Source organism: Microbacterium oxydans (assembly GCF_026559675.1).
Lineage (GTDB): Bacteria > Actinomycetota > Actinomycetes > Actinomycetales > Microbacteriaceae > Microbacterium > Microbacterium oxydans_D.
Genome location: NZ_CP092891.1, coordinates 2,882,067 through 2,937,312 on the forward strand (window position 1 = coordinate 2,882,067; position 55,246 = coordinate 2,937,312).

The following is a 55,246-nucleotide window of genomic DNA, read 5'->3' on the forward strand; positions in this document are numbered from 1 at the left end:
CGGGACGCCTCAGTCCTCAGGGTGGAAGCCGATCAGCCAGCGGATGCCGTAGCGGTCGACGAGCGTGCCGTCGAAGTCTCCCCAGGGTCGCTGCTGCAGCGCGTCGAGTACCCGGCCGCCGGCGGCGAGCCCATCGAACCAGCCGGTGAGGGTGAGGGCGTCGGCCGTGCCGAGCAGGGAGAGGAACATGCCGCCCATCTGCACGGCGTCGTCATCGGCACCGGCATCCGCTCCCGCGAGCTCGACGAGTCCGCTCAGCTGCCCGTGCGCGACGGCATCGCCGGGACCGTCGTGTCGGCCGGCGGTGGCGTAGTCGAGCAGCTGCAGGTCACCGCCGAACACGGCCTGGTAGTGGCGCAGCGCCTCTGCGGCGTTGCCGGGGAACAGCAGGTACGGGATCAGTCCGCTCATGCCGCGAGTGTAGTCCCGACCGCCGACGCCCTAGAGGTCGACGCCGACGAGGACCGGCTCCGGCTGCAGCACGAGACCGAACTCGGCGTGCACGCGGCTCTGGATGAACCGGGCCAGTTCGGCGACCTCACCGGCCGTGGCGCCGCCGCGGTTGGTCAGCGCGAGCGCGTGCTTCGTCGAGACCGAGGCGCGCGAGCGCGGAAGCTTGAACCCCTTGCGGATGCCTGCCTGCTCGATCAGCCAGGCCGCACTCACCTTCACGTCGGACACGACGGAGGGCTTCGACGGCGGCACCTGCCCGTCGTAGGACGCGAGCGGGATCACGGTCACCGCATCGAGGTCGGGGGCGACGGGCCAGCGCGGGCACTCCGGGGGCAGGGCCCTGGCCACCGCGGCCGTCACGATCGCGTTCTGGAAGAAGGAGCCGACGCCGTGCGTGTCGGGGTCGTCCGCATCGAGCAGCATCCCCTTCGACGCCCGGGTCGCGAGGATGCGCTCGCGCACCCAGCCCAGGGGAACCGGGGTGTCATCGGTCAGGCCCAGGGCACGACGCAGCTGCTCGCCGCGCACCACGCGCTCGCCCGCGACCAGGAGGTCGACCGTCACCGAGAGGATCACGGCCCGACGCAGGGGCACGCTCCCGTGGTGGTGCTTGAGGACGGAGGTGCGGAAGCCGAGTCCGAGCTCGGCAGCGGGAACGGTCGAGATCTCGCCGGTTGACTCGTCGATGAGCTCGACCTCGACCAGCGTCTCCTGGATCTCCTGCCCGTACGCGCCGATGTTCTGTACGGGGGCCGCGCCGACGGTGCCGGGGATGCCGCTCATGGCCTCGAGCCCCGCGTAACCGTGGGCGACGGCGTGGGCGACCAGGTCGTCCCAGCCGTGTCCGGCCTGCGCGCGCAGACGGATGCGACCGGCATGTGGGGAGGGAAGCTCCTCGATGCCCTCGGTGCGCACCCGGATGACCGTGCCCTCGAAGGGCTCGTCGCCGACGAAGAGATTGGAGCCGCCGCCGAGGACGAACCACTCGTCGCCGCGCCCCCACGTCTCCCGCAGGGCTTCGACCAGCCCCTCGGTCGTCGTCGCCTCGAACATCCGCTCCGGTGCCGCGCCCGTGCGGAGGGTGGTCAGCTCCGCGAGCCGGATCGACTCGATCTCCCGCATCAGACCGCCCTCATCGGACGGCGACGCGCAGCTGCGCCTTGACGAGCACGGTGGTCTCGCCGAACGTGACCTTGAGGTCGACGCGCGCGACCTCGTCATCGACCGCGCCCACCGTGGCGACGACGTGGATGTCCGCACCGTCGACCGGGTCGACGACGACCGGCTTCGTGAAGCGCACGCCGTAGTCGAGGATCCGCGTGGCGGGGTCCAGCGCCGCGACGACGACCGACGAGGCGATGCCCATCGTGAGCATGCCGTGCGCGAGCACACCGGGGAGCCCGACGGAGGCCGCGACTTCATCGCGGTAATGGATCGGGTTGAAGTCTCCGGAAGCCCCGGCGTAGCGCACCAGCGACTCACGGGTCAGGTGCACGGTGCGCTCGGCGAGGACGTCTCCGACGGTGTAGCCCATCAGGCGGCCTCCCCTTCATCCGTGCTCTCGGCGCCGACGAGCAGCACGCTGGTCGCGGTGACGACGTGGGCGCCCGCGGGGTCGGTGATCTCGGCCTCGCTGGTGATCATGGCGTTTCCGCCCATCATCCGGATGCCGGTGACCCGCAGCTGCGCGGTGAGCTCGTCGCCGGCGACGATCGGGCGCGTGTAGGTGAAGCGCTGCTCGGCGTGGATCGTGCGGGCGAGCACGATGCCGGAGTCCTCCTGCGCCAGCAGCTGCTGCAGCGTGAGGTCCTGGATCACCATCGCGAACGTGGGCGGGGCGACGACGTCGTTGAAGCCTGCCGCGCGGGCCGCCTTGACGTCGGTGTGCTGCGGAGCGTCGGCGAAGACGGCGCGAGCGAACTCGCGCACCTTCTCGCGGCCGACGAGGTACGGGGCCGTCGGCGGGAATTCCCGGCCGACCAGATCTTGGTTCACTGCCACCCCTCGATCCTACTTGGCCGCCCTGCGGGATCAGCCGCGCTTGCGACCCCTGATCGCCTTGATCGCCATCTGCACCGCGATCACGACGAGGTATGCCGCGAACAGCATGTTCCCCAGCGTCGGGTCGACGATGGTCGCGAGCCACGCGCCGAGGGCCGTGGTCGTACAGGCGGAGACGCCGATGAGCGCGGCGGCGAGGAGGTCGACGTTGCGGTTGCGGACGTTGCCGATCGTCCCGGAGATCGCGGTCGGGATCATCATGAGGAGCGAGGTGCCCTTGGCGACCAGGTCGCTCGTGCCGAAGGCCAGCATCAGCACGGGCACGACGATCACCCCGCCGCCGACGCCGATGAGCCCGGCCAGGATGCCGGTGCCGATGCCGACGCCGACCAGGGCGATGCCGGTCAGCCAGGTGAGCTCGAACGCGGCGTCACGCGAGGGGATGACCAGGAAGAGACTGACGATCACGACCACGAGGAAGCCGACGAAGCCCCAGCGCAGAGCCGTCTGCGAGATGCGCGGCAGCAGGCGCGTGCCGATCTGCGCACCGACCACGGCCCCGGCCGCGAGGATGATCGCGGGGATCCACGCCACCGACCCGGTCGTGGCGTACGAGATGACGCCGACGCTGGCCGTGGGCACGATCGCTGCCAGCGAGGTTCCGGCGGCGAGGCGCTGGTCGAAGTGCAGCAGCAGCACCAGGAGGGGGACGATGACCGTGCCGCCGCCGACGCCGAAGAGGCCGGAGAGGAGACCGGCGAGGAGGCCGATGCCGATGAACGCGGTGTAGGCACGAGGCCCTCGTGCGGGGGCCTGTACGTCAGTCACCGGATCAGCCTACTCTCGGCCCCCTCCCGGTCCGAATCACACCTCGGAGTCCGCCTTGATCGGTACCGCGATCGACTCCGTGAGCGCCTGCTCGTACCGGCGCTGACGGCGTCGCAGCCACAGCCCGCCGACGATCAGCAGCGCGAGCACACCGTAGGCGATCGCCGCGAACGGCTGCATCACCAGGGTGCTCAGGTCGCCCTGGCTCAGCTGCAGCGCCTTCCGCAGCTGCTCCTCCGCCATCGGTCCCAGGATCATCCCGACCACCAGCGGGGCGACGGGGTAGCCGTACCTCCGCATGAAGTATCCGAGGATGCCGACGATCAGCAGGATCACGATGTCGGACGGCGAGCTGTGCAGCGCGTAGGCCCCGAACACCGCGAACAGGAGGATGCCCGCGTACAGGTACGGCCGCGGGATCTGCAGCAGCTTCACCCACATGCCCACCAGCGGCAGGTTGAGCACGATCAGGATCACGTTGCCGATGTACAGGCTCGCGATGAGCGCCCACACCAGGTTCGACTGGCTCTCGAACAGCAGCGGTCCCGGCTGGATGCCGTACGACTGGAACGCGGTGAGGATGATCGCCGCGGTCGCCGTGGTCGGCAGGCCGAGCGTGAGCAGCGGCACCAGCACGCCGGCGGCGGCGGCGTTGTTCGCCGACTCCGGACCCGCCACGCCCTCGATCGCGCCACGTCCGAACTCCTCACGGTGCTTCGACAGCTTGCGCTCGGTGGCATACGACAGGAAAGTGGCCACGTCGGCGCCGCCGGCCGGGATCGTGCCGATCGGGAAGCCGATCGCGGTGCCCCGCAACCACGGCTTCCACGACCTCCGCCAGTCGGCCTTCGTCATCCAGGAGCGCCAGCCGCGTGTGACCGGGATGACGTCCACGCCGCCGTGGCGCAGGCGCGCGGCGATGTAGAAGGTCTCCCCCACCGCGAACAGGCCGACGGCGACCAGGACGATGTCCACGCCGTCGGACAGCGCGGGCAGTCCGAGCGTGTACCGCTGCTGTCCCGAGAGCCAGTCGGTGCCCACGAGCCCGAGGAACAGCCCGACCCCGAGGGAGAGCATGCCCCGCGAGATCGAGCTGCCGATCAGCGCGCCGACCGTGATGAACGCGATCACGATGAGGGCGACGTAGTCGGCGGGACCGAGGTTCACCGCGAACTGCGCGAGCAGCGGTGCCAGCAGCGTCAGCCCCAGCGTGGCCAGGGTGCCGGCGATGAACGATCCGATGGCCGCGGTGGCGAGTGCGGCAGCGCCCCGCCCCATCCTGGCCATCTTGTTGCCCTCGATCGCCGTGACGATCGAGGCCGACTCCCCCGGTGTGTTCAGGAGGATGCTCGTCGTCGAGCCGCCGTACATGCCGCCGTAGTAGATCCCGGCGAAGGTGATCAGCGCGGCGGCGGGATCGAGCGTGTAGGTGAGCGGAAGCAGGAGCGCCACCGTCATCGCCGGGCCGATGCCCGGCAGCACGCCGACCGCGGTGCCGACGAAGACGCCGAGGAAGGCGAAGGCGAGGTACTGCGGCTGCAGCGCGGTCGCGAACCCCTCCAGGAGCAGGGTCCAACTGTCCATCAGAACATCCTTCCGAGCCAGCCGAGGGCGGGGCCCCACGGCAGCGACAGGCCGAGCAGACCGCTGAAGACGACCTGGATCACGAGCGCGACCACGATCCCGATGAGGAAGGCCATCCACCAGCGCTTCGCGGCCAGTGACCACGCGACGCCCCCGAACAGCAGGGCCGCGGCCGGAGCCCATCCCAGCGGCTCGATCAGGAGCAGGTGCGCGACGACGAGACCCGCCAGCTTGGCGAGCGTGACCCAGTCGGTCGGGAGGCTCTCGTCGATGTCCTCCGCCTCCTCCCTGCCCCCGCGCTCCCCGCGCAGCACGCCGATCAGCACGGCGACGGCGGAGGCGAGCAGGATGACCGAGACGAAGATCGGGAAGACCGTCGGACCGGCCTTCATGCCGACCGGGACATGGATCAGGAAGATGCCGACGACGGCGAAGACACCGAGCGCGACCATGATTCCGGCGAACACGAGTTCGCCGACGGGGACGGAGGGAGAGCGGCGTACGGGCCGACCGTCGTGGTCGACCCGCACCCCCTGCTCCTCGGCCCCCGACGATGCGGGGACCCTCATGTCACTGCACCAGACCGATGTTCTTCAGCGTCGCCGTGACCTCTTCGATGTTCCCGGTGAGGAACTCGTCGAACTCCGCGCCGACCAGGAACGCATCTGTCCAGCCCTTGGTCTCCAGCTGCTCGGTCCACGCCGCCGACTCGTGCAGCTCGGTGATCACCCGCACCAGCTCGTCCTTCTCCCCGTCGGAGATCCCCCCGGGCGCGATCACGCCGCGCCAGTTGGTCAGGACCACGTCGTAGCCCTCCTCCGTGATGGTCGGGACGTCGGGGAGCTGCGACACCGGTTCCTCGCTCGACACCGCCAGCGCCTTGAGCGCACCGCTCTCGATGTGCTGCGCGAACTCGCCGACACCCGAGATGCCCGCGGCCACCTTGCCGCCGATGAGCAGCGGAACGGCCTCGCCACCGCCGGAGTTCGGGGTGTAGTTCAGCTTCTCGGCGATCTCGGCCCCGTCGAGGCCCGCTTCCTCGAGCATGAGCCCCGCGAGGATGTGGTCGGCGCCGCCGGCCGAGCCGCCCGTGATCGTGACCGCCTGACCGTTGTCGACGATGTCCTCCACGAGGTCCTCGAGGGTGTCGTACTTCGAGTCGGCCGGCACCACCACCACGAGCGGTTCGTCGGTCAGGCGGGCGATCGGGGTGGTGTCCTCGATCCGCACCGCCGAGGCGTTCGTCTCGACCGCGCCGACCATGACGAGCCCCATCACCATGAGGGTGTTCGGGTCCTTCTCGTTGGCGAGCTGGGCGAGGCCGACGGTGCCGCCGGCGCCGCCCACGTTCGTCACGGGCGCGGAGTTCACGAGGTCGTCCTCCGTGAGCACCTGCGACAGGGCGCGGCCGGTCTGGTCCCACCCGCCGCCGGGATCGGCCGGGACGACGATCGAGACGTCGGTGACCTCGGCGGCCTTGGCGTCTCCCCCGCCGTCATCGGTCGCTGCGCTGCCTCCGGCGCAGGAGGTGAGGGTGAGTGCGGCCACCGCCGCGAGGGCGGCCAGGGTGCCGATGCGTGCGTTCTTCATGTGCGCTCCTCCTTGAGCGTTCGTGATGCTGTGGGTCCACACTGGGAGCCGCGACACCGCCGCTCAAGCTTCGGAAACCATTGGTCGGAGTTTCGGAACTATTGGTCGAGGACGGCGTCGTCGCCCGCTCGCACGGCGGGGGCGCAACCGCGAGAATGATCAAGTGGCCTCGAAGATGACGCTCCGGGTGCAGCTGCTCGTGCTGCAGGCGCTGATCGTGTTCTTGGTGACCCTGGCCACGGGAATCGTCGCCGGCGCCTTCCAGGAGCAGGCGCTCCGCGAGGCGTACAAGGACCGGATGCAGGCCGTGGCCCAGTCGATCGCGGCGCTCCCCGTCGTCCTCGCCGCTTTCGACGACGTCGAGCCGTCGACGACCATCCAGCCGATCGCCGAGGTGATCCGCGAGGCCTCCGATCTCGCCTACGTCGTCGTGGCCAACGCGGACGGCATCCGGTACTCGCACCCGAACCCGGCACGGATCGGCGAGAAGGTCTCCACCGACCCCTCCATCCCGCTCTCCGGCGAGGTCTACGTGGGAACGCAGACGGGCACGCTCGGGACGTCCTGGCGGGTCAAGGTCCCGATCCGCGACGATCGCGACGAGGTCATCGGCACCGCGTCGGTCGGGATCCTGGAGACGGAGCTGAGCGAGGAGTTCGCCGGCAACCTCACCTGGCTCATCTCGGCGATGCTCGCTGCGGCCGTGCTCGGCGTGTTCGGGTCGGCCTGGGTGACGTCGGTGATCCGGCGCCGCATCTATCGGCTCGAGCCGCACCAGATCGCCGCCCTCGTGAAGAACCAGGAGACGACGCTGCACGGTCTGAGCGAAGGCGTGATCACGGTCGACGGCGCCGGACGCATCACCCTCGTCAACGACGCCGCGGCGCGCTTCCTCGGCACGGATGCGGCGGAGCTCGACGGCGCCCCGGCGAGCGACGTGCTGGGCGAGGAGCTGACGACCGTCCTGCGGGAGGGCGAATCGGCCGGGCGACCGGTGATCGTCGGCTCGCACGTCCTGGTCGCGCGGAGCACGGGCAGCGATGCGGACGGCGGCGGCATCGGGGCGACGCTGCTGCTGCGCGATCACACCGAGCTCCACGACGTCGTGCGCCGGGTGGAGGCCGCGGATGCGATCATCGCCTTCCGTCAGCGCTTCGGCATCCCCAAGGGCCTGAGCGCCGAGACGCTGGAACGCGTGTCGACGGCGCTCTCCGCCCGGCCGGATGCCTCCGCGAGCGAGATCGGCGACGACCTCGACATCTCCCGGGTCAGCGCGCGCCGATATCTGGAGCACCTCGCCAGCTCCGGGCGGGCCACCCGCGCGCTCGACTACTCGACGAAGGGCCGGCCGAGCACCCGCTACCGGATGAACGGCGCCGTCTGAGCCCTGGACACCCCTGGGACGCAGTGCCGTTGTATGCGACACTGGATCGCATTCGACGACGTCGTCGGCCACCCCGGATCGAAGGAGATCTCATGGTTCGCAGCACCTATCCCGACGTGGAGATCCCCGAGGTCTCCATCCACGAGTTCCTCTTCGGCGGCCTCGACGACGCCGAGCTCGACACGGTCGCCCTCGTCGACGGGGTGAGCGGAGCGACCACGACCTACCGACAGCTGGTCGGGCAGATCGACCTCTTCGCCGGCGCCCTCGCCGAGCGCGGCGTGGGCGTGGGCACCACCGTCGGCGTGCTGTGCCCGAACATCCCGGCCTTCGCGACCGTGTTCCACGGCATCCTCCGCGCCGGAGCGACCGCGACCACCATCAACTCCCTCTACACCGCGGACGAGATCGCCAACCAGCTCACCGATGCGGGTGCGACCTGGCTCGTGACGGTGTCCCCTCTGCTGCCCGGCGCCCAGGCCGCCGCGGAGAGACTCGGCTTCCCGGCCGACCGCGTCATCGTGCTCGACGGCGCCGAGGGTCACCCGTCGCTCCCCGAGCTGCTGGGCGAGGGACACCGTGCACCGGATGTCTCCTTCGACCCGGCGACGCATCTGGCCGTGCTCCCCTACTCCTCCGGCACGACCGGACGGCCCAAGGGCGTCATGCTCACGCACCGGAACCTCGTCGCCAACGTGTCGCAGTGCCGACCGGTCCTCGGCGTCGAGGCGAGCGACCGCGTCCTGGCCGTGCTGCCCTTCTTCCACATCTACGGGATGACCGTGCTGCTGAACTTCGCCCTGCGGCAGCGTGCAGGACTCGTCACGATGCCCCGGTTCGACCTCCCCGAGTTCCTCCGGATCATCGCGGAACATCGCACCACGTGGGTGTTCGTCGCCCCGCCGATCGCCGTCGCCCTCGCGAAGCATCCGATCGTCGACCAGTACGACCTGTCCGCGGTGAAGGTGATCTTCTCCGGCGCCGCGCCCCTCGACGGAGCGCTCGCGTCGGCCGTGGCGAACCGGCTCGGCTGCATCGTGACGCAGGGCTATGGGATGACCGAGACCAGCCCGGCCGTGAACCTCATCTCGGAGACGCGCGGCGACATCGATCGCTCGAGCATCGGCCCCCTCGTGCCCAACACCGAGGCACGGCTGGTCGACCCGGACACCGGGACGGATGTGACCGTTCCCGATGACGGCGCCAGCGAGCCCGGCGAGCTGTGGGTGCGCGGACCCCAGGTCATGGTCGGCTACCTGAACCGCCCGGAGGCCACGGCCGAGATGCTCGACGCCGACGGGTGGCTGCACACCGGCGACGTCGCGACCGTCACGCATGACGGCATCTACCGCATCGTCGACCGACTCAAGGAGCTCATCAAGTACAAGGGCTACCAGGTCGCCCCGGCCGTGCTCGAAGCCGTGCTGCTGGAGCATCCCGCCATCGCCGACGCCGCCGTGATCGGCGCGTTCGACGAAGACGGGCAGGAGGTGCCGAAGGCCTTCGTGGTGCGCCAGCCCGACGCGGAGCTCGATGAGGACGCCGTGATGGCGCATGTCGCGGCCCACGTCGCGCCGCATGAGAAGGTGCGGCAGGTCGAGTTCATCGACGTGATCCCCAAGTCCAGCTCGGGCAAGATCCTCCGCAAGGACCTTCGCGCCCGCTGACGGGTGGACGCTCCGCTGGAGATACAGACGAAGCCCCCGCACAGACGAAGAAGCCCGCCACCCCGGAAAGGGGCGGCGGGCTTCTTCGTGAGCGAGGTCCTTACTCGGACTTCTTCTCGACAGCGTCCTCGGCGGCAGCCTCGGCTGCTTCGCCCTCGGCCTGCGACTCGGCGCCGGCGGTCTCCTCAGCAGGAGCCTCTTCGACGGGAGCCTCCTCAGCGGGAGCCTCCTCGACGACCTCGGCCGGCTTCTCAGCCTTCTCGGCCTTCGGAGCGGCGGCCTTCTTGGTCGACTTCGCCTTCGGGGTGACGGGCTCGAGGACGAGCTCGATCACGGCCATCGGAGCGTTGTCGCCCTTGCGGTTGCCGACCTTCGTGATGCGGGTGTAGCCACCCTCGCGCTCGGCGACGAGCGGCGCGATCTCGGAGAACAGGATGTGCACGACTTCCTTGTCACCGATGACCGACAGCACGCGACGACGCGCGTGCAGGTCGCCACGCTTGGCGAAGGTGATCAGACGCTCGGCGAGCGGACGAAGGCGCTTGGCCTTGGTCTCGGTCGTCTTGATCGACTTGTGGGTGTAGAGCGCCGCCGCGAGGTTGGCAAGCATGAGGCGCTCGTGTGCGGGGCCGCCTCCGAGGCGGGGACCCTTAGTGGGCTTGGGCATAATCGTCTAACTCCTGGTCAGAAAGGTCGGGTATCAGAAGGACTCGTCTTCGCTGCCGCCGTAGAAGTGGGCGCCGTCGAAACCGGGCACCGAATCCTTGAGCGACAGACCGAGCGAGATGAGCTTGTCGCGCACCTCGTCGACCGACTTCTGGCCGAAATTGCGGATGTTCATGAGCTGCGTCTCCGACAGGGCGACGAGCTCAGAAACGGTGTTGATGCCCTCACGCTTCAGGCAGTTGTACGAGCGGACCGACAGGTCGAGGTCCTCGATCGGCATCGACAGCTCGCTGGAGTTCACAGCCTCCACCGGCGCCGGGCCGATCTCGATGCCCTCGGCCTCGACGTTCAGCTCGCGGGCGAGACCGAACAGCTCGGTGAGCGTCTTCGCAGCCGAGGCGACGGCGTCGCGCGGGCTGATCGCCGACTTGGTCTCGACGTCGAGGACGAGCTTGTCGAAGTCGGTGCGCTCCCCGGCACGGGTCGCGTCGACGCGGTAGCTGACCTTGAGGACCGGCGAGTAGATCGAGTCGATCGGGATCTGACCGGCCTCGGCGTACTCGTTGCGGTTCTGCGTCGCCGAGACGTAGCCACGGCCACGCTCGATCGTGAGCTCCAGCTCGAACTTCGCGGTGTCGTTCAGCGTCGCGATGACGAGCTCGGGGTTGTGCACCTCGACACCGGCCGGAGCCGAGATGTCAGCGGCGGTGACTTCGCCCGCACCGGTCTTGCGCAGGTACGCGGTGATGGGCTCATCGCGCTCGCTCGAGACGACGAGCTGCTTGATGTTGAGGATGATCTCGGTGACATCCTCCTTCACGCCGGGGATGGTGCTGAACTCGTGCAGCACGCCGTCGATGCGAACGCTGGTGACAGCAGCACCGGGGATCGACGACAGCAGGCTGCGGCGCAGCGCGTTGCCGATCGTGTAACCGAAGCCGGGCTCCAGAGGCTCGATGATGAACCGGCTACGGTTCTCGACGATCTTTTCCTCGGTCAGTGTGGGACGCTGTGCAATAAGCACTCTGTGTTCCTTTCGATCACATGCCCGCTATATGACATGTGGTGGGGTGAGGTTTTGAGTTGTGGAAGTCGATGCCCGCGTGCGGGCGTCGAGCCGCTCGGACCCGAAGGACCGAGCGGCTCGAACGCGCGTCAGACGCGGCGACGCTTCGGCGGGCGGCAGCCGTTGTGCGCCTGCGGGGTGACGTCCTGGATCGAACCCACCTCGAGGCCGGCGGCCTGCAGCGAGCGGATCGCGGTCTCGCGGCCGGAGCCCGGACCCTTCACGAGCACGTCGACCTTCTTGACGCCGTGCTCCGCAGCCTGGCGAGCAGCCGACTCGGCAGCCATGCCGGCGGCGTACGGGGTCGACTTGCGGGAGCCCTTGAAGCCCACGCCACCCGACGATGCCCAGGCGATGACGGCGCCGGACGGGTCGGTGATCGAGACGATGGTGTTGTTGAACGTCGACTTGATGTGGGCCTGGCCCAGCGCGATGTTCTTCTTTTCCTTGCGGCGCGGCTTGCGCGCGGCGGCCTTGGGTGCAGCCATGAAAGTGTTCTCCTAGTCCCTGGGGCCGCGCTTAGCGGGCCTTCTTCTTGCCTGCGACGGTGCGCTTCGGGCCCTTGCGGGTACGGGCGTTGGTCTTGGTGCGCTGACCACGGACCGGGAGACCACGACGGTGGCGGATGCCCTCGTAGGAGCCGATCTCGACCTTGCGGCGGATGTCTGCTGCAACCTCGCGGCGCAGGTCACCCTCCACCTTGTAGTTGCCTTCGATGTGGTCGCGGAGGGCGATCAGCTGGTCGTCGCTGAGGTCCTTCACGCGGATGCTCTCGTCGATGTCCGTCGCCTTGAGGATCTCGACCGAGCGGGTACGGCCGACGCCGTAGATGTAGGTAAGGGCGATCACCACGCGCTTGTCGCGCGGGATGTCAACGCCGGCAAGACGTGCCATGCGGTTCTCCTGGGTGTTGTGGAGGTGTGGAACAGGATCGGTGCCCGGGCCTCCGCCCGAGGTGTCCCCCGCTTCCGCGGGTTCTGATCCTGCCGTTGTGTGTATTCAGTTGTGAGATGTGCGCGAGCGGTGCCGCACAGCGGGGGCCTCAGCCCTGGCGCTGCTTGTGACGCGGGTTGCTCTTGCAGATCACCATGACGCGGCCGTGACGGCGGATCACCTTGCAGTGATCGCAGATGGGCTTGACGCTGGGGTTGACCTTCATGATGTTTCCTGTTCGCTGTCTTCGTACCGCCCCAGTCAGGGGCAGGCCGTTACTTCTCGACCGATCAGCGGTAGCGGTAGACGATACGGCCGCGGGTCAGGTCGTAGGGGCTGAGCTCCACGACCACACGGTCCTCGGGGATGATGCGGATGTAGTTCTGCCGCATCTTGCCGGAGATCGTTGCAAGGACCTTGTGTCCGTTGCTGAGCTCAACGCGGAACATCGCGTTGGGCAGAGCCTCGGAGATCACGCCCTCGATCTCGATGACACCGTCTTTCTTAGCCATAGCCTCGCTGACGCTTCTGCAGACCGGTCGATCTGCGGTGGGTGAATGGTTTGTGGTGCTGCGCCGACGGACACGCCGAATCAAGGCACAAAGCACCAAAGATCTATGTTAGACGCTCTGGAGCCATCCGGCAACTTGAGCCACCGGGCGGGAAGGCCCGGATCAGCTGATGAGGTCGGTGAGCTTCTTCAGGTCGGCGGGGTTCTGCAGGTCGAGACGCGTCCCGTTGACGTCCACGGTCGGCGTGCCCTTGATCTCGTGGGCCTTCGCCTGCGCAACGCCGAACTTGCGGTACGTCTCGTCAGTGATGCAGGAGACGGCGTCGTCCGCTCCGACCTGGCTCGCGAAACCCGCGAGCTGGTCAGTCGTGAGACCGGCCGAGTTCTCCTCCGGCTGGTTCTCGAACAGCACCTTGGCGTAGTCGAGGTAGAGGTCCGGGTTCGACTCGGCGACGCAGAAGGCCGCACCGGCCGAACGCGACGAGTACTCGGTCCCCTGGGAGTAGCGGTCGAGGATCGCGATCGGGTGGTACTCGAGCGTGATGCGCCCGTCGGCGGCCGCGGCCTCCAGCTGGGCGCCGAACTGATCCTCGAACGACTTGCAGACGGGGCACTGGAAGTCGACGTAGACGGCGATGGTGTCCTCGCCGTCACCGAACGAGATCGCACCGGTCTCCGAGTTGAAGGTGTCGTTGGCCTTGGGCGCTGCACCGGGCGCGGTCGCCTGGTTGTTGAGGAACACCACGAGTCCACCGATCGCCACCAGCACCACGACCACGGCGATGGACACGCCGATCGCGAACCAGTTGGTGTTGCTCTTCGCCGCTGCCATTACTTTCCGATCTCTCGAGGCTCGACCCCGAATGGGGCGAGTCCGGCTCTTCCGCCATCGGGCGCGGTGAGCACCCAGATACCACCATCATGCAGGGCGACGCTATGTTCCCAATGAGAGCCGTCCGTGCCGTCCACCGTCGTGACGGTCCAGTCGTCGTCCTCGATGAACGTCGCCTCGCCGCCCGCGGTGACCATGGGCTCGATCGCGAGCACCAGGCCCGGCTTGACCTCTTCGCCCCGGTCCGGGGTGCGGTAGTTGAACACGCTGGGGGCCTCGTGCATCTTGCGCCCGATGCCGTGGCCGACGTACTCGCGCAGGATGCCGTAGGGCTCTCCGGAGACCGCCGAGGGCCCCTGGGCTTCGATGTAGTCCTGGATCGCGGCACCGATCTCGTCGATCGAGGAGACGGATGCCATGGCGGCGATGCCCGCCCACATCGACCCCTCGGTGACGCGGGAGAGCTCTTCGCGCTGCGCGACCAGCTCGGGCCGCTCCAGGTCCGGTACGACCACGGTGATGGCGCTGTCGCCGTTCCAGCCGTGGAACTGCGCACCGCAGTCCACGGACACGATGTCACCCGGCTGGAGCACCCGGTCCCCCGGGATCCCGTGCACGACCTGCTCGTTCACGGAGATGCACGTGGTGTGGTGGTAGCCGCGCACCAGCTGGAAGTTCGACTCCGCGCCACGGGCGAGGATCGTGCGGTTCGCGACGGCATCCAGCTCGAGCGTCGTGACGCCCGCCTTGATCAGCGGTCGGACGGCGTCGAGCGCCGCCGCCGTGATCCGGCCGGGCTCGACCATGGCTCGCAGCTGAGCCGGGGTCTTGTAGATCGACCGGCGGAACATCTCAGGAAGCGGAGGCCGGGAGACGGAGACCGCGTGCGGCCAGCGCCGCGAAGATCCGCTCCGTGATCTCGTCGAGGGAGCCGACGCCGTCGATGCGGTCGACGATGCCCTTGGTGCCGTACACCTCGAGGATCGGAGCGGTCTCACGCTCGTAGATGTCGAGTCGGTGCCCGATGGCCTCCGGGGTGTCGTCCGAACGCCCCTGCTCGGTCGCGCGGAGCGTCAGGCGCTCCAGGCTCTCCTCGCGCGGCACGTCGAGCAGGATGACGGCGTCGAGCGCCTCCCCCTTCTCGGCGAGGAACGACTCGAGGTGGACGACCTGGGCGGTGTTGCGCGGGTACCCGTCGAGCAGGAACCCCTGCGCCGCGTCGTCCTGGGACAGACGGTCGCGCACGATCTCGCTCGTCAGCTCGTCCGGAACGAGGTCACCCTTGTCGAGGATCGCCGTGACCTGCTGGCCGAGGGGCGTCCCCTCCTTGATGTTCGCGCGGAAGATGTCACCGGTCGACACGACCGGGATGCCGTAGGACTCGGCGATGCGCACGCCCTGCGTGCCCTTTCCGGAGCCCTGCGGGCCGACGATGAGAAGACGTGCGGATGCTGTCATCGGAGAAGCCCTTCATAGTGACGCTGCTGCAGCTGCGCATCGATCTGCTTGACGGTCTCGAGACCGACGCCGACGATGATCAGGATCGACGCGCCGCCGAACGGGAAGTTCTGGTTGGCGCCGACCGTGGCCAGAGCGATCAGCGGGATGAGCGCGATCAGACCGAGGTACAGCGAACCGGGAAGCGTGATGCGCGTGAGGACGTAGTCGAGGTACTCGGCCGTCGGGCGCCCTGCGCGGATGCCCGGGATGAAGCCGCCGTACTTCTTCATGTTGTCGGCGACCTCGACCGGGTTGAACGTGATCGCGACGTAGAAGTACGTGAAGCCGATGATCAGCAGGAAGTACGCGGCCATGTAGAACGGGCTGTTGCCGGTCGTGAAGTGCGTCGTGATCCAGGTCACCCATTCCGGCGGCGTGGAACCGTCCTGCGGGGTGTTGAACTGGGCGATCAGTGCCGGGATGTACAGCAGCGACGAGGCGAAGATCACGGGGATCACACCCGCCATGTTGACCTTGATCGGGATGTAGGTGTTCGTACCGCCGTAGGTGCGGCGACCGACCATGCGCTTGGCGTACTGCACCGGGATGCGACGCTGCGACTGTTCGACGAAGACGACCAACCCCATCACGATGATCCCGACGAGGAGGACGAGAAGGAAGATCTCGAAGCCCTTCGTCTGCCAGATGAGGCCCATCGCGCCGGGGAACGTCGCGGCGATCGAGGTGAAGATGAGGAGCGACATGCCGTTGCCGATGCCGCGCTCGGTGACGAGCTCGGCGAACCACATGATGAGGCCGGTGCCGGCGGTCATCGCCATGATGATGAGCAGCTGCGCCCACCACACGTCGTTCGTGAGCAGCTGCTGGCAGGCGGCCAAGTCGGTCGACCCGAACAGCTGCCCGCTGCGCGCCACCGTGACGAGAGTCGTCGACTGGAGCAGCGCGAGGGCGATGGTGAGGTAACGCGTGTACTGGGTCAGACGGGCCTGACCGGCCTGTCCTTCCTTGTGCAACGCCTCGAAGTGCGGGATGACCACGCGGAGCAGCTGCGTGATGATCGTCGCGGTGATGTACGGCATGACGCCGAGCGCGAAGATCGACAGCTGCAGCAGTGCACCGCCGGAGAAGAGGTTGACCAGTCCGAGCAGACCATCGGTGCCCGCGTTCGCCGCAAGACACTCTTCGACGTTCGGGAAGTTCACGAACGGCGCCGGGACGTTGGAGCCCAGTCGGTAGATCGCGATGATGGCGAGAGTGAAACCGATCTTCCGGCGCAGGTCCGGGGTGCGGAAGATCCGCGCGATGGCGCTAAACAAGGACGTTCCTCCTGAAAAGGTTGCCGATTCCCGAAGGACGGCTGAAAGACCAGGGTAACGCAATCCCGGGTTCCCGGAATTCGCCACCGATACCAGGCCCGCCGGATGCGGCCCCAGAGCGAGGTCTCGGAGTGTGCAACCACAAGAGGGGCCGGAGAATCTCCGGCCCCTCTTGTGCAGCGGTTACTTGACGGATCCGCCCGCCGCCACGATCTTCTGCTCGGCAGAACCCGAGACCTTGTCGACCGAAACGGTGAGCTTCACGGCGATGTCGCCGTTACCGAGAACCTTGACCTTCTCGTTCTTGCGAACGGCACCCTTGGCGACGAGGTCGCCGATGGTGACGTCGCCACCCTTGGGGTACAGCTCCGCGAGCTTCTCCAGGTTCACGACCTGGTACTCCACGCGGAACGGGTTCTTGAACCCGCGCAGCTTCGGGGTGCGCATGTGCAGCGGCATCTGCCCACCCTCGAAGCCGACGCGAACGGTGTTGCGCGCCTTGGTGCCCTTGGTGCCGCGACCGGCGGTCTTGCCCTTGGAGCCCTCACCACGGCCGACGCGAGTCTTGGCGGTGTTGGATCCGGGGACCGGACGCAGGTGGTGGACCTTCAGCACGCCGGGGCGGGATGCCGGAGCATCCTTCTTCGGCGCAGCCTTCTTGGCCGCCGGCTTCTTGGCAGGAGCCTCGGCCTTGGCGTCAGCCGCGGCGGTCTTGGCCGGAGCCTTCTTCGCAGCGGGCTTCTTCTCGGCGGCAGCCTTGGGAGCTGCAGCCTTCTTCGTGGCCTTCTCAGCCTCGACGGCTTCGTTCTTCTCAGCCATTAGTCGATCTCCTCAACCTTGACGAGGTGTGCGACGGTCTTGACGTAACCGCGCGTCTGCGCGTCGTCGGGGCGGACGGTGGTGTCACCGATCCGCTTCAGACCGAGGCTGCGCAGCGTGTCGCGCTGGTTCTGCTTCTCGCTCACCTTGGACTTGATCTGCGTGACCTTCAGTCGCGCGGCCATCAGGCACCTACCTTCTGTGCGGCGATGGCCTCGGCCTCGGCGCGCACGAGGCGCGCAGGGGCGACCTGGTCGAACTCGAGGCCACGACGTGCGGCGACCGCACGAGGCTCCTCGAGCTGCTTCAGGGCGGTGACCGTCGCGTGCACGATGTTGATCGTGTTCGACGAGCCGAGCGACTTCGACAGCACGTCGTGGATACCGGCGCACTCGAGCACGGCGCGGACCGGACCACCGGCGATGACACCGGTACCGGCAGCGGCCGGGCGGAGCAGGACCACACCAGCGGCGGCCTCACCCTGCACGGGGTGCGGGATGGTGCTACCGACGCGCGGCACGCGGAAGAAGTTGCGCTTGGCCTCTTCGACACCCTTCGAGATCGCCAGGGGGACCTCACGGGCCTTGCCGTAGCCGACGCCGACCAGACCGTTGCCGTCACCGACGACCACGAGAGCGGTGAAGCTGAAGCGACGACCACCCTTCACGACCTTCGAGACACGGTTGATCGTGACGACGCGCTCCAGGAACTGGTTGTCACCACGGTCGCGCGAGTTGCGGTCGCGGCCACCCTGGTTGCGGTCACGACCGCCGCGGCGGCCATCACGCGAGTCGCGAGCCGGCTCAGCCTGCGTGGTGCCGGCAGCCGTCTCGGAAGTGGCAGCAGCCGCTTCGGTCACTTCGTTCTCCTTGTTGTCACTCACAGTGCCAGACCCCCCTCGCGGGCGCCGTCGGCGATGGCGGCGACACGACCGGCGTAGCGGTTGCCGCCACGGTCGAACACTGCCTCGGAAACGCCGGCAGCCTTCGCACGCTCGGCGAGGAGCTCGCCGACCTTGCGGGCCTTGGCGGTCTTGTCACCCTCGAGCGAGCGCAGGTCGGTCTCGAGCGTCGAAGCCGACGCCACGGTGTGACCCTTGCTGTCGTCGACCAGCTGCACGAAGACGTGGCGGGCCGAGCGGTTGACGACGAGACGCGGACGCGCCTCGGTGCCGACGACCTTCTTGCGAAGGCGGGCGTGACGACGCGCGCGGGCGTCAGACTTTGACTTGAGAGCCATGGTTACTTACCACTCTTTCCGGCCTTGCGACGCACGTTCTCGCCGGCGTAGCGCACACCCTTGCCCTTGTACGGCTCGGGCTTGCGGATCTTGCGGATGTTGGCAGCTGCCTCGCCGACAGCCTGCTTGTCGATCCCGCTGACGGTGAGCTTCGTGGTGCCCTCGACCGTGAGCGTGATGCCGGCGGGCGGGTCGATCAGGACCGGGTGCGAGAAGCCGAGGGCGAACTCGACCGAGCTGCCCTTCTGCTGCACGCGGTAACCGGTGCCGACGACCTCGAGACCCTTGGTGTAGCCCTGGGTCACGCCGATGATGTTGTTGTTGATGAGCGTGCGGGTCAGGCCGTGAAGCGACCGCGACTCGCGCTCGTCGTCGGGACGGGAGACCAGAACCTGGTTATCCTCGACCGCGACCTCGATGGGGCTGGCCACCGTGAGGGTGAGTTCACCCTTGGGGCCCTTCACCGCGACCTCACGGCCGTCGACCGAAACGGTCACGCCCGCGGGAACGTCGATGGGAAGTCGTCCAATACGCGACATTTCGAATTACCACACGTAGGCGAGAACTTCTCCGCCCACGCCCTTCTGCTCTGCCTGACGGTCGGTGAGAAGACCGGAGGAGGTGGACAGGATGGCCACGCCGAGGCCGCCGAGGACCGTGGGGAGCTCGGTGGACTTCGCGTAGACGCGGAGACCGGGCTTCGACACGCGCTTGATGCCGGCAATCGACCGCTCGCGGTTCGGGCCGTACTTCAGCGTCAGCGTGAGGTTCTTCCCGACGCGAGCGTCAGAGGTCTCCCAGCCGGCGATGTAGCCCTCCTGCTGGAGGATCTGGGCGATGTGCGTCTTGAGCTTGCTCGACGGCAGGGTCACGGAATCGTGGTGCGCCGAGTTCGCGTTACGCAGACGGGTCAGCAGATCTGCGACCGGGTCTGTCATTGTCATTGTTGTTTTCCTTTGTTCATGAGGTTCCGGCTGCCGTTACACGACAGACGGCCTGCGATGACACGCAATTTTCAATTGTACGTGCACATCGACGGGCTCAGTGACACGAGACCACTGAGCCCGTCAAAGGGTGTTACGCCTGTGCGTCTTCCGAGCGGAACGGGAAGCCGAGGTGACGGAGCAGCGCCCGACCCTCGTCATCCGTCTTCGCGGTGGTGACGACGGTGATGTCGAAACCGCGAACCCGGTCGATGCGGTCCTGATCGATCTCGTGGAACACGCTCTGCTCCTGGAGACCGAAGGTGTAGTTGCCGTTGCCGTCGAACTGCTTGGCCGAGAGACCGCGGAAGTCGCGGATACGGGGCAGTGCGAGCGAGACGAGGCGATCCACGAACTCCCACGCGCGGTCACCACGGAGGGTGACGTGCGCGCCGATGGCCTGGCCCTCACGCAGCTTGAACTGCGCGATGGACTTGCGGGCCTTCGTGACGATCGGCTTCTGGCCGGTGATCTTGGTGAGGTCGTCGACCGCGCCATCGATCACCTTGCTGTCGCGAGCTGCCTCGCCGACACCGGTGTTCACGACAACCTTGACCAGTCCGGGGATCTGCATGACGTTCGCGTAGCCGAACTCTTCCTGCAGGGCCTTCTTGATCTCGGAATTGTACTTCTGCTTCAGGCGCGGCTGGATCTTGCCAGCCGGCGCGGCAGTGTCGGTGCTCATCAGAGGTCCTTACCGCTCTTCTTCGCGTAGCGCACGCGGACGGTGCGCTTCACGCCGTCCTTCGTCTGCTCCTCGACCCGGTGGCCGACCTTGGTCGGCTTCTTGGTCGAGGGGTCGACGAGTGCGACGTTCGAGATGTGGATGGAGGCTTCGACGGTCTCGATGCCTCCGGTCTTGGTGCCACGCTGCGTCTGGCCGACGCGGGTGTGCTTGGTGACGTAGTTCACGCCTTCGACGATCACGCGGTTCTTCTCGGCAAGGACGTCGAGGACCTTGCCCTGCTTGCCGCGGTCACCGCCACGCTCCTGCGTGGCACCGGTGATGACCTGAACCAGGTCACCCTTCTTGATCTTCGCCATGATTAGATGACCTCCGGCGCCAGCGAGACGATCTTCATGAACTTCTTGTCGCGAAGCTCACGACCGACCGGCCCGAAGATACGGGTGCCGCGGGGCTCCCCGTCGTTCTTCAGGATCACTGCTGCGTTCTCGTCGAACTTGATGTAGGAGCCGTCCGGACGACGGACCTCCTTCTTGGTGCGGACGATGACCGCCTTGACGACGTCGCCCTTCTTCACGTTGCCACCGGGGATCGCGTCCTTGACGGTCGCGACGATGGTGTCGCCGAGACCCGCGTAACGACGCTTCGAGCCACCGAGAACGCGGATGGTGAGCAGCTCCTTGGCGCCGGTGTTGTCGGCGACCTTGAGTCGGGATTCCTGCTGAATCACTTGGCCTTCTCCAGAATCTCCACCAGACGCCAGCGCTTCGTGGCGCTCAGCGGGCGGGTCTCGTTGATGAGGACCAGGTCGCCGACGCCGGCGGAGTTCGCCTCGTCGTGCGCCTTGACCTTCGAGGTGCGGCGGATGACCTTGCCGTAAAGCGGGTGCTTCACGCGGTCCTCGACCTCGACCACGATGGTCTTGTCCATCTTGTCGCTGACGACGTAGCCGCGACGTGCCTTGCGGTAGCCGCGGGCAGCGGTGTCGCGGACGTCGTGCTCGGACGACTCGTGTCCTGCGGCCTGCGTCTCCACAGTCGCTTCCTTCTTGGTGGCCATCACTCAGCCTCTTCCTTCACGGCGTCGTCGGCGGAGTCCGCCTTCTTCGCCTTCGACTTGGTCGCCTTCTTGGCCGGAGCCTCGACCGGAGCGGGCGTCGCACGGATGCCCAGCTCGCGTTCGCGGATCACGGTGTAGAGGCGCGCGATGTCGCGCTTGACGGCGCGGATGCGGCCGTGGCTCTCCAGCTGGCCGGTGGCCGACTGGAAACGGAGGTTGAACAGCTCCTCCTTGGCCTTGCGCAGCTCCTCAACGAGGCGCTGGTCTTCGAATGTGTCGAGCTCTGCCGGGGCGAGCTCCTTGGTGCCGATCGCCATTACGCGTCGCCCTCCTCGCGCTTGATGATGCGTGCCTTGAGCGGCAGCTTGTGAATTGCACGGGTCAGAGCTTCGCGAGCGAGCTCCTCGTCGACACCCGCGACCTCGAAGAGGACACGGCCCGGCTTGACGTTCGCGACCCACCACTCGGGGGAACCCTTACCGGAACCCATGCGGGTCTCGGCAGGCTTCTTCGTGAGCGGACGGTCGGGGTAGATGTTGATCCACACCTTGCCACCACGCTTGATGTGACGGGTCATCGCGATACGAGCGGACTCGATCTGACGGTTCGTCACGTAAGCGGGCGTGAGGGCCTGGATACCGTACTCGCCGAAGGAGACCTTCGTGCCGCCGGTGGCCTGACCCGAGCGACCCGGGTGGTGCTGCTTGCGGAACTTGACCTTACGGGGGATGAGCATTATGCCGACGCTCCTTCTGCGACAGGTGCCTCGTTGCGCGGGGCACGGCGGCGGTCGCCACCACGGTCGTCACGACGAGCCTTGGGTGCGTTGGCCTGCTCGCGAGCGAGCTCCTTCGCGGTCAGGTCGCCCTTGTAGATCCAGACCTTCACGCCGATGCGGCCGAAGGTGGTCTTCGCCTCGTAGAAGCCGTAGTCGATGTTCGCGCGCAGCGTGTGCAGCGGCACACGACCCTCGCGGTAGAACTCCGAACGGCTCATCTCGGCGCCGCCGAGGCGGCCGGAGACCTGGATGCGGATGCCCTTGGCGCCGGCGCGCTGAGCGCCCTGCAGACCCTTGCGCATCGCACGACGGAACGCCACACGAGCAGAGAGCTGCTCGGCGATGCCCTGCGCGACGAGCTGAGCGTCGGCCTCGGGGTTCTTGACCTCGAGGATGTTCAGCTGGATCTGCTTGCCCGAGAGCTTCTCGAGGTCGCCGCGGATGCGCTCGGCCTCGGCGCCACGACGACCGATCACGATGCCCGGACGGGCGGTGTGGATGTCGACGCGGACGCGGTCACGGGTGCGCTCGATCTCGATGTTCGAGACACCGGCGCGGTCGAGCTGCGTCTTGAGCAGGTTGCGGATCTTGATGTCCTCGGCGACGTAGTCGGCGTAACGCTGACCGGGCTTCGTCGAGTCAGAGAACCAACGCGAGACGTGGTCCGTCGTGATGCCGAGACGGAAGCCGTACGGGTTTACCTTCTGTCCCATTACTTGCTCGCCTTCTTGTTGCTGTCGCCCGCAGCGGCCGGAGCCGCCTCAGGCGTCGAGAGCACGACCGTGATGTGGCTCGTGCGCTTCTTGATCTGGAAAGCGCGACCCTGTGCACGGGGCTGGAAACGCTTGAGCGTCGTGCCCTCGTCGACGTACGCGTTGGCCACGTACAGGTCCTGCTCGTCGAGGAACTCGCCGTCACGATCCGCCTTGACCTGCGCGTTGGCCATGGCCGACGCGACAAGCTTGTAGATCGGCTCACTGGCGCTCTGCTGTGCGAACTTCAGGATCGCCAGAGCCTCCTGGGCCTGCTTGCCCTTGATGAGCGCGACGACACGACGAGCCTTCTGCGGGGTCACGCGGATGTGCTTCACGCGTGCGATCGATTCGACCATTAGCGGCGCCGCCCCTTCTTGTCGTCCTTCTCGTGGCCGCGGAAGGTGCGGGTGGGCGCGAACTCGCCCAGCTTGTGACCGACCATGGTCTCGGACACGAACACAGGGATGTGCTTGCGTCCGTCGTGGACCGCGATCGTGTGACCCAGCATGGCCGGGATGATCATGGACCGACGGGACCAGGTCTTGATGACGTTCTTGGTGCCGGCTTCGTTCTGCACGACCACCTTGCGAAGCAGGTGCTCGTCGACGAAGGGGCCCTTCTTAAGACTGCGAGGCATCTTCTCTTACTCCTACTTGCGCTTCTTGCCGGCGTTACGACGACGCACGATGTACTTGTCGCTTTCCTTGTTGGCGTGACGGGTACGACCCTCAGCCTGGCCCCACGGGGAGACGGGGTGACGACCACCGGAGGTCTTACCCTCACCACCACCGTGCGGGTGGTCGACCGGGTTCATCGCGACACCACGGACGGTCGGGCGGACGCCCTTCCAGCGCATGCGGCCGGCCTTGCCCCAGTTGATGTTCGACTGCTCGGCGTTGCCGACCTCGCCGATGGTCGCGCGGCAGCGCGCATCGACGTTGCGGATCTCGCCCGAGGGGAGACGCAGCTGGGCGTAGGGACCGTCCTTGGCGACGAGACGGACGGATGCACCGGCCGAACGTGCCATCTTCGCGCCGCCACCGGGGCGGAGCTCGATCGCGTGGATGACGGTACCGGTGGGGATGTTCTTCAGCGGGAGGTTGTTTCCCGGCTTGATGTCAGCCCCGGCACCCGACTCGACGATGTCGCCCTGCTTCAGCTTCGCCGGAGCGAGGATGTAGCGCTTCTCACCGTCGAAGTAGTGCAGCAGCGCGATGCGCGCGGTGCGGTTGGGGTCGTACTCGATGTGAGCGACCTTGGCGTTGACGCCGTCCTTGTCGTTACGACGGAAGTCGATGACGCGGTACTGGCGCTTGTGGCCACCACCGATGTGACGGGTCGTGATGCGGCCCTGGTTGTTGCGACCACCGGTCTTCGAGAGCGGGCGCAGCAGCGACTTCTCCGGCGTCGATCGAGTGATCTCGGCGAAGTCAGCCACCGACGAGCCGCGACGGCCCGGGGTCGTGGGCTTGTACTTGCGAATAGCCATGATTGTCCTTATCCCCCGGATCAGCCGATTGCCGTGAAGATGTCGATGGTGCCCGACTTCAGGGTGACGATGGCGCGCTTGGTGTCCTTGCGCTTGCCGGTTCCGAAGCGGGTGCGGCGAGCCTTGCCGACGCGGTTGAGGGTGTTGACCCCTGCGACCTTGACGCCGAAGATCTTCTCGATGGCGAGCTTGATCTCGGTCTTCGAAGCGCGCGGGTCGACGAGGAAGGTGTACTTGCCCTCATCGATCAGCCCGTAGCTCTTCTCGGACACGACCGGCTTCAGGATGATGTCGCGCGGGTCCTTGTTCAGGGCCGTCTGGAGAACAGATGCCTGCTCGCTCATGCGGAGACCTCCTGGTTGGCGCCGGACTTGGAGGCGATGAAGCCCTCGAGCGCGGCCTGGGTGAAGACGATGTCGTCGGAGACGAGCACGTCGTATGCGTTGAGCTGGTCGAACGTCAGCACGTGCAGGTTCGACAGGTTGCGGATGCTCTTCAGCGTCACGTCGTCGTTGCGCTCGATCACGACGAGCACGTTCTTCGACGAGACGACGTTGGTGAGGAAGTTCACCGCGGTCTTCGTCGAGGGCGTGCCGTCGATCCCGAAGGACTCGATGGCGTGGATGCGGTCACCGCGGAAGCGGTCGCTGAGCGCGCCCAGCAGGGCGGCGGCGATCATCTTCTTGGGGGTGCGCTGCGAGTAGTCACGCGGCTTCGGGCCGTGGACGATGCCACCACCGGTCATGTGCGGCGCGCGGATGGAACCCTGACGGGCGTTACCCGTGCCCTTCTGCTTGAAGGGCTTGCGGCCGGCACCGGAGACCTCGCCACGACGCTTGGTCGAGTGCGTGCCCTGGCGAGCCGCCGCGAGCTGCGCGACGACGACCTGGTGGATGAGCGGGATGTTCGTCTTGGCGTCGAACAGCGCGGCGGGAAGCTCGATCGAGCCTGCCTTCTTGCCGTCTGCCTTGAGGACGTCGAGCGCGAGAGTGGAGTCAGCCATGATCAGGCACCCTTCACTGCGTTGCGGACATAGACGATGCGGCCACGAGCACCGGGGACGGCGCCCTTGACGAGCAGCAGACCCTTCTCGATGTCGACGGCGTGCACCGTGAGGTTGAGGACGGTCACGCGCTCGCCACCCATACGGCCGGCCATGCGCATGCCCTTGAAGACGCGGCTCGGGGTCGACGATGCGCCGATCGAGCCGGGCTTGCGGTGGTTGCGGTGCGAACCGTGCGAAGCCGAGACGCCCTTGAAGTTGTGGCGCTTCATGACACCGGCGAAGCCCTTGCCCTTGCTCGTGCCGACGACGTCGACGAGCTGGCCTGCCTCGAAGGTGCCGTCGACCGTGAGCTCCTGGCCCAGGCTGTAGTCGCCGGCGTCCGCGGTGCGGATCTCGGTGACGTGACGACGCGGCGTGACGCCGGCTGCCTCGAAGTGCGCGGAGAGCGGCTTGTTCACCTTGCGGGGGTCGATCTGGCCGTACGCGATCTGCACGGCGTTGTAGCCGTCCTTCTCGGGCGTGCGGACCTGGGTGACCACGTTGGGCGCCAGCTCGATGACGGTGACGGGAATGAGCTTGCCGCTCTCGTTCCACACCTGGGTCATACCGAGCTTCGTGCCCAGCATGCCCTTGGAAATCTTGGAGTTGATGTCAGCCATGTCGAACCTCAGAGCTTGATCTCGATGTTGACATCGGCCGGCAGGTCGAGGCGCATCAGCGAGTCGACGGCCTTGGGCGTCGGGTCGACGATGTCGATCAGACGCTTGTGGGTGCGCATCTCGAAGTGCTCGCGGCTGTCCTTGTACTTGTGCGGCGACCGGATGACGCACACGACGTTCTTCTCGGTCGGAAGGGGCACGGGACCGACGACAGTTGCACCCGCACGGGTCACGGTGTCGACGATCTTGCGTGCGGACGTGTCGATGACCTCGTGGTCATACGACTTCAGGCGAATGCGGATCTTCTGTCCCGCCATTGTCTGCTCTCTCTCTTTAGGCGTCATACCGTCCGGGACCGGGTGGCCCTGGGGCATTGGACGCACGTCGGCGCTGTTCGCGCCTCGGCACGAGAACGACTCTCGCGAATCGATCTGCTGCACCACTGTTCTTCTGTCAGCCGGACGCCATGAGGCGATCGGATGCCGACGTCCGCCGCGCACGGCGGAACCCTTCTCGGAGAAGGGGTGTCGGGGTGTGTTCTGCTACCCGCGGCCTAGAACCCTGCGCCATCCCGGAGGTGACGCCGTCTATGCACTGCCCTGGCAGTGATCCGACGCACGCACAGCGGCGACGGAATATCGAACCTGTCTATTCTGCCATGCCCGATTTCACTTCTGCAAACCCGGGCGTGTCGCGCTCTCCGCGCCGGCCTCCGAGCGGCCGGAAAACGGGTCAGATCGCAGGAGATAGCGGGGCGAGGCATCCCCATGCCTCGCCCCGCTTGGGGAGGGCGTTCAGTGCGAGGGGGCACACCGAACGCGAGTAGCTCGGCGTGAAGGGACGCCGAGCTCCTCGATCGAGGGCGCGGCGGAAGACCCGCCGCGCGGGCGGGGCGAAGTGGCGGCGCACAGATGGCGCGCTACGCACGATGATCCCCAAAATCAATTCCCCAGTTTTAGCACGGCATGAGCCGTGCAACTTCGGTGCGTCGAACCCCTTCGACGTACCAGGCCGCAAGATCCCCAGGCGGCTTCCGTCATCCTACTTGATCCGAGTGCGGAATCGCCACACTCGAGATCGGTCTGTCGGGGTGGGTGCGCGTGGCACCCACCCCGATGACTCACTCCGCTGCGGAATCGGTGCGACGACGCACGCCGCGGATCAGCAGGAACGATCCCCCGCCGAGGAGCAGGAGCAGCGCGGTCCAGAGCAGCACACCGCCCGCGAGGCCGGTCTGCGGCAGGATCTTGACGAAGGTGTTGGTGACCTCGACCTCGGTGGGCGCCACGGCGTCCGTGAGGTCCACGGCGGCGCGGATGCCCTCCGTCGTCGTCGCCGGGTCGACCGAGGTGGTCACGGTGATCGCCGTGCGCACCGCCGTCCCGGCATCCGTCTCGACGATGTCGCACTTCGCGTCGACGGGCAGCGACTCGTAGCCGGCCGTGTACCCGCCGGCGGCCGTCAGCTCACGGACCGCGCCACCGGGAACGGCGATCGGCCGGTCCTCACCGTCGGTCGGGAGCACGCACTGGAGCTCGACGGTGAACGGGCCGTCGGCCCCCTCCGCGTCCAGGTCGCCGATGCGCTTCTTCGTCACGACGATGGACGTGAGGTCGAACGTGTTCGTCGCCGTCACGGTCCAGGCCGGGTCGGTGCCCTCGCCGATCGTCACGGTCCCGTCCGTCGGATCGAGCACCGTGCTGGTGGCGCCGCCCGCCCCGATCTCCTCGACCACGCACGAGGTGCTGGTCGGGTAGGGGCCGAAGGACCGCATGCTGTTCGCCTCGAGCTCGAACTCCAGGGCGAGGATCTCCTGCCCGCGGTAGGTGCAGACCGCGCTGAAGGTGAAGGGTCCGGCTCCGTAGAGCGGCGCCCCGTCGCCGTCCACGTTCTTGACCACCGTGAGCACACCCGTGTCGAAGCTGTTCGTGAAGGACACCGCCGAGGCCGTGGTCCCCACCTCCACCTCGGCCGTGCCGTCGCCGAGGTCGGTGACGCCGGTGCCGGTGACCGTGATGCCGTTCGCCGCGGCGCTGTCGACCTCCGCGATCTCGCACGTCGAGCGCGCCGGGATCGTGTTCGTCGGCGCCGTGTAGGTCTCGCCGTCCTCGAGCGTGAAGGTCAGCTCGGTGGCTCCTCCGGCGAACGTGACCGGGATGCCGGTCGCGCTCGTGCAGGAGAGCGTGAAGTCGAACGGTCCGAAGACTCCCGCCGCGGCATCCGTGTCGACGGTCTTCGTGACCGACAGCCCGGAGTACTCGTAGGTGTTCACGAGCTCCACGACGGCGGACGACGGCACCGGGTCGCCGGGTGCGGTGACCTGGTCGATCGTCACCGTCGTCGGCGAACCGGAGCGGCTCGCCTCTCCGTACGACCCCGTCGTCCCCTGTTCGGAGACGGTGCAGGACGCCCCGAAGGGGATCCCGTCGATGCGCCGGGAGAAGTCGTCGCCCTCGTCGAGCACGAGCACCGCGTCGGCGCCCAGGTCGAGCGGGACGCCGTCGATGGTGCAGTCCACATCGGCGCGGAACGCGTCGGCCGCGTAGTCGGCTGCGGGTCCGGTGACCTGCTTGTCGACGCGCAGCGCGCCGACCACCAGGTGCACGCCCACGGGCGACGGTGCGATGCGCTGGAACCGTGTCTCGTCCGCATCGCGGAACTTCACACCGAACTGGTTCCAGGCGAACGAGTCGGATGCGGGCACGACCGCCGGAGCACCGGTGGCGTCATCCGCCGAGGCGACGACGTTGGTGGAGCTGTACGTCACGTCCACGAACTGACCGGGCGTCAGCGCGCCCGCCGTCGACGTGCGGAAGTCGAGGCTGACCCGGATGCCGGAGACGACCGACCAGTCCGTGTCGGCGTCCGCGACGGTCCACACCTCGCCGTTCTGGGCACACGGCGTCTGGTTCACCAGGTTCGCCCACGTTCCGGTGCAGACGCCGGTCGACGTGGTCACCTCGATCACGGTCGTGGTGCCCTGCGGCGCGTTCACGGCCAGGTCGTCCAGCATCTGCGGACGGTACGCCGAACCGCGGCTCGCTCCGGAGATGAGGGAGCGGTCGCCCGCGACGGGGAGCTGGTCGAACAGCACCATCTCCGCCATCTCGCTGGTCCCGCCGTTCTGCGCGCGCAGCACCCAGGAGTCGGTGCCGCCGATCTCGCTGTTGGCCGCGCAGGGCGAACGGAAGTACGCACCACCGGTCACGACGAGGTTCTGCTGGCAGATGACGTCGGGGCGACCCGGCAGGATCGCGCCCTGTCGCTCACCGCGCACGCCCTTCACGACGAACAGGCTCGTCGCGTTGGCGGGGGTCACGTAGTCGGTGGTGCCGCAGGTCGTGATGTCCGCGGCCCATGCTCCGGTGACCGATCCGCCGGCGAGGGAGTTGGTGCAGGACTCGAGGTTCTCCCCCGTGTGCACCGTCATCTGGTTGATGGCCTGCTGGCCGATGCCGAGTCCCGGCTGCAGCTGCAGCAGGATGCGCACCGAGAAGGTCTCCCCGGGCGCCATCCGGGAGCCGGCGGGCCACGCGAACACGAGCTCCGAGCCGTCCTGGACCATGCTCGCCGGCTCCGGCAGCAGACCTGCGGGGTCGGGAGTGTAGACGGGGGCGTCGCCGAGGTAGACGAGGTGCGACGGCAGCAGGTCGCGCAGCTCGTCGATCGTCAGGTAGCCCGTTCCGGTGTTGGTGAAGGACAGGTCCCACGGGACGGAGTCGCCGGCGGTCGCGACGTGGCTCAGCCCGTCGTTGACCTGCTTGTTCACCGAGATCCGGAAGGTGCCGGGGCTCAGCGCGACGGCGGCGCTGGTCGACTTCTCGGCCGACGTCTCACCGTTCAGGCGATCGCTGATCACGGTCACGGTGTTGGGAACGCTTCCCTGGAGGGCGATCGCCTCCCCGCTCCCCCGGTGCTCCTCACGGAGCTGCACGGTGAAGGCCGCGGTGGTGCTCCAGCGCGGTGCGGGGACGGTCGGCGAGAAGAACGCACCGTCGGCGCGCGAGAACGAGAAGCGGACGCCCTCGATCTCACCGAAGCGGTCCGCCGCCACCGGAACGGTGGCGCCGGCGATGGTCGTCGGAGCGGACGAGACCCACTCGTCGGAGCCGTCGGCGGCGAACGGCCCGTAGACCGCGACCGTCACCCGGTCGGCGCCGGCGGGCGGCGTGATCGCGCCGAGTCCGGTGAAGTCGAACGCATCCCAGAACTCGGGAGAGCCGGCGATGTCGTCGGTCAGGCGCACCTCGGCCGGCGACAGCGTGCTGACCGGGTTCGTACCCTGGTTGGCACCGAGGGTCACCGTCACCGGGGTGCCCTTGGTCGGCTCGGTGAGGGCGTTCGGCGACACCGTCTTGGTCGGTGCGACGTTGAGGTCGCCACCGGTCAGGGTCACGGCCACCGCGTCTCGCGCGCCGGTCAGTCGCCCGTCGCTCAGGATCGGGTCGTACGACTGGGCGAATACGCGGTTCGCGACGCCGACGCGTTCGTTCGCGGCGACGGTCTGCGCCGCGCCCGTGCTGCGCAGTGTCGGGCGCAGCTGCGTGTCCATCACGACGCGCAGCACGTTGGCCGGGGTGATCGTCCCGCCGCTCACCGCGGGGTCGGTGCCCTGGAACGTGACGCTGACACCCACGACGTCGCTCAGTGCCGCGGCATTCATCGCGTTGACCGCGGCGGCTGTCGTCTGCCCGGTGGAGTAGTCGCCGTCGGCATAGCGCAGCAGCCAGACGACACTCGCTGCGAGGTCGACCTGGTCCGCGATCGCGGCCGAGATCGTCACCTTGCGCAGGTCGAACCGCTCGAACGGGTTCCCCTGTCCGGGGGCCGTCAGCCACTCGATGTCATCGGTGTACGGGTCGGACTTCGCGCCCGCAGCCGTGCCGGCACTCTGGCACACCGTCATCGCGTCGCCGTCGGCGCACGCGGGCGGATCCGTCACCCGGATGTAGGACGCCCGTGCGACGGAGTCGTTCCGCGCCTCGAGGGTGAAGCGCGCCGTCGGGTACGTGGTCGGGTCGGTGCCCGCACGAGGCACGTGCAGCGGCGTCGTCGGCGTCACGGACTTGCGCACCGTGACACCGGGGCCGGGGTTCGTGATGATGATCGTGTCGCCGTCGGCGTCGGTCGCGACGGGACCGGTTCCGAGCGGCTGCCCGTCGATGCGGACGGTGTTCTCGACCGCGCCGGCATCCGCGGTGTTGTAGACGACGTCGTCGACCACCCACTCGCCGTCCGAGCGCTTCTGGTCACGGATCTGCCACGTCAGGTCGAACGTGCGCACCGCACTGCTCGAGCCGACACCGGCGCCGATCGCGGTGACCCACGGGTCGCCGGCCGCAGCAGCATCCGCCCGGGCCTGGTCGTTCGGCGAGAGGGCGATGCGGAACCCGGTGGCGTCCGCACGCTCCGCGTCGGTCAGCACGTATCCGACGAAGGCACCGCCCTGGATCCATCCGCCCGGGGGCTCCGTCACCGTCTGCCATGCGCCGCCGCGGTAGAGCTCCACGGCGTCGACGACGTCGTACTGCATGTACCAGCCATTGCTGAACGGCGCGCTGTTCGCGGGGATCGCATCGATCCGGGCGAGGTCGAAGGCGTCGTACACCGTGCCTGCCACGGCGCCGGGAGCGCTCGCGGGGTCGAAGGCGTCCGCTGCGGGAGCCGGGTCGGTGATGGCCACACGCCCGTAGCCCTCATCCACGCGCCAGCTCAGGGTCGTGCCGCGCAGCTGTCCGGACTGCGCCGACACGGTCGGCTCGCTCCAGCGCTTGTCGATCCCGATCGTGCCCTCGTTCGCGACGGTCTCGATCGTCGCGGTGGCCTCGTCGGTCGCGTCGTCGGAGAGGTCGGTGCCGCTCCCGGTCACACCGGTGCCGGTGGTCGTGGCCGTGTTGAGGTAGTCGGTGGGCTTGTCGTCGCCCGGGACCGTCGGTCCGCCGCTGCGCAGGTCACTGCGCGCCGTGGAGATCACGTACGGGGTGACCGTCGTCCCCGCGGCGAAGCCGGCCGGGTCGGTGTTCTCGAACGTGAAGCGGATGCCGCGCACATCGTCGATGGAGACCCCGCCGGGGAGCGCCGCGGCGATCTGGGCCGCGGTCATCGACACCTGATGGGGCTGCCCCTGTGCGGGGAAGACCTGAAGCTGACGCCAGGCGCCGTTCTCGTCCTGCACCTCGACGGTCAGCACGGTGTTCGACGGCACCTGCGTCGGAGCGATCGACGACAGGTTGAAGCCGTCCCAGAAGCCGCCGGTCCCCGTCCACGCGTCCTCGACGATGATCTTGTTCGGGGTGATGTAGTCCGACGTCGTGGTCAGGCTCGCAGCGAGCTCCGTGACGACCGGCTCGCCGGGTGCGACCGAGCCGGACGGGCGGATCTTCTTGGCGAGGGCGACGTCGATCTTCGGCTCGAGGAGCGTCAGGTCGGCGGTGTCGGTGTCTTCGGCGTCCACGCCGTTCTGCGCGAGCACCGATGTGGTGGCCGAGTTGGTGACCTTCCGCTCCGGCGCGCCGCCGATCGCGGCTTCGGTGGTCTGGATGGTGAAGTCGACGATGCTGCTGGCACCGGAGGCGATGCCGCCCCCCGTGGCGGTGAAGACCAGCTCGAAGCCGGAGATCGGGACGCTCGGCGCGGCCGGGATCGTGCCGTCCACGAGGGCCACCTCGATCGGCTCGCTGCCGTCGAGCGGGTGGTAGCGGAGCACGCCGGCCTCGGCGTCGCTCGGCCAGGTCGGCGCAGCGGTGAATCCGTCGAAGCGGATGTCGTCGTCGAAGAAGTCGAGGTCGGCGATCCGGAGCTCGTTCACACCCACGTCGGAGGTGTTCGTGCCGACGATCCGGGATGCCGCGTCGTCGCCCGCGGCGATGCGCTCGGGGTTGATGCTCTTGCTGGTGGCCGCCGCGATGGAGGCGGGGATCACGCGGTAGTTCGCGGTGGCGGTGTCGGTGACGGGATCGCGTCCCTCGACGGCAGCGGTCGCGACGACGACGTTGTCGACGGCGTGCACGGCCTTCGAGAGGTCGGCATCCGTGTTGCGGTGGCGGTCGCGCTGCTCGACCTGGATGGCGACGGTGCCGGTGGCCGACTCCGCGATCGCCGTGCCGGTGTAGGTCAGACGGATACCGCCGACTTCGGCGGGGTCCACTCCGGAGGGGAGCTCGGGCGTGGTGGCGGGAGGCCCGGGGACCCACTGCCACGTGCCGTCCGCCTGCTGCAGGTACAGGTCGACCTGCACCGCGTCGGCACCCGCCGGAAGCGCGGCGTTGCCGAAGCCGGTGAAGTCGGTGATGGTGAACGGGTTGCTCGCGTCGAGCGTCGCTGCGCCATCGCTCGCGGACGACGGCTCCTGCACGATCAGCTTCTCGACGGGGCCGTTCGAGGCGTTCTTGACCGCGAGGTCGATCGTGGAGGGCGAGCCGGGGTTGAAGCTCTGCGGCGACGGCGACCAGGCCTTGGTCACATCGACGTCGATGATCGCCGGCGTGATCACCGTGATGGTGGCGTCGTCCTTCGCCGGAGCGGAGTTGGTCGCCTCCGTCTGGGCCTCGTTGGTGATGGTCTGCGTGCCGGGAGGCAGGTCCGACGGCACCTGGAGCGTGATGGTCACGGTGAACGTCTGACCGTTCTGCAGGCCGGTGCCCACCGGAGCGCTGATGGCCCCGGTGAAGTCCACGTCGAGCACGGTGTCGGCGGTCACGATGGACGGCGCCGTGGTGCCGACGGCGCCGTCGACCGTCCATGTCACGTCGCGCGGAACGTTGGTGGCGGCGGGCTGCATCGCCACGTTCTGGATCGAGTAACCCGCGAGGCCGGCGGGAAGCGCGTCGTGCAGCTTCGCGTCCAGGCACGACTGCTCGGAGCAGTTCACCGCGATCGTGTAGGTGAAGGGCTGGCCGGGCGAGACCTGAGCCGGCGAGACGCTCTTGGAGACTGTGAGGTACTCCGGGTCGCCCTCGGCCGCGACGGCGGCTCCTGTCGGAACGACCAATCCGGCGACGAGGAGCGCGATCGTGACGAGAGTGGCCCACACCCCCCGCGAGCGTCCGGCGATCATCGGCTTGCTGGTTGCGCGCACAGCGGTATCCCCTCATCGGCGCTGACGATGTCAGCAGCGTCCCCAAGGGCCCCCGCCCCCAGTGGTGACGATCGGACCACGACGAAGGGGGCCGAACGTCAGGGTCCTCCTTTACGAAAGGAGAAGACCCTATTCACATACTGGCATATTGCGCATTTCGAGATCGAATCGGGGCATGGAAGAAGGCGGTGCCCCTCGCGGGACACCGCCTTCCGGAGATCTGACTACTCGTTGCCGACGGCCTTGTCGGCGCTGTCGCGGATCTCGTCGATCTTGTCGGCGGCACCCGGAGCGATCTTCTTCGCGAAGTCCGCAACGCCGTCGAGGACCTTGTCGCTGATGTCCTCGGCCTGCTCGCTCTTCACGGCCTCGGCGATCTTGTCCTTGTTCTGCTCGTACAGGTCCTTGCCCTTGTTCACGGCGTCTTCGATGCCCATGTGATTCCCCTTCTGAACGTGTGCCGCCGACCGATCGGGGCGACCACACTCATTGTGCAGGTCCGCATGGGCAAAGGGAACCCTCGAGACGCGGTGTTAACGACAGAGGGGCCGGACCCGAAGGTCCGACCCCTCTGCGAGGAAGCAGATGCTTACTTGATGATCTTCGTGACCGTACCGGCGCCGACGGTGCGTCCACCCTCACGGATGGCGAAGCCGAGGCCCTCCTCCATGGCGATCGGCTGGATCAGCTCGACCGTCATGTCGGTGGTGTCGCCGGGCATGACCATCTCGGTGCCCTCGGGCAGCGAGATGACGCCGGTGACGTCGGTGGTGCGGAAGTAGAACTGCGGGCGGTAGTTCGTGTAGAAGGGGTTGTGACGGCCACCCTCGTCCTTGGACAGGATGTACGCGGTGCCCTCGAAGTCGGTGTGCGGCGTGACCGAACCCGGCTTGACGATGACCTGACCGCGCTCGACGTCCTCACGCTTCGTGCCACGGAGCAGGAGACCACAGTTCTCGCCGGCCCAGGCCTCGTCGAGCTGCTTGTGGAACATCTCGATACCCGTGACCGTGGTCTTGACGGTCGGACGGAGTCCGACGATCTCGACCTCGGAGTTGATGGCCAGCGTGCCACGCTCGGCGCGACCCGTGACGACGGTTCCACGACCGGTGATCGTGAAGACGTCCTCGACGGGCATCAGGAACGGCTTGTCACGGTCGCGCTCCGGGTCCGGAACGCTGTCGTCGACAGCCTGCATCAGGTCCAGGATCGCCTGGGTCCACTTCTCGTCGCCCTCGAGGGCCTTGAGAGCGGAGACGCGGACGACAGGAGCGTCCTCGTCGAAGCCCTGGCCGGCGAGCAGCTCGCGGACCTCGAGCTCGACGAGCTCCAGGATCTCCTCGTCGTCGACCATGTCGGACTTGTTCAGCGCGACCAGCAGGTACGGCACGCCGACCTGCTTGGCGAGCAGCACGTGCTCACGCGTCTGAGCCATCGGACCGTCGGTGGCGGCGACCACGAGGATCGCGCCGTCCATCTGAGCAGCACCGGTGATCATGTTCTTGACGTAGTCGGCGTGGCCGGGAGCGTCGACGTGAGCGTAGTGGCGCTTGGGGGTCTCGTACTCGATGTGCGAGATGTTGATGGTGATTCCACGCTGGCGCTCTTCCGGCGCCGAGTCGATGGAAGCGAAGTCACGCTGCACGTTGGTGTCGGACGGGTACTTGTCAGCAAGCACCTTCGAGATCGCTGCGGAGAGCGTGGTCTTGCCGTGGTCGACGTGACCGATCGTTCCGATGTTGACGTGCGGCTTGGTCCGCTCGAACTTGGCCTTAGCCACTGGGTCCTCCTCAGGACGTCGTTGTAGAGGTGACCGGGCACTGGTTTGCGACCGGTTCTCTACGGGTTAGGTTCTCAGTTTAGTAGAGAGGGAATGTGAAGTTGTAGGTGTCCTGGGAGCCGGCGCCTCGCTCACGAGGAGCCGGCTCCCAGAAGGACGATTACTCGCCCTTGGTCTTCTGGACGATCTCGTCGGCCACTGCGCGGGGAACCTCAGCGTAGCTGTGGAACTCCATCGAGTAGACGGCGCGGCCCGAGGTCTTCGAGCGCAGGTCGCCGATGTAGCCGAACATCTCGGACAGCGGCACCTGAGCGCGGACGACCTTGACGCCTGCGGCGTCCTCCATCGACTGGATCTGGCCACGACGCGAGTTCAGGTCGCCGATGACGTCGCCCATGTACTCCTCGGGCGTACGGACCTCGACGGCCATCAGCGGCTCGAGCAGAACGGGGTTGGCGCGACGAGCGGCCTCCTTGAAGCCCATGGAGCCCGCGATCTTGAACGCCATCTCCGAGGAGTCGACGTCGTGCGCAGCACCATCGACGATGGTCGCCTTGACGCCGACCATCGGGTAGCCCGCGAGCACACCGACGTTCATCGCGTCCTGGAAACCGGCGTCGATCGAGCCGATGTACTCACGAGGGATGCGACCACCGGTGACGGCGTTCACGAACTCGTAGGTCTGCTCGGCGTCGAGGTCGAGCGGCTCGATGGTGAACTGGATCTTTGCGAACTGTCCAGAACCACCGGTCTGCTTCTTGTGCGTGTAGTCGTGCTTCTCGACGGCCTTGCGGATCGTCTCGCGGTACGCCACCTGCGGCTTGCCGACGTTGGCCTCGACGTTGAACTCGCGCTTCATGCGGTCCACGAGGATGTCGAGGTGCAGCTCGCCCATGCCCTTGATGGTCGTCTGACCGGTCTCGGGGTTGAGCTCCGTGCGGAAGGTCGGGTCCTCTTCAGCGAGCTTCTGGATGGCGACACCCAGCTTCTCCTGGTCGGCCTTGGTCTTCGGCTCGATGGCGACCTCGATGACGGGCTCGGGGAACGTCATCGACTCGAGGACGACCGGGTGCGCCGGGTCGGTCAGGGTGTCACCGGTGGTGGTGTCCTTCAGACCGATGACCGCGTAGATGTTGCCGGCGGTGACCGAGGGGACCGGGATCTCCTTGTTGGCGTGCATCTGGAAGATCTTCCCGATGCGCTCCTTCTTGTTCTTGGTCGAGTTGATGACCGCGGAACCGGACTCGAGCTGACCCGAGTAGACGCGGACGTAGGTCAGACGACCGAAGAACGGGTGCACGGCGACCTTGAACGCGAGGGCCGCGAACGGGTCCTTCGCGTCGGGGTGACGCTCGATGATCGTGTCGTAGTCCTTCGGGTCGTGCGCCTCGATCGAGCCCACGTCGAGCGGGTTCGGGAGGAAGTCGACGACCGCGTCGAGCATCGGCTGGACGCCACGGTTCTTGAACGCGGAGCCGCAGAGCACCGGGTAGATCTCCGAGGCGACGGTCAGCTTGCGGATCGCGCCCTTGATCTCGGCGACCGTGAGCTCCTCGCCACCGAAGAACTTCTCGAGCAGCGCGTCGTCGGTCTCGGCGACGGTCTCGAGGAGCTGCTGGCGGTACTCGGCAGCCTTCTCCTTGAGGTCCTCCGGGATCTCCTGGATCTCGTAGGAGGCGCCCATGGTGACGTCACCCTTCGAGTCACCGGCCCAGACCAGCGCACGCATCTCGATCAGGTCGACGACACCGATGAAGTCGCTCTCCGCGCCGATGGGCAGCTGGATGACGAGCGGCTTGGCGCCCAGACGGTTGATGATCGTGTCGACGGTGAAGTAGAAGTCCGCGCCGAGCTTGTCCATCTTGTTGACGAAGCAGATACGCGGGACGTTGTACTTGTCGGCCTGACGCCAGACGGTCTCGGACTGGGGCTCGACGCCCTCCTTGCCGTCGAACACGGCCACCGCACCATCGAGGACGCGGAGCGAACGCTCCACCTCGACCGTGAAGTCCACGTGGCCGGGGGTGTCGATGATGTTGATCTGGTTCTTGTTCCAGAAGCAGGTCACGGCGGCAGACGTGATCGTGATGCCGCGCTCCTTCTCCTGCTCCATCCAGTCGGTGGTCGAGGCGCCATCGTGCGTCTCGCCGAGCTTGTGGTTGACGCCCGTGTAGAACAGGATGCGCTCGGTCGTCGTGGTCTTGCCGGCATCGATGTGCGCCATGATGCCGATGTTGCGGACCTTGCTCAGGTCCGTGAGCACGTCTTGTGCCACAGGAGTGTCCTTATCTTTTGGAGCAGTCGTACTGCGAAGAGGGGGTGCCCGCCCCTCGGCGAGTGGCCGAGGGGCGGGCGAAGCTGTTTACCAGCGGTAGTGAGCGAACGCGCGGTTCGACTCGGCCATCTTGTGCGTGTCCTCGCGGCGCTTGACCGCGGCACCCAGACCGTTCGACGCGTCGAGGATCTCGTTCTGCAGACGCTCGGTCATCGTCTTCTCACGACGGCCCTTCGCGTAGCTCACGAGCCAGCGCAGAGCGAGCGTGTTGGCGCGGTGAGGCTTGACCTCGACCGGCACCTGGTAGGTCGAGCCACCGACGCGGCGGCTGCGGACCTCGAGGGTGGGGCGCACGTTGTCGAGCGCCTTCTTGAGCGTGGCGACGGCGTCCTGACCGTTCTTCGCCTCGACACCGCGGAGGGCGCCGTAGACGATCGACTCGGCCAGCGACTTCTTGCCGTCGACGAGGATCTTGTTCACCAGCGAGGTGACGATCGGCGCGCCGTATACCGGGTCGTTGACGACGGGGCGCTTGGGGGCGGGACCCTTACGAGGCATCTAACTCAACCCTTCTTCGCGCCGTAGCGGGAACGAGCCTGCTTACGGTTCTTGACAGCCTGGGTGTCCAGGGCGCCACGGACGATCTTGTAACGCACACCGGGGAGGTCCTTGACACGACCGCCGCGCACGAGCACCAGCGAGTGCTCCTGCAGGTTGTGGCCCTCACCGGGGATGTACGCGGTGACCTCGGTGCCGTTGCGGAGCTTCACACGAGCGACCTTGCGCATCGCCGAGTTCGGCTTCTTCGGGGTGGTGGTGTAGACGCGGGTGCAGACCCCGGCCTGCTGCGGGTTCGACTTGAGCGCCGGCGCCTTGGTCTTGGTGACCTTGGGCGAGCGACCCTTGCGAACCAACTGCTGAATGGTTGGCACGTTCTCTCCTCATAGTGCTGCACGGTGACAGCGTGATGGGTTTCACATCATGACCCACCGGCACGCCGGAATCGACGAGCTTTTGGTGTGATGGGTATGCCGTGGGGGCGGACCGGCATGGTGCCGACGCCCAGTGCGCACGTCGAGACGTGCACACACCTGGTCAAGTGTAATGCCGCGTAACGTGACGGTCAAATGAACGCAAGTCCGGCCGCGGCTAGGCTGGCGTGGTGATGAAGGAGCCGCCCCGGGTCGCCGTGCTGGGTCCGGCGACCGTGACCTCGGGCGACGGGGCGGTCGAGCTTCCCGGCCCGACCACGCGCGCGCTCCTGGTCGCCCTCGCCCTGGGCGATGGACGCCCGCGCGGCATCGAGGCTCTGGCCGCCGACATCTGGACGGATGACGACCTGCCCGCCCATCCGCGAGGGTCCGTGCAGACACTGATCTCGCGCCTCCGGGCGGTCGCCGGCACCGACCTGATCCGCAGCACCGCCGCCGGCTACGCGCTTGCCGACGCGGGCGGCACCGACCTGGCGCGCGCTCGGGCTCTCGAGGGCGAGGCCACGCGACTCGCCGACGGGGACCCGGCGCGATTGACGCTGGTCGACGAGGCACTCTCACTCTGGCGGGGCGAGATCGGCGCGGACCTGGATCGCTCCCCCGTCGGCGCGGAGCTGAGGGACATGGCCGCCGCCCTGCGCGCCCGTCTCGACGACCTCCGCGGTCGGACGCTGGTGGTCCTGGGCCGAGCGGACGAGGCGATCCCCGCGCTGCGTTCGCTCGCCGAGACGCAGCCCTACGACGAGGGCGCCCACGCGCGCCTCATGGAGGCTCTCGCCGCGGCCGATCGTCCGCAGGAGGCCGTCGCGGTGTTCGCGCAGCTGCGCGAGCGTCTGCGCGACGACCTCGGCTCCTCCCCCGGGCCGACGATCACCGCCCTGAACACCCGCCTCCTCCGGGGAGAGGCCACCGCCGGCCCCGCGCCCGTGCGGATCGGGCTGCGCTCCGCACCCAACGCGCTGATCGGCCGCGACGACGACCTGGCCCGCATCTCCGACCAGCTCACCGGCTCACGCCTGGTGACCGTTCTCGGCGCGGGCGGCCTCGGCAAGACCCGGCTGGCCCAGGCGGTGGCCGCCGCTTCCGACGCCCCGCTCGTCGCAGTCATCCCGCTCGCCAGCATCCGCGACGCCGCCGACCTGGAGCCGGCGATCGGCGCCGCTCTCGGCATCAGCGAGACCCGCACCGGCGGCACGCTGGCCGACGCCCGCGCGCAGCCCGATCTGCGCACGCGCATCGTCGCCATGCTGGGCGAGCGGCCGGCTCTCCTCGTGCTCGACAACTGCGAGCAGATCATCGACGCCGTCGCCGCCTGGGCCACGGAGATGCTCTCCACGCTCCCGAGCCTGCGCATCCTCACCACCAGTCGCACCCCCGTGGCGATCTCCGCCGAGTCGGTGTACCCGCTGGCCCCCCTCCCCATCGAGGAGGCGGGCGACCCGGGCCCGGCGGTGCGCCTGTTCCTCGAGCGGGCTGCGGCCGTGCGTCCCGGCGCCGCGCTTCCCCCGGCCGTCGTCGCGCGCCTGTGCCGACGCCTCGACGGCCTGCCCCTGGCCATCGAGCTCGCGGCCGCCCGCATGCGGACCATGACCGTCGAGCAGATCGAGTCGCGACTGGAGAACCGCTTCGCGCTGCTCACCACCGCCGATCGCGCAGCGCCCGCCCGCCATCGGACCCTGCAGGCGGTGATCGAGTGGAGCTGGGACCTGCTCGACCCGGATGCGCGTCACGCGCTCGCCCGCCTCGCGGTGCTGCCCGCCGGGTTCTCCGCCGGCACCGCGGCGGCCGTGCTCGGTCAGGACACGGCCGACGACCTGCTCGACCGTCTCGCCGATCAGTCGCTGGTCGTGGTGGTCGAGACCGCGGATCACGACGGCATCCGCTTCCGCATGCTGGAGACGGTGCGCGAGTTCGGGCTCGCGCGACTCGTCGAGGACGGCGGCGAGGACGCGGCCTGGGCGGCGGTCCTCGCCTGGGCCTGCAGCTTCACCCGCATGCCGGGTGCCGGGATATTCGGGGAGTTCTCACCCCTGCAGCCGAGCGTCCTGCGCGAGCTGAACGCCGAGAACGACAACCTCGTCGCCGCGCTGCGACACGCGCTCGACGGCGGGCTGGCCCCCGAGGCGGTCGGCGTCTTCGCCGTGCTCACCTCGTCGTGGGTGGTGCGCGGCGCGTTCACCGAGCTCATCGGCTTCGCCCCGTCGATGCTCCCCCTCGTCGAGCACCTCCCCGACGGGGCGGTGCCGGCCGACGTGCTGGCGCCCGTGGTGCTGGTGTGCGCGCTCCTCGCGCTGGTCGGGGACGATCCGCGCGGGCTGCGCATCTTCCGGCGGATCCGGCACCTCCGGGAGGAGGTCCCCGGTCCGAGCCCGGCCTGGGACGCCCTCGCCGCTCTCGCCGGTGCCGCCGCCCGACCGGCCAGGATGTCGAAGATCCTCGCGATGCAGCGGCTCTCCCCCGACGCGTCGGTCCGCCTCGTCGGCGAGTTCCTCACCGCCCAGTCGGCCGAGAATCAGGGCGAGGCGGCCGCCGCCGGAGCAGCGGCGCAGCGGGCGTGGGAGCTGGCGGAGCACGCGGGCGACCGCTGGCTCGCCTCGCTGTCGGCCAGCTCCGCGGCGCAGGTGGCCAGCCAGTCCGCTCGCCCCACGGAGGCCCTGATCTGGCTCGATCGCGCCCGGCGCGGGTCCGAGTCCTTCGACATCCTCGACGAACGGCGCCAGCAGGACTGGACCCGCGGCGTCAGCCTCGTGAGCCTGGGCAGGTGGGAGGAGGCGGAGGAGCTCTTCGAGCAGCTCACCCACGTGAGCGAGCTCACCCCGGAAGGGCTGGAGTTCGCCTCCGTGGGATGGGTCGGGCTGGCCGAGGTCGCCCGAGACCGCGGACTGACCGAGATCGCCGCGATGCACTACGAGCGATCGATGATCACGTTCCGCTCGCACGACCAGCGCGCCTCGCCGTGGTTCCTGCTCGTGATGGCCAGCTTCGTCTCGGCATCCGTCCTCGACGGTCTCGAGACCTCGCAGAGCGCGACGCACTGGGCTCGACGGCTGCGCACCCGCATGCTGGCGATCGCGCGGATGCGCTCGGAGTACATCGACCGTCCGGTGCTGGGGACGGCCCTCGCCGGGTGGTCGACCTGGGCCCTCACGGAACCGGCGCTGCAGGACCGCGGGCTGCTGGCGCTCGCCCTGGCCGAGGCTCTGGGCGGTCGACAGGATCTGCCGAGCCTGCACCTCGACGTGCTGCTCGCCCGCGCGACCTCGATCCTCGGCCGGGATGCCGTGGCCACCGCCCGTGCCGCCGTCGCGGGCTACCCGCCGGACGAGCTCGCCACCCGGGCGCTCGACGTGTTCCGGATGCGCGAGACGCCCCGCGCGGTCTGACCACGCGGGGCGCTTCGAGGGACGGATCAGGCCTTCCGCATGTAGGCCCGCACGGTGAGCGGCGCGAAGATCGCGACGATCACGGCCGCGCCGAGGAGCGAGATCCAGGCGTCGGCGCCGAAGACGCCGTTGTTGACGATCTCCCGCACCGCCGTCACCAGGTGCGAGACCGGGTTGATGTTCACGAAGCCCTGAAGCCACCCCGGCATGGTGTCGACGGGGACGAACGCGTTCGAGAGGAACGTGAGCGGGAACAGCACGAGCATCGAGATGCCCTGCACGCTCGACGCCGTGCGCGCGATCACTCCGAAGAAGGCGAAGATCCAGCTGATCGCCCACGAGCACGCGATCACGAGCAGTCCGGCGCCGATGACCGCGCCGATGCCGCCTTCCGGGCGCAGACCCATGATGAAGCCCATCGTGAAGGTGAGCGTGGTGGCGATCGCATAGCGGATCGTGTCGGCCAGCAGCGCCCCGGAGAGCGGGGCGATGCGGGCGATGGGCAGCGACCGGAAGCGGTCGAACACCCCCTTGTCCATGTCCTCACGCAGCTGGGTGCCGGTGACGACCGAGGTGGTGATGACCGTCTGCACGAGGATGCCCGGGATGATCGTGGGCAGGTACGAGGCCACGTCCCCCGAGATCGCCCCGCCGAAGATGTACGTGAACATGAGCGTGAAGATGATCGGCTGCAGCGTGACGTCGAACAGCTGCTCGGGCGTGCGCCGGATCTTCACGAGTCCGCGATACGCCATCGTGAGCGTGTTCTGCACGGTCTGGACGATGCTGGTGTGGTTCTTGAGTCGGCGCTCCGACGCGGGGACGATCATCCGGCGCGGAGCTTCGGCGATGGCGCTCATGCGGGCACCTCTTCCTTCTGCGCCTCGGCGGGCGCGTCCTGGTCCGTGGCGTCATGCCCGGTGATGGTGAGGAAAACCTCGTCGAGGGTCGGCTTCTGCACGCTGAGCTCGGAGACCCCGATCCCGGACTCGCGCAGGGCGATGAGCAGGTCGGCGATGCGGTCGGCATCGGCCATCGGCGCCGTGATCCGGGCGGCCTCCGGCGAGAGCGTGCCACGCACCCCCAGGATCCGCTCGATGGAGACGAGCGCGTCCGCGGTGTCGGCGGCGTCGGCGAGCCGCAGCTGCAGACTCGAGCTGCCCACGGACGCCTTCAGCTCGTCGGCGGTGCCCTCGGCGACCACGCGTCCGCGATCGATCACGGCGATGCGGTCGGCGAGCTGATCCGCCTCGTCGAGATACTGCGTGGTGAGCAGGACGGTCGAGCCGGTCGCGACGAGCTCCCGGATCGTGTCCCACATCTGCCCGCGGGTGCGGGGGTCGAGTCCGGTGGTCGGCTCGTCCAGGAAGATGAGGGGCGGCTGCGCGATGAGCGACGCCGCGAGGTCGAGGCGACGACGCATGCCGCCGCTGAAGTCCTTGAGTGGACGCCGCGCCGCCTCGCTCAGCCCGAACCGCTCGAGCAGCTCGACGGACTTGCTCCGCGCCTCGGCGCGGGAGAGTCCGAGCAGGCGGGAGAAGATCATGAGGTTCTCGTTGGCGGAGAGCGTCTCGTCGACCGAGGCGAACTGTCCGGTGACGCCGATGAGCTGACGCACCACCTGCGGCTCGCGGACGACGTCGTGGCCGAAGACGCGGCCGGTGCCGCCGTCCGGGCGCATCAGGGTGGCGAGCATGTTGATGGTCGTGGTCTTGCCGGCGCCGTTCGGACCGAGCACGCCGTAGACGGTGCCGGTCTTGACCCGGAGGTCGACGCCGTCGACCGCCCGGTTCTGACCGAACACCTTCACGAGCCCCTCGGCCTCGACGGCCCAGTCTGATGTGAGATCTGTCATGCCCACAGCATCCGCCGCCCCGCTTTCACGGCGCTGTCGTCGCGGTGACAGCGACTGTCACGACGTCGGTGGGCGGCCGCGGCTCAGGGCAGATCGGGGTCGAACGGGGAGTCCAGGGACTCGGTCAGCTCCGCGAGCAGCGCCTCGATCTGCGGCTCGACGTGCTGGGAGATCGCCGCCTGGATGTGGATCCGGTGCCGCAGCAGGATGCCGCAGATCTCGCGGCCGACCAGGTTCGCGTACTCGTCGGCGAGGGCGACCTCCTGGCGGAGGGCGATCTTCGCCTCCTCGGTGAGGGGCGGCAGCGCGGGCAGCGCGGCGGCGGAGTCGTCGGCGAGACCGGCGATCGTGAACAGGAACGGCGCCCCCGGAACGGGCTCCGGATCGAGAGGGAGACCGTCGAACTCGGGGTCGAGGTCTTCGGCGGGGCGGTAGCTGCGGGCGCGGTTGCGCGCGGCCTGCTGGTCGAGCTCGCGCTGCAGCATCGGGAGGTTGCGCGCCGTGTACTCCGCGACGGCATGGTCGACGATCGTCTTGATCCGCGTCGAGAGCCCGTGCTGCACGCCGTGCGGGGTGTTCGCGCCGATACCGGCCGCGGAGAGGATGGGAGAGCCGAGACAGCGGCGGCACGGCGCGACGCGGCCGCGGTGGGTCGCCGGCTCCCAGCGCGGCACCCAGCGCAACCAGGCTTCGACGGCCTGGTCCACCTGCGTCTCCAATGAGCGCTCCACCCCACCAGCGTACGGCGCGTCGCCCGTCACCGTCGCGATTTCCCGCGTCTCGGCGGGGCGACCCGCTCCGGTGCGAGTCGGCGCCGCGAGGTCATTCCTCCTCGTCGCGCTCCCACGGCCAGCGCGGATGCTCGGCGCGGGTGCGACGGAGGGCGATGCCACCCCACGCGGCGATCAGCCCGGCCGTCACCAGGATCGCACTCGCGCCACCGCGGACCAGATCGCCGACCACCGCTGTCGCGAGGACGATGCCCGAGCCGGTGAGCACCACGAGCCACACCGCGATCAGGTGGGCGAGCGCGGCGAGCAGGCTGATGGCGATGGTCGCCACGTACGACGGGCGGTGACGGCGCAGCGTCGACCACAGCATGAGCCCGAACACCACGACGGCGACGGCCATGCCGATCACCCCGGGTGCCTGCCCCAGATCCGGCACCGCGATGATGTCGGTGTCGGTGGCCACGCTCAGCGCGCCGAGCCCGAACACCGCGAGGGCGAAGTAGCTGATGGTGGCCAGAGCCACGGCGAGGACAGCGGAAACCCCCGCGGACTCGGGCCCGCGGGGGTTCGGCGTGGTGGAGTTCGTGATTACCTCGGCAGAGTCGGACCGGCTTCGAGCGTCCGCTCATACTCGCGCTGGGCCTCGGCGTTCAGCTCGGTCTTGCGGGCGCCGCTGCGGGAGACCCAGGCGCCGAACCAGATGGTCAGCTCACGGGCGAACACGAAGGCGGCGATGGCCAGCGGTGCCAGCAGCTGCTCGCCGACCAGGTCGAGGCCCTGGGAGGCGGTGAGCTTCCAGAAGGGCGCCTCGAACAACTGTCCGAGGATGTGCCCCGCGTAGGCGATGACGCCGACGATGATGCCGAACACGACCCACAGGCCCCAGCGGCCGCGGTTGATGATCGCGCCGAGAAGCCAGAAGCCGAGGAAGAAGACCACGACGGGCGTCCAGTATCCCCACGTGGTCAGCGGCGCGAGAGCGGCTTCGCCGATGTTCTCGCCGCTCACGTCGCCGGCGATCGCGCCGAAGCCGAGCGCCGCTCCGAGGTACAGGACGGCGAAGACGAGGGTGGCGAGCAGCCCGATCAGGCCGGCGGTGCCGCGGTTGCCGCGGTCGCGGGGCGGCTCGGGGGCCTGCACGAAGATCGGCTGCGGCTGGGAGGCGGATGCGGCGACCAGCGGCTCGGACGGGACGATGCGCGTCTCGACCTCGTCACCGTACTGCGCGTAGGGCGTGCCCGTCATGCCCGAGCCCTCGTGGCCGAACGGGACGGGGGCGGCGACGCTCGCCTCGGGGTAGAAGGACGACGAGTCGACCTCCTCCTCGCGCGGCGCTTCGGTCCACGGACGCGGTTCCTCCTCCGGCACGGAGGACGCGGCGGGAGGCGGCGGCGCGAACGTGCCGGGGTGATCGCGCTCGGCGGCTTCGAACGCGGCGAGGTCGGGATCGATGGTCTTGTCTGCGGCGGCGTCGGTCGGCTCGCCCTCCGGCGGGCCGACGGTGCCGGGAACGTCTGCACCCGCGGCCGCGGCGGCGTCGAGACCGGCGTTCGCGCTGCCGACGACGTCGTCGACGTCAGCCGGCTTCTCGGGCTGGGGAGCGTCGGGGTCACTCATGGGGTGCGCCTCTCATCGGATGTGTGCATTGTGAGGGTACCGCCGGGCCGACGACCGCTCCCGCAGGCGTGCCGACGTGTCGTCATACGCGGTTCCCCGCGCGGTCCCGCGTGCTCAGGGAAGGGCGCTGCGCAACGCGGTGCCGGCGAACTCCGCGAGCACCGGGAGCATGGGAAGGGACAGCCAGATGAGCGCCCCGATGATGCCGACGCACACGATGCCGGCGAACCAGCTCATCCCGAGGTTGCGCCCTCCGACCCGTGCCATGACTCCCACGCTAGGGCCGATGGCGTGCGGTGCGCGGGCGCAACGCCGATCAGCGGGCGGAGCGACCCCGGAGCCGCCAGAGCAACCACAGACCGGATGCCGGGATGAGGAGGAGCCCGAGCCCCATCGCCCCGATCCAGATGACGTCGTACCACGCAGGCACGAGCGGGTTCGCGGCCGGCGGGGTGCCCGTCCCCGAGGACCTGCCGGTCGACTCCCACGCGGCGAAGCCGGCCATCGTCATGAGCAGGAGCAGCGACAGCGTGCCCACCACGAACGGCACGACGATCGCGACGACCTTCTCCCAGGTCTTCCAGAGCGAGCTCAGGCTGACCAGCACGGCGCCCACGAACCACCCGACGATCGGGAGCACGATCCCGCCGAAGCTGAGGGTCAGGGCCGCGGCGATCGCGAATCCGCGCGTCGAGGTCGTCGCCGGACGCGGCGCGGACGAGGCCGTCATGGGCGCCGCGACCACGACCGGAGGCAGGGACGGCACCTCGTCCTGCGCCTCGCGGGCGATGGCCACCGGATCCCCCAGCTGGGCGATGCGCGCGGCGGTCGCGTCGGCGTCGAGCCCGTCGAGCTCCTCCACGATGCCCCCGCGGATGTCGGAGGCGACACCGTGCGGCAGCCCGCGCATGGCCTCGTCGAGGCGCGCGAGGTACTCCTCGCGCAGGGTGTCTGCGGTGATCTGTGTCATGGTCGTCCCTCTCCGACGATGCCCGTGACGACACGGGCGAACGGTGTCCACTGCGCGCGGAAGCGCTCGAGCTGCTCGATCCCGGCTTCCGTGAGCCGGTAATACTTGCGCACGGGCCCGCTCTCGGACGGCAGGTCGAACGTGCTGACCCAGCCGTTGTCCCGCAGCCTTCCCAGCAGCGGGTAGAGCGTGCCGATGCTCGCGATCAGCCCGGCGCCGCTGAGCGCGTCCGCGAGCTGCCAGCCGTACATCGGCTCGCGCGAGAGGAGACCGAGCACGCAGTACTCGACCACTCCCTTGCGCATCTGGGCGCCGATGTCAGCTGTCATGCATGACAAGGTAGCATGCCAGGCAAGCTAGTGGGAAGCCCGCTTCACCACCGGGACGGCGGGGCGCTCTCGATCTCGTAGGGGTCGCCGTACACCGACCAGCGCAACGGCGGATCGAGCGAGAGGTTGCCGGCGTCGAGGAACGTCCGCTGCGCGGTGTCGATCCGGCTGGTGTCCTCGTGCGCCGCCTCGGCGCGCATCTCGTCGGCGCGCGCGTCGAGGAAGGCGTGGAGATAGGCGACCTGGTCGCCGCCGTCCGCCGGGGTCGCCTGCGCGCGCAGGGCCGCGTCGCGGATCGATGCGAAGCCGGAATCGCCGTGCATCACCATCGCATCGAAGTAGATGAACTGTCCGAGCACGCCGAGCCCGTCGGAGAGCGCCTGTCCGACCGCGGGCTCGAAGTACAGCCGATCCACCTCGTCGCGCTGCGCCTGCTGGAATGCTGGCTGAGCGGCCTCTGCACGCCATGCCTCCTCGAACGCCTCGCCGAGACCCTCGTGCGAGTCGGTGCCGTCCACCGCCCGGAGCGCGGGCAGGAACTCCGCGAGTCGGTTGTCCGGCGCCTTCTCCGTGTAGCGCTCGACGAGCATGAGCATGTCGTGCGTGCCGGAGGTGAAGCCCACCAGTCCGCCGGTGTAGCCCCGCTCGTCGCCGATGTCCTCGATGTAGTCGTAGCGGTCGTACCAGGCGAGTGTGGAGTTCTCCGCCGAGGCGACGAGCTCCATCGCGATCTCGCGCTTGACGGGATCCCGCAGCGTGACGGCGGCGGCCGCGGCACCGCGGGCCGTCGCCCACACGGCGACTCCCCCGGCGGCGAGGACGACGACCGCCAGGACCACGACCAGCGCGATCAGGCCACGTCGGCGGGGAGGAGCTGCGGAGGCGGACGGATGCGGGGTCATCCACGCATCGTAGACAACCCCGCCGTGCGTCGTGCGATCAGCCCTTCGTCGCGCCGGCCGTCAGCCCGCCGACGATGTACTTCTGCAGGAAGAGGAACAGGATCATGACGGGGATCGCGGCCATGACGGCGCCGGCCGAGAAGGCCGACCAGTCCGCGTAACGCGGGTTCGCCACCAGCTTGGTCAGTCCGACGACGAGCGTCTGCTGATCCACATCGACGAGCATCACGCTCGCGATGACGTACTCGTTGACCGTTCCGATGAAGGACAGGAGCCCGACCACCGCGAGGATCGGTGCGACCAGACGCAGGATGATCGTGAAGAAGATCCGCGCATGGCCGGCGCCGTCGATGCGGGCGGCCTCGTCGATCTCCTTCGGGATCGTGTTGAAGAACCCGTACATCAGGTAGGTGTTCACGCCGAGCGCGCCGCCGAGGTACACCAGGATCAGACCCGTGTGCGTGTTCAGTCCGATGGCGGGGAACCAGTCCCCCAGCGTCGACATGAGCAGGAAGATCGCGACCACGGCGAGCAGCTGCGGGAACATCTGCACCACCACGATCGTCACCAGTCCGACGCGACGCCCGGCGAACCGCATGCGCGAGAAGGCATATGCCGCACAGGCGCCGATGAAGACCGTGACGGCTCCGGTGACCACGGCGATCAGCAGGGTGTTGAGGAACCAGGTCCCGTAGGGGTTCTGCGGGTCGCTCAGGATGCGCACGTAGCTGTCGATGCCGATCGCGGAGAACAGCTGGTTCGAGCCGGTCAGCGTCCCCTTCGGATTCAGCGACGCCGAAACCACGTACAGCAGGGGGAACAGGGCGAAGGCGCTCACGACGATCGCGACGACGTGTCGCCATCCGGTGTCGGCGAACCAGGCGCCGAAGCTGCGGCGACGCGGAGCGAGGCGCTGCAGGTCGATGTCGGCGGGAGTGGCGGCGGAGCGGGTGGTGGCGGGGCCGGCGGTGCTCATGTCAGTTCAGCTCCTCGAGGGCCTTGGTCTTGCGGAAGCTGATGATCGAGATGGTCGCGACCACGATGAAGATCAGGATGGTGAACGCCGAAGCCAGGCCGTAGTCACGGGTCTGCCCGGTGAAGGCCACCTTGTAGACCATCGAGATCAGGATGTCGGTGTGCCCGACGGGGATGGACACGTCGCTGAAGCGCGGCCCGCCGTTGGTGAGCATGTAGATCAGGTTGAAGTTGTTGAAGTTGAACGCGAACGACGAGATCAGCAGCGGGGCGACGGTGACGAGCAGGAGCGGGAGCTTGATCCGGCGGAAGACCTGCCACGGGTTCGCGCCGTCCATGACGGCCGCCTCGTTCACATCCTCCGGGATGCCCTGCAGGGCGCCCATGCAGACGAGGAACATGTACGGGAAGCCGAGCCAGAGGTTCACGAGCAGCACCGACACCTTGGCCAGCGTCGGATCCGTCAGCCACGGGATGGCGGCTCCGCCGAAGATGACCTGGTTGATGAAGCCGAAGCTCTCGTTCATCATGCCGGCCCAGACGAGGGCCGAGAGGAAGGCGGGGAACGCGTACGGGAGGATCAGGATGATCCGGTAGCCGTTGCGGAACCGCATCCGCGTGTTGTTGAAGACGAGTGCCAGCAGGAGCCCGAGGAAGAACGTCGTCGCGACCGAGATCAGTGCGAACGCGAAGGTCCACAGCGTCACCGAGATGAGCGGCCCGCGGATCGAGGAGTCGGTGACCGCGCGCACGAAGTTGTCGAAGCCGACGGTGGTCTGCCAGCCGGGCAGCAGCTGCTCCCCGTCCTCCGCCGTGAAGGCTCCGTCGCCCGTGTCCGCGTAGACCGTCCCCGTGGTGCTGTCGGTGATCGTGTCGGCGGCCGCGTCGTACTCGAGCGTCGAGACGTACAGGTAGCCCTTCTGCCCGTCCGGCGCGCGCAGACTGCCGTCGTTCGGGTCGTCGCTGAACGGAACCGACAGCTGCTCCAGCTCGCTGGAGAGGGTGAAGACGGTGGCGAGCGGGAGCGTCGTCCACCCGTCGACCGCGACTGCCTGGCCGCCCTCGAACTCGGCGTCGACGTCCGCCAGCGGCTGCTCGGCCGTGCCGAGGAGAGCATCGCCCGACTCCGGGTCGGTCACGAGCAGACCGTAGGTGCCGAACTGCTCGACAACCTTCACCGGGTACGTCGGCGAGTCCTCGACCCGCTCCTGCGCCGAGGCGAGGAGCGAGGAGATCGCCTGGTCCTTGGTGCCGTTGTGACCGGTGCCGTAGTTCGTGAACCCGATGTAGCCGGTGTAGAGCAGTGTGAACACCTGGAACACGATCAGGAAGATGATGCCGGGCGTCAGGTACTTCGCCGCGATGCGCTTGCGGGAGAAGTAGATGTAGTTGACGAGGATCGCGACCGCGACGACGATGCCGAGGATCAGCCATTCCTGATGCAGGAAGAGCACGAACGCGGCGTAGAGGGCGATCGCGTCGACGATGGCCAGCAGGATGATCTTGAGCAGCATCCAGCCGATCGGGCCGGATGCGGCCTCCGCGATCTTCGCGGCCTGTCGCTGGCGTCGGGTCGGAGGAGCGGTGCGCTCTTCGGTGTCTGTCATGTCGTCCTCGTCATGATCCGGCCGGGGCGGCGGAATCCGCTCGCCCCGGCCGGGTCTGTGCGCTGTGTCGTTACTTGATCGCGGCGGTCACGTCGTCGACGAGCTTCTGCCACGTCGCCTTCGGGTCCGCGCCGTTGATGATCGCGGCCTCGGCGACGCCCCAGTACTGCCACACCGAGCCCATGGCCGGGATGGCGGGCATCGGGACGGCGTCGGCGCCCACGGCCTGGAAGCCGGCGATGATCGGGTCGGAGGCGGCGGTGTCGGCGGCGGCCGTTAGCGCGGGCAGGACGTTGCCGGCCTTGAACAGCTCGAGCTGCACGTCCTCCGTGCCGATGTAGTTGACGAGGAAGTCGTTCGCGGCGACCTTGTTCTTCGACTCCGAGCTCACGAAGAAGCCCTTGACGCCGGCGAACGGCGACGCGGTCTCCCCGGTCGGGCTCGGGATCGGGTCGATCGCGACGTTGATGCCGGCATCCGTGGCCGCGCCGACGTTCCACGGACCGGTCAGCCAGAAGGCGGCGGTGCCGTCGAGGAACTGCTGCTTGGCGATCTCGCCGTCGACGTCGGTGTTCAGCACGCCCGCGGCACCCTGCGCGCCGAGCCAGTCAGCGAAGGCGAAGCCGCCCGCGCTGCCGAGCTGGAGGTCGGTGGGGTCGTAACTGCCGCTGTCATCCATGCCGAAGACCGGAGCGCCGAAAGCCGTCTGGAACGGGTACAGGTGGTACGGATTGCCCTCGGCGCCCTGCTCCACGACGAACGTGCCCTTGGAGACCATGTCGTCGAAGCTCGTCGGGGCGGTCGGGACCAGGTCGGCGTTGCGCAGCACCGCGATGTTCTCGACGGCATACGGAAGCATGTAGACCGTGCCCTCGTAGGTGGCCGCCTGCAGCGCGACGGGGAGGTAGTCCTCAGAGCTGTCGCCCAGCTCGATCGGCGCGACGACGCCGTTCGTGGAGAGCTCGCCCAGCCAGTCGTGGGCGCCCATGACGACATCGGGGCCCTTGCCGGTCGGGACCTGCTGGATGAAGTCGTCCTTCATGTCGTCGACCGACTTGCCGACCAGCTCGACCTTGACGCCGGTCTTGTCCTGGTACGAGTCGGCAGCGCTCTGGAGTGCGTCGACGCGCTCGGCGTCGACCCAGACGACCAGCTTCCCGCTGCTGTCCTTCGAGCCGGAGGTGTCGTCGCCGCTGGTCCCTGCGGCGCAGCCGGCGAGCGTCAGAGTCGAAACGATGGCGATGGCGCCTGCGGCGACGATGCCCCTCTTGTTCACCTTCATTGGTGTGTGCCTCTCTCAGTGCTGTGGGCCTGCATGGACTGCAAGCGCTTACAGTATGCATCGAACTCGACGGCATTTGCAACGGAGGAGGGCGTCGATATCAACCCGTGACCGAGCTGATTCGCCGGGAACGGTGTGAAAACGCTTCCACGCCATCGGGAAATCGGCAGGCTCGATACACTTCCTGTATGGCTGACAGCTCATTTGACATCGTCTCCAAGGTGGATCACCAGGAGGCCGAGAACGCCCTGAACCAGGCCCGCAAGGAGATCGAGCAGCGCTACGACTTCAAGGGCACGGGTGCGTCGATCGCCTGGAGCGGCGAGAGCATCCTCATCATCGCGAACACCGAGGAGCGGGCGAAGGCCGTCCTCGACGTGTTCCAGTCCAAGCTCATCAAGCGCGGCATCTCCCTGAAGAGCCTGGACTCCGGCGACCCGTTCGCCAGTGGCAAGGAGTTCCGCATCGTCTCGACGCTCAAGGACGGCATCTCCTCGGAGAACGCGAAGAAGATCAACAAGATCATCCGCGATGAGGGCCCCAAGGGCGTCAAGAGCCAGATCCAGGGCGACGAACTGCGCGTCCAGTCCAAGAGCCGCGACGACCTCCAGTCGGTCATCGCCCTGCTGAAGGGGTCGGACCTCGACCTCGACCTGCAGTTCATCAACTACCGCTGAGCGCAGAGCTCCGGCACGGAGGGCCCCCGAGGATCATCGATCCGCGGGGGCCCTCTCTCGTGCCGACGACGGATCGCATTCTGATATACCGCTCCGGGGTGAACCGAGTAAAGTGCGGCATGTGAAATGTTGGTAGCAGAACCGGAGCCGTGCTGTCGCTCCCGCGATCGCTCATGGGGACGGTCGCAGGGGCGCGCGATCGAGCACACTCCGACGAGGGACGACTGGGGGCGGATCCATGGGAACCACGGGATCGACGAGCGTCGGCGAGAGCAAGCAGCTCCTGGCCGAAGAGGTCTTCGACTACGTCGGCAGACAGATCATCGACGGCACGCTGGCCGCGGGTGAACGCATCCGCGACGTCGACGTCGCCGAAGAGCTGCACGTCTCACGCACGCCGGTGCGCGAGGCGCTGCAACGGCTGGAGCGTCTCGGCATGGTGACGATGTATCCGAGCCGGTACACCGAGGTCACGGAGGTCACCGCGGAGACGATCGCGCAGTCCCTCGAGTTCGCGGGCTACCAGGCCGGCGTCGCCGCGCGCCTCGCGATCCCGCGGCTCACGGCGGCGGAGCGCGAGCACGTCGTACGACTCGCCGTCGGGATGCACGCCTCGCTCGACGACGCCGCGCGGACCTCGGACGCGCGCTGGGCGGTGTTCGCGTACCTCGGCGAGCACAGCGGCAACGCGCAGCATCGCACGCTGATGGAGGATGCGAGCACGGTGCTGTTCCGGAACCTGCGCGACTGGGCTGTGCCCACGGCCGACCGCGGCAGGATGCGTCAGGTGTACATCGACTTCAGCGACGCCGTCCGCAAGGGCGACGGTGCGGGCGCGGAGCACCTGGTCCGGGCGATGTACTACCTGTGACCCGGATCAGCCGGCGGCGCACCAGCCCGTGACCCAGCGCTCCAGACGGCGATAGGCGTCTTCCCGCGCCTCGTGGCGGGACAGGAAGACGTCGTGCAGGGCACCGTCGATGCGCTCCACCGTGACGGTGGACCCGAGACGGAGAGCGGCGCGGGCGATGTCGTCGACGACCAGCACCGAGTCGGCGGACGTGAGATCCTCCGACCACCGGGTCGGGGGCACGAAGCGCGCCGAGAGCAGCACGCACACCGGAGCCGTGATCGACAGGCCGGCCGCCACCGCCTTGTGTCCGGAGAGGATCGCGTGCAGCCAGCCCGCGTACACGGCCATGGTCTGGGTCGGGCGCCACTCGAGGTTCACGTCCATCGGATCATCGGGATCCGCGACCTCCTGCTGCGCGCGCGTGTAGAACCCCAGGTCGACCTGCGGAGCGGCCTCCAGCGGACGGAGCCGCGCCTGCAGCTCGACCATCGGCGCGATCGCCGCCCTGGCGGGTGCGAACTGGAACTCGAGCCACGGACTGTTCAGGATCACCGCGTCCGCCGCATCCGGATGCCGGGATGCCCACAGGCTCAGCGTGAGTCCGCCCGTGGAGTGTCCGAGCAGCACGAGGCGTCGCCCGGTATGGGTTCCCCCCTCGCCCCGACCCATCGCGTCGAGGGCCGCCGCGATGTCCTCGTCGTAGGTCGCGAGGTCGGCGATGTACCCGGGGGTCTGGCCTTCACGGAGGCTGCGGCCGTACTTGCGCAGGTCGAGAGCGAAGAAACGGGCTCCCCGCGAGGTCCAGAACCGCGCCAGCCGCTTCTGGAAGAAGTAGTCCGACCAGCCGTGCACGTACAGCACATCGACGCCGTCGAGGAGGGGACGCTCCCCGCGCACGCGGTCCCACCACCCCGGCTCGGTCGGGAGGGCACGGACCAGGGTCGCCACCACCGGTCCCTGATCGTCCGAGCCGAGGTCGAGCGTCAGCTGCTCGAACTCGTCGCCGAGCACATCGGGCATCCAGTCGGCCATGCGGTCCTCCCCCGTCGTCGCCAGGCTAGCCGAGGCGACCGAGGAGGGCGAACGGACGGACTACTCGCCGCGCGAGACGCGGACCATCTCGTCGCGCGGGACGACCTTGACGCGAGCGCGCTCCGCCGGCGCACCGAGGGCGATC

Annotated in this window: 64 protein-coding genes (2 of these 64 only partly in view); 6 read left to right on the forward strand and 58 right to left on the reverse strand. The window is 68.2% G+C overall.

The window, feature by feature from the left end; all coding sequences use genetic code 11:
* On the forward strand, nt 1-52 hold the 3' end of the coding sequence (locus MME74_RS13925) for a hypothetical protein (protein ID WP_267415663.1). 386 nt of this gene lie to the left of the window's left edge; only the last 52 of its 438 coding nucleotides appear in the window; its start codon lies beyond the left edge, outside the window; the stop codon is at nt 50-52.
* Here the strand turns inward: MME74_RS13925 and MME74_RS13930 are convergent.
* The 8 genes from MME74_RS13930 to MME74_RS13965 are packed head-to-tail and all read right to left on the reverse strand — an operon-like array spanning nt 10 to nt 6,456.
* The gene (locus tag MME74_RS13930; protein ID WP_267415664.1) at nt 10-411 is read right to left on the reverse strand and encodes a VOC family protein; all 402 of its coding nucleotides are present in this window, start codon (nt 409-411) and stop codon (nt 10-12) included. The two genes, MME74_RS13925 and MME74_RS13930, sit on opposite strands and share 43 nt — an antisense overlap.
* A 30-nt stretch (nt 412-441) precedes the next feature.
* Nucleotides 442-1,575, reverse strand: coding sequence for a UDP-N-acetylmuramate dehydrogenase (locus MME74_RS13935; RefSeq protein WP_267415665.1), 1,134 nt, complete (start codon nt 1,573-1,575; stop codon nt 442-444).
* 10 nt (nt 1,576-1,585) lie between these two features.
* Nucleotides 1,586-1,987 carry a MaoC/PaaZ C-terminal domain-containing protein gene (locus tag MME74_RS13940; protein ID WP_267415666.1) on the reverse strand — a complete coding sequence of 134 codons (402 nt, stop codon included), beginning with the start codon at nt 1,985-1,987 and terminating at the stop codon, nt 1,586-1,588.
* Nucleotides 1,987-2,454, reverse strand: coding sequence for an FAS1-like dehydratase domain-containing protein (locus tag MME74_RS13945; protein WP_267415667.1), 468 nt, complete (start codon nt 2,452-2,454; stop codon nt 1,987-1,989). The genes MME74_RS13940 and MME74_RS13945 overlap by 1 nt, the downstream gene beginning before the upstream one ends.
* A 30-nt stretch (nt 2,455-2,484) precedes the next feature.
* Nucleotides 2,485-3,282 (reverse strand): sulfite exporter TauE/SafE family protein, encoded by a 798-nt coding sequence (locus tag MME74_RS13950; RefSeq protein WP_267415669.1) that lies wholly within the window; start codon nt 3,280-3,282, stop codon nt 2,485-2,487.
* Nucleotides 3,283-3,318: 36 nt separating this feature from the next.
* Entirely contained in the window at nt 3,319-4,866 is a 1,548-nt protein-coding gene (locus MME74_RS13955; protein WP_267415670.1) for a tripartite tricarboxylate transporter permease, read from the reverse strand.
* Complete coding sequence (locus MME74_RS13960) at nt 4,866-5,435, reverse strand: tripartite tricarboxylate transporter TctB family protein (protein ID WP_267415671.1); 570 nt, start codon at nt 5,433-5,435, stop codon at nt 4,866-4,868. Before MME74_RS13960 ends, MME74_RS13955 begins: the two co-directional genes overlap by 1 nt.
* Nucleotide 5,436: 1 nt before the next feature.
* A complete protein-coding gene (locus MME74_RS13965; RefSeq protein WP_267415672.1) occupies nt 5,437-6,456 on the reverse strand; it encodes a Bug family tripartite tricarboxylate transporter substrate binding protein in 1,020 nt (339 codons plus the stop codon).
* Between the two features lie 163 nt (nt 6,457-6,619).
* On the opposite strand from MME74_RS13965, the gene MME74_RS13970 reads away from it, so the two are divergent.
* Nucleotides 6,620-7,840, forward strand: coding sequence for a PAS domain-containing protein (locus MME74_RS13970; protein WP_267415673.1), 1,221 nt, complete (start codon nt 6,620-6,622; stop codon nt 7,838-7,840).
* Between the two features lie 92 nt (nt 7,841-7,932).
* Nucleotides 7,933-9,507, forward strand: a complete 1,575-nt coding sequence (locus tag MME74_RS13975) for an AMP-binding protein (RefSeq protein WP_267415674.1) — start codon at nt 7,933-7,935, stop codon at nt 9,505-9,507.
* Between the two features lie 100 nt (nt 9,508-9,607).
* On the opposite strand, the gene rplQ is transcribed toward MME74_RS13975, so the two are convergent.
* The 36 genes from rplQ to rpsL form a co-directional block, all read right to left on the reverse strand.
* Nucleotides 9,608-10,174, reverse strand: a complete 567-nt coding sequence (rplQ, locus tag MME74_RS13980; protein WP_267415676.1) for a 50S ribosomal protein L17 — start codon at nt 10,172-10,174, stop codon at nt 9,608-9,610.
* Between the two features lie 33 nt (nt 10,175-10,207).
* Nucleotides 10,208-11,197, reverse strand: coding sequence for a DNA-directed RNA polymerase subunit alpha (locus tag MME74_RS13985; protein ID WP_017201565.1), 990 nt, complete (start codon nt 11,195-11,197; stop codon nt 10,208-10,210).
* A gap of 131 nt (nt 11,198-11,328) precedes the next feature.
* Nucleotides 11,329-11,727 (reverse strand): 30S ribosomal protein S11, encoded by a 399-nt coding sequence (rpsK, locus tag MME74_RS13990; protein WP_017829189.1) that lies wholly within the window; start codon nt 11,725-11,727, stop codon nt 11,329-11,331.
* A 31-nt stretch (nt 11,728-11,758) separates the two neighbouring features.
* Nucleotides 11,759-12,133 carry a 30S ribosomal protein S13 gene (gene rpsM, locus MME74_RS13995; protein WP_017201568.1) on the reverse strand — a complete coding sequence of 125 codons (375 nt, stop codon included), beginning with the start codon at nt 12,131-12,133 and terminating at the stop codon, nt 11,759-11,761.
* A 148-nt stretch (nt 12,134-12,281) separates the two neighbouring features.
* Complete coding sequence (gene rpmJ, locus MME74_RS14000) at nt 12,282-12,398, reverse strand: 50S ribosomal protein L36 (protein ID WP_005050492.1); 117 nt, start codon at nt 12,396-12,398, stop codon at nt 12,282-12,284.
* Nucleotides 12,399-12,462: 64 nt separating this feature from the next.
* Nucleotides 12,463-12,684, reverse strand: a complete 222-nt coding sequence (infA, locus tag MME74_RS14005) for a translation initiation factor IF-1 (RefSeq protein ID WP_017201569.1) — start codon at nt 12,682-12,684, stop codon at nt 12,463-12,465.
* 162 nt (nt 12,685-12,846) lie between these two features.
* Entirely contained in the window at nt 12,847-13,515 is a 669-nt protein-coding gene (locus MME74_RS14010) for a DsbA family protein (protein ID WP_267415677.1), read from the reverse strand.
* On the reverse strand, nt 13,515-14,366 hold the full coding sequence (gene map, locus MME74_RS14015) for a type I methionyl aminopeptidase (protein ID WP_267415678.1): 852 nt from the start codon (nt 14,364-14,366) through the stop codon (nt 13,515-13,517). The genes MME74_RS14010 and map overlap by 1 nt, the downstream gene beginning before the upstream one ends.
* Before the next feature lies 1 nt (nt 14,367).
* Nucleotides 14,368-14,973: an adenylate kinase gene (locus tag MME74_RS14020; RefSeq protein ID WP_267415679.1), complete on the reverse strand. Its 606-nt coding sequence runs from the start codon at nt 14,971-14,973 to the stop codon at nt 14,368-14,370.
* Nucleotides 14,970-16,292 (reverse strand): preprotein translocase subunit SecY, encoded by a 1,323-nt coding sequence (gene secY / locus MME74_RS14025; RefSeq protein WP_267415680.1) that lies wholly within the window; start codon nt 16,290-16,292, stop codon nt 14,970-14,972. The genes MME74_RS14020 and secY overlap by 4 nt, the downstream gene beginning before the upstream one ends.
* A gap of 183 nt (nt 16,293-16,475) precedes the next feature.
* On the reverse strand, nt 16,476-17,111 hold the full coding sequence (rplO, locus tag MME74_RS14030) for a 50S ribosomal protein L15 (RefSeq protein ID WP_267415681.1): 636 nt from the start codon (nt 17,109-17,111) through the stop codon (nt 16,476-16,478).
* Complete coding sequence (gene rpmD / locus MME74_RS14035) at nt 17,111-17,296, reverse strand: 50S ribosomal protein L30 (protein ID WP_017201575.1); 186 nt, start codon at nt 17,294-17,296, stop codon at nt 17,111-17,113. The genes rplO and rpmD overlap by 1 nt, the downstream gene beginning before the upstream one ends.
* Nucleotides 17,296-17,994 carry a 30S ribosomal protein S5 gene (gene rpsE, locus MME74_RS14040; RefSeq protein WP_416383321.1) on the reverse strand — a complete coding sequence of 233 codons (699 nt, stop codon included), beginning with the start codon at nt 17,992-17,994 and terminating at the stop codon, nt 17,296-17,298. Before rpsE ends, rpmD begins: the two co-directional genes overlap by 1 nt.
* Nucleotides 17,991-18,350 (reverse strand): 50S ribosomal protein L18, encoded by a 360-nt coding sequence (rplR, locus tag MME74_RS14045; protein WP_017201578.1) that lies wholly within the window; start codon nt 18,348-18,350, stop codon nt 17,991-17,993. The genes rpsE and rplR overlap by 4 nt, the downstream gene beginning before the upstream one ends.
* Before the next feature lie 2 nt (nt 18,351-18,352).
* The gene (gene rplF / locus MME74_RS14050; RefSeq protein WP_267415682.1) at nt 18,353-18,889 is read right to left on the reverse strand and encodes a 50S ribosomal protein L6; all 537 of its coding nucleotides are present in this window, start codon (nt 18,887-18,889) and stop codon (nt 18,353-18,355) included.
* Nucleotides 18,890-18,895: 6 nt separating this feature from the next.
* Nucleotides 18,896-19,294, reverse strand: coding sequence for a 30S ribosomal protein S8 (rpsH, locus tag MME74_RS14055; RefSeq protein ID WP_017829198.1), 399 nt, complete (start codon nt 19,292-19,294; stop codon nt 18,896-18,898).
* Between the two features lie 133 nt (nt 19,295-19,427).
* A complete protein-coding gene (gene rplE, locus MME74_RS14060) occupies nt 19,428-20,018 on the reverse strand; it encodes a 50S ribosomal protein L5 (protein ID WP_267415683.1) in 591 nt (196 codons plus the stop codon).
* Entirely contained in the window at nt 20,018-20,377 is a 360-nt protein-coding gene (rplX, locus tag MME74_RS14065; protein ID WP_017829200.1) for a 50S ribosomal protein L24, read from the reverse strand. The genes rplE and rplX overlap by 1 nt, the downstream gene beginning before the upstream one ends.
* Before the next feature lie 2 nt (nt 20,378-20,379).
* Entirely contained in the window at nt 20,380-20,748 is a 369-nt protein-coding gene (gene rplN / locus MME74_RS14070) for a 50S ribosomal protein L14 (RefSeq protein WP_017201583.1), read from the reverse strand.
* Entirely contained in the window at nt 20,745-21,077 is a 333-nt protein-coding gene (gene rpsQ, locus MME74_RS14075; RefSeq protein WP_267415684.1) for a 30S ribosomal protein S17, read from the reverse strand. Before rpsQ ends, rplN begins: the two co-directional genes overlap by 4 nt.
* Complete coding sequence (gene rpmC, locus MME74_RS14080) at nt 21,077-21,394, reverse strand: 50S ribosomal protein L29 (RefSeq protein WP_017829202.1); 318 nt, start codon at nt 21,392-21,394, stop codon at nt 21,077-21,079. The genes rpsQ and rpmC overlap by 1 nt, the downstream gene beginning before the upstream one ends.
* Nucleotides 21,394-21,813, reverse strand: coding sequence for a 50S ribosomal protein L16 (gene rplP, locus MME74_RS14085; RefSeq protein ID WP_017829203.1), 420 nt, complete (start codon nt 21,811-21,813; stop codon nt 21,394-21,396). The genes rpmC and rplP overlap by 1 nt, the downstream gene beginning before the upstream one ends.
* Entirely contained in the window at nt 21,813-22,568 is a 756-nt protein-coding gene (gene rpsC / locus MME74_RS14090; RefSeq protein ID WP_017201587.1) for a 30S ribosomal protein S3, read from the reverse strand. Before rpsC ends, rplP begins: the two co-directional genes overlap by 1 nt.
* Nucleotides 22,568-22,966, reverse strand: a complete 399-nt coding sequence (rplV, locus tag MME74_RS14095; protein ID WP_144874271.1) for a 50S ribosomal protein L22 — start codon at nt 22,964-22,966, stop codon at nt 22,568-22,570. The genes rpsC and rplV overlap by 1 nt, the downstream gene beginning before the upstream one ends.
* Complete coding sequence (gene rpsS / locus MME74_RS14100; protein ID WP_017201589.1) at nt 22,966-23,247, reverse strand: 30S ribosomal protein S19; 282 nt, start codon at nt 23,245-23,247, stop codon at nt 22,966-22,968. Before rpsS ends, rplV begins: the two co-directional genes overlap by 1 nt.
* A gap of 12 nt (nt 23,248-23,259) precedes the next feature.
* A complete protein-coding gene (rplB, locus tag MME74_RS14105; protein ID WP_017201590.1) occupies nt 23,260-24,099 on the reverse strand; it encodes a 50S ribosomal protein L2 in 840 nt (279 codons plus the stop codon).
* 20 nt (nt 24,100-24,119) lie between these two features.
* Nucleotides 24,120-24,443 carry a 50S ribosomal protein L23 gene (rplW, locus tag MME74_RS14110; protein ID WP_017829206.1) on the reverse strand — a complete coding sequence of 108 codons (324 nt, stop codon included), beginning with the start codon at nt 24,441-24,443 and terminating at the stop codon, nt 24,120-24,122.
* Nucleotides 24,440-25,102 (reverse strand): 50S ribosomal protein L4, encoded by a 663-nt coding sequence (gene rplD, locus MME74_RS14115; protein WP_021201122.1) that lies wholly within the window; start codon nt 25,100-25,102, stop codon nt 24,440-24,442. Before rplD ends, rplW begins: the two co-directional genes overlap by 4 nt.
* Nucleotides 25,103-25,104: 2 nt before the next feature.
* A complete protein-coding gene (gene rplC / locus MME74_RS14120) occupies nt 25,105-25,764 on the reverse strand; it encodes a 50S ribosomal protein L3 (RefSeq protein WP_267415688.1) in 660 nt (219 codons plus the stop codon).
* Between the two features lie 8 nt (nt 25,765-25,772).
* The gene (gene rpsJ / locus MME74_RS14125) at nt 25,773-26,081 is read right to left on the reverse strand and encodes a 30S ribosomal protein S10 (RefSeq protein WP_017201594.1); all 309 of its coding nucleotides are present in this window, start codon (nt 26,079-26,081) and stop codon (nt 25,773-25,775) included.
* A gap of 803 nt (nt 26,082-26,884) precedes the next feature.
* On the reverse strand, nt 26,885-33,841 hold the full coding sequence (locus MME74_RS14130; RefSeq protein ID WP_267415689.1) for a DUF5979 domain-containing protein: 6,957 nt from the start codon (nt 33,839-33,841) through the stop codon (nt 26,885-26,887).
* Nucleotides 33,842-34,065: 224 nt separating this feature from the next.
* On the reverse strand, nt 34,066-34,278 hold the full coding sequence (locus MME74_RS14135; RefSeq protein ID WP_045264638.1) for a hypothetical protein: 213 nt from the start codon (nt 34,276-34,278) through the stop codon (nt 34,066-34,068).
* A 152-nt stretch (nt 34,279-34,430) separates the two neighbouring features.
* Complete coding sequence (tuf, locus tag MME74_RS14140) at nt 34,431-35,621, reverse strand: elongation factor Tu (RefSeq protein WP_017829210.1); 1,191 nt, start codon at nt 35,619-35,621, stop codon at nt 34,431-34,433.
* A 160-nt stretch (nt 35,622-35,781) separates the two neighbouring features.
* Nucleotides 35,782-37,896: an elongation factor G gene (fusA, locus tag MME74_RS14145; protein ID WP_267415691.1), complete on the reverse strand. Its 2,115-nt coding sequence runs from the start codon at nt 37,894-37,896 to the stop codon at nt 35,782-35,784.
* 87 nt (nt 37,897-37,983) lie between these two features.
* On the reverse strand, nt 37,984-38,454 hold the full coding sequence (rpsG, locus tag MME74_RS14150) for a 30S ribosomal protein S7 (protein WP_017201608.1): 471 nt from the start codon (nt 38,452-38,454) through the stop codon (nt 37,984-37,986).
* A 5-nt stretch (nt 38,455-38,459) separates the two neighbouring features.
* Nucleotides 38,460-38,828, reverse strand: a complete 369-nt coding sequence (rpsL, locus tag MME74_RS14155; RefSeq protein WP_017201609.1) for a 30S ribosomal protein S12 — start codon at nt 38,826-38,828, stop codon at nt 38,460-38,462.
* Nucleotides 38,829-39,061: 233 nt separating this feature from the next.
* Here rpsL and MME74_RS14160 point away from each other — a divergent pair, with 233 nt between their 5' ends.
* Nucleotides 39,062-42,271, forward strand: coding sequence for an ATP-binding protein (locus tag MME74_RS14160; protein ID WP_267415692.1), 3,210 nt, complete (start codon nt 39,062-39,064; stop codon nt 42,269-42,271).
* 26 nt (nt 42,272-42,297) lie between these two features.
* Here MME74_RS14160 and MME74_RS14165 read toward each other — a convergent pair whose 3' ends face one another.
* The 12 genes from MME74_RS14165 to MME74_RS14220 form a co-directional block, all read right to left on the reverse strand.
* On the reverse strand, nt 42,298-43,131 hold the full coding sequence (locus MME74_RS14165; RefSeq protein WP_267415693.1) for an ABC transporter permease: 834 nt from the start codon (nt 43,129-43,131) through the stop codon (nt 42,298-42,300).
* Nucleotides 43,128-44,126, reverse strand: coding sequence for an ATP-binding cassette domain-containing protein (locus MME74_RS14170; protein WP_267415694.1), 999 nt, complete (start codon nt 44,124-44,126; stop codon nt 43,128-43,130). Before MME74_RS14170 ends, MME74_RS14165 begins: the two co-directional genes overlap by 4 nt.
* An 83-nt stretch (nt 44,127-44,209) precedes the next feature.
* Complete coding sequence (locus MME74_RS14175; protein WP_267415695.1) at nt 44,210-44,857, reverse strand: spermidine/putrescine ABC transporter substrate-binding protein; 648 nt, start codon at nt 44,855-44,857, stop codon at nt 44,210-44,212.
* A gap of 91 nt (nt 44,858-44,948) precedes the next feature.
* Nucleotides 44,949-45,380 carry a hypothetical protein gene (locus tag MME74_RS14180; RefSeq protein WP_267415696.1) on the reverse strand — a complete coding sequence of 144 codons (432 nt, stop codon included), beginning with the start codon at nt 45,378-45,380 and terminating at the stop codon, nt 44,949-44,951.
* A gap of 65 nt (nt 45,381-45,445) precedes the next feature.
* Nucleotides 45,446-46,474: an ABC transporter gene (locus tag MME74_RS14185; RefSeq protein WP_267415697.1), complete on the reverse strand. Its 1,029-nt coding sequence runs from the start codon at nt 46,472-46,474 to the stop codon at nt 45,446-45,448.
* Nucleotides 46,475-46,588: 114 nt separating this feature from the next.
* The gene (locus MME74_RS14190) at nt 46,589-46,741 is read right to left on the reverse strand and encodes a hypothetical protein (protein ID WP_267415698.1); all 153 of its coding nucleotides are present in this window, start codon (nt 46,739-46,741) and stop codon (nt 46,589-46,591) included.
* 49 nt (nt 46,742-46,790) lie between these two features.
* Nucleotides 46,791-47,444, reverse strand: coding sequence for an HAAS signaling domain-containing protein (locus MME74_RS14195; protein WP_267415699.1), 654 nt, complete (start codon nt 47,442-47,444; stop codon nt 46,791-46,793).
* On the reverse strand, nt 47,441-47,773 hold the full coding sequence (locus MME74_RS14200; protein WP_267415700.1) for a PadR family transcriptional regulator: 333 nt from the start codon (nt 47,771-47,773) through the stop codon (nt 47,441-47,443). The genes MME74_RS14195 and MME74_RS14200 overlap by 4 nt, the downstream gene beginning before the upstream one ends.
* A gap of 44 nt (nt 47,774-47,817) precedes the next feature.
* On the reverse strand, nt 47,818-48,675 hold the full coding sequence (locus MME74_RS14205) for a chitosanase (RefSeq protein WP_324170115.1): 858 nt from the start codon (nt 48,673-48,675) through the stop codon (nt 47,818-47,820).
* A 37-nt stretch (nt 48,676-48,712) separates the two neighbouring features.
* The gene (locus tag MME74_RS14210; RefSeq protein ID WP_267415701.1) at nt 48,713-49,651 is read right to left on the reverse strand and encodes a sugar ABC transporter permease; all 939 of its coding nucleotides are present in this window, start codon (nt 49,649-49,651) and stop codon (nt 48,713-48,715) included.
* Nucleotide 49,652: 1 nt separating this feature from the next.
* Nucleotides 49,653-51,257 (reverse strand): ABC transporter permease subunit, encoded by a 1,605-nt coding sequence (locus MME74_RS14215; RefSeq protein WP_267415702.1) that lies wholly within the window; start codon nt 51,255-51,257, stop codon nt 49,653-49,655.
* A gap of 70 nt (nt 51,258-51,327) precedes the next feature.
* The gene (locus MME74_RS14220) at nt 51,328-52,539 is read right to left on the reverse strand and encodes a sugar ABC transporter substrate-binding protein (protein ID WP_267415703.1); all 1,212 of its coding nucleotides are present in this window, start codon (nt 52,537-52,539) and stop codon (nt 51,328-51,330) included.
* A 188-nt stretch (nt 52,540-52,727) separates the two neighbouring features.
* Here MME74_RS14220 and MME74_RS14225 point away from each other — a divergent pair, with 188 nt between their 5' ends.
* Nucleotides 52,728-53,216, forward strand: coding sequence for a YajQ family cyclic di-GMP-binding protein (locus MME74_RS14225; protein WP_267415704.1), 489 nt, complete (start codon nt 52,728-52,730; stop codon nt 53,214-53,216).
* 238 nt (nt 53,217-53,454) lie between these two features.
* Entirely contained in the window at nt 53,455-54,087 is a 633-nt protein-coding gene (locus MME74_RS14230; protein WP_267415705.1) for a GntR family transcriptional regulator, read from the forward strand.
* A gap of 6 nt (nt 54,088-54,093) precedes the next feature.
* On the opposite strand, the gene MME74_RS14235 is transcribed toward MME74_RS14230, so the two are convergent.
* Together MME74_RS14235 and MME74_RS14240 are read right to left on the reverse strand one after the other, a co-directional pair.
* Nucleotides 54,094-55,101: an alpha/beta hydrolase gene (locus tag MME74_RS14235; protein ID WP_267415706.1), complete on the reverse strand. Its 1,008-nt coding sequence runs from the start codon at nt 55,099-55,101 to the stop codon at nt 54,094-54,096.
* Between the two features lie 60 nt (nt 55,102-55,161).
* Nucleotides 55,162-55,246: the 3' end of an FAD-dependent oxidoreductase gene (locus tag MME74_RS14240; protein ID WP_267415707.1), read on the reverse strand. It continues 1,289 nt past the right edge of the window; the window shows 85 of its 1,374 coding nt (coding positions 1,290-1,374); the start codon falls outside the window, past its right edge — the gene reads right to left on this strand; the stop codon is at nt 55,162-55,164.

Bases quoted from the DNA above. Each gene is read 5' to 3' on its own strand.
- rpsH (WP_017829198.1), bottom strand. From the start codon at position 19,294: ATGACAATGACAGACCCGGTCGCAGATCTGCTGACCCGTCTGCGTAAC.
- rpsK (WP_017829189.1), bottom strand. From the start codon at position 11,727: ATGGCTGCACCCAAGGCCGCCGCGCGCAAGCCGCGCCGCAAGGAAAAG.
- rplF (WP_267415682.1), bottom strand. From the start codon at position 18,889: ATGTCGCGTATTGGACGACTTCCCATCGACGTTCCCGCGGGCGTGACC.
- rplQ (WP_267415676.1), bottom strand. From the start codon at position 10,174: ATGCCCAAGCCCACTAAGGGTCCCCGCCTCGGAGGCGGCCCCGCACAC.
- MME74_RS14230 (WP_267415705.1), top strand. From the start codon at position 53,455: ATGGGAACCACGGGATCGACGAGCGTCGGCGAGAGCAAGCAGCTCCTG.
- rpsM (WP_017201568.1), bottom strand. From the start codon at position 12,133: ATGGCACGTCTTGCCGGCGTTGACATCCCGCGCGACAAGCGCGTGGTG.
- MME74_RS14160 (WP_267415692.1), top strand. From the start codon at position 39,062: ATGAAGGAGCCGCCCCGGGTCGCCGTGCTGGGTCCGGCGACCGTGACC.
- MME74_RS13955 (WP_267415670.1), bottom strand. From the start codon at position 4,866: ATGGACAGTTGGACCCTGCTCCTGGAGGGGTTCGCGACCGCGCTGCAG.
- rpmD (WP_017201575.1), bottom strand. From the start codon at position 17,296: ATGGCCGCGCGACTGAAGGTCACGCAGATCAAGTCCAAGGTGAGCGAG.
- MME74_RS13960 (WP_267415671.1), bottom strand. From the start codon at position 5,435: ATGAGGGTCCCCGCATCGTCGGGGGCCGAGGAGCAGGGGGTGCGGGTC.
- rplE (WP_267415683.1), bottom strand. From the start codon at position 20,018: ATGAGCACCGACACTGCCGCGCCGGCTGGCAAGATCCAGCCGCGCCTG.
- rpmC (WP_017829202.1), bottom strand. From the start codon at position 21,394: ATGGCGATCGGCACCAAGGAGCTCGCCCCGGCAGAGCTCGACACATTC.
- rplO (WP_267415681.1), bottom strand. From the start codon at position 17,111: ATGGCTGAGAAGAACGAAGCCGTCGAGGCTGAGAAGGCCACGAAGAAG.
- rpsJ (WP_017201594.1), bottom strand. From the start codon at position 26,081: ATGGCGGGACAGAAGATCCGCATTCGCCTGAAGTCGTATGACCACGAG.
- rplW (WP_017829206.1), bottom strand. From the start codon at position 24,443: ATGAGCGAGCAGGCATCTGTTCTCCAGACGGCCCTGAACAAGGACCCG.
- MME74_RS13935 (WP_267415665.1), bottom strand. From the start codon at position 1,575: ATGCGGGAGATCGAGTCGATCCGGCTCGCGGAGCTGACCACCCTCCGC.
- MME74_RS14170 (WP_267415694.1), bottom strand. From the start codon at position 44,126: ATGACAGATCTCACATCAGACTGGGCCGTCGAGGCCGAGGGGCTCGTG.
- MME74_RS13975 (WP_267415674.1), top strand. From the start codon at position 7,933: ATGGTTCGCAGCACCTATCCCGACGTGGAGATCCCCGAGGTCTCCATC.
- MME74_RS14190 (WP_267415698.1), bottom strand. From the start codon at position 46,741: ATGGCACGGGTCGGAGGGCGCAACCTCGGGATGAGCTGGTTCGCCGGC.
- MME74_RS14200 (WP_267415700.1), bottom strand. From the start codon at position 47,773: ATGACAGCTGACATCGGCGCCCAGATGCGCAAGGGAGTGGTCGAGTAC.
- rplP (WP_017829203.1), bottom strand. From the start codon at position 21,813: ATGCTCATCCCCCGTAAGGTCAAGTTCCGCAAGCAGCACCACCCGGGT.
- rplD (WP_021201122.1), bottom strand. From the start codon at position 25,102: ATGGCTGACTCCACTCTCGCGCTCGACGTCCTCAAGGCAGACGGCAAG.
- rplB (WP_017201590.1), bottom strand. From the start codon at position 24,099: ATGGCTATTCGCAAGTACAAGCCCACGACCCCGGGCCGTCGCGGCTCG.
- MME74_RS14225 (WP_267415704.1), top strand. From the start codon at position 52,728: ATGGCTGACAGCTCATTTGACATCGTCTCCAAGGTGGATCACCAGGAG.
- infA (WP_017201569.1), bottom strand. From the start codon at position 12,684: ATGGCTAAGAAAGACGGTGTCATCGAGATCGAGGGCGTGATCTCCGAG.
- rpsS (WP_017201589.1), bottom strand. From the start codon at position 23,247: ATGCCTCGCAGTCTTAAGAAGGGCCCCTTCGTCGACGAGCACCTGCTT.
- MME74_RS13965 (WP_267415672.1), bottom strand. From the start codon at position 6,456: ATGAAGAACGCACGCATCGGCACCCTGGCCGCCCTCGCGGCGGTGGCC.
- rpsQ (WP_267415684.1), bottom strand. From the start codon at position 21,077: ATGGCCACCAAGAAGGAAGCGACTGTGGAGACGCAGGCCGCAGGACAC.
- MME74_RS13930 (WP_267415664.1), bottom strand. From the start codon at position 411: ATGAGCGGACTGATCCCGTACCTGCTGTTCCCCGGCAACGCCGCAGAG.
- MME74_RS14165 (WP_267415693.1), bottom strand. From the start codon at position 43,131: ATGAGCGCCATCGCCGAAGCTCCGCGCCGGATGATCGTCCCCGCGTCG.
- MME74_RS14185 (WP_267415697.1), bottom strand. From the start codon at position 46,474: ATGAGTGACCCCGACGCTCCCCAGCCCGAGAAGCCGGCTGACGTCGAC.
- MME74_RS14205 (WP_324170115.1), bottom strand. From the start codon at position 48,675: ATGACCCCGCATCCGTCCGCCTCCGCAGCTCCTCCCCGCCGACGTGGC.
- MME74_RS14195 (WP_267415699.1), bottom strand. From the start codon at position 47,444: ATGACACAGATCACCGCAGACACCCTGCGCGAGGAGTACCTCGCGCGC.
- rpsC (WP_017201587.1), bottom strand. From the start codon at position 22,568: ATGGGACAGAAGGTAAACCCGTACGGCTTCCGTCTCGGCATCACGACG.
- rplR (WP_017201578.1), bottom strand. From the start codon at position 18,350: ATGGCTCTCAAGTCAAAGTCTGACGCCCGCGCGCGTCGTCACGCCCGC.
- rplC (WP_267415688.1), bottom strand. From the start codon at position 25,764: ATGGCTGACATCAACTCCAAGATTTCCAAGGGCATGCTGGGCACGAAG.
- MME74_RS14020 (WP_267415679.1), bottom strand. From the start codon at position 14,973: ATGACAGCATCCGCACGTCTTCTCATCGTCGGCCCGCAGGGCTCCGGA.
- rpmJ (WP_005050492.1), bottom strand. From the start codon at position 12,398: ATGAAGGTCAACCCCAGCGTCAAGCCCATCTGCGATCACTGCAAGGTG.
- MME74_RS14220 (WP_267415703.1), bottom strand. From the start codon at position 52,539: ATGAAGGTGAACAAGAGGGGCATCGTCGCCGCAGGCGCCATCGCCATC.
- MME74_RS13940 (WP_267415666.1), bottom strand. From the start codon at position 1,987: ATGGGCTACACCGTCGGAGACGTCCTCGCCGAGCGCACCGTGCACCTG.
- MME74_RS14010 (WP_267415677.1), bottom strand. From the start codon at position 13,515: ATGGCAGCGGCGAAGAGCAACACCAACTGGTTCGCGATCGGCGTGTCC.
- MME74_RS14235 (WP_267415706.1), bottom strand. From the start codon at position 55,101: ATGGCCGACTGGATGCCCGATGTGCTCGGCGACGAGTTCGAGCAGCTG.
- MME74_RS14210 (WP_267415701.1), bottom strand. From the start codon at position 49,651: ATGAGCACCGCCGGCCCCGCCACCACCCGCTCCGCCGCCACTCCCGCC.
- rpsG (WP_017201608.1), bottom strand. From the start codon at position 38,454: ATGCCTCGTAAGGGTCCCGCCCCCAAGCGCCCCGTCGTCAACGACCCG.
- MME74_RS14215 (WP_267415702.1), bottom strand. From the start codon at position 51,257: ATGACAGACACCGAAGAGCGCACCGCTCCTCCGACCCGACGCCAGCGA.
- map (WP_267415678.1), bottom strand. From the start codon at position 14,366: ATGTTCCGCCGGTCGATCTACAAGACCCCGGCTCAGCTGCGAGCCATG.
- MME74_RS14135 (WP_045264638.1), bottom strand. From the start codon at position 34,278: ATGGGCATCGAAGACGCCGTGAACAAGGGCAAGGACCTGTACGAGCAG.
- rplV (WP_144874271.1), bottom strand. From the start codon at position 22,966: ATGGTCGAATCGATCGCACGCGTGAAGCACATCCGCGTGACCCCGCAG.
- rplX (WP_017829200.1), bottom strand. From the start codon at position 20,377: ATGGCGAAGATCAAGAAGGGTGACCTGGTTCAGGTCATCACCGGTGCC.